Source organism: Chitinophaga niastensis, from assembly GCF_003014755.1.
Lineage (GTDB): Bacteria > Bacteroidota > Bacteroidia > Chitinophagales > Chitinophagaceae > Chitinophaga > Chitinophaga niastensis.
Window position 1 is genome coordinate 403,701 of the sequence record NZ_PYAW01000004.1, and the last position, 57,671, is coordinate 461,371.

General features: G+C 45.1%; 11 protein-coding genes and 1 pseudogene (2 of these 12 cut by a window edge). 6 read left to right on the forward strand and 6 right to left on the reverse strand.

Annotated features, from left to right (window positions below; translation table 11 throughout):
• The 6 genes and pseudogenes from CLV51_RS20410 to CLV51_RS20435 form a co-directional block, all read left to right on the forward strand.
• Positions 1-13,962: pseudogene (locus tag CLV51_RS20410) on the forward strand (non-ribosomal peptide synthase/polyketide synthase); its annotated part reaches 4,644 nt to the left of the window's first position; the annotation flags it as partial.
• Between the two features lie 47 nt (positions 13,963-14,009).
• A complete protein-coding gene (locus CLV51_RS20415) occupies positions 14,010-28,289 on the forward strand; it encodes a non-ribosomal peptide synthetase (RefSeq protein WP_106529930.1) in 14,280 nt (4,759 codons plus the stop codon).
• A gap of 36 nt (positions 28,290-28,325) precedes the next feature.
• Positions 28,326-49,781, forward strand: a complete 21,456-nt coding sequence (locus tag CLV51_RS20420; protein ID WP_106529931.1) for a non-ribosomal peptide synthetase — start codon at positions 28,326-28,328, stop codon at positions 49,779-49,781.
• Positions 49,782-49,934: 153 nt separating this feature from the next.
• Complete coding sequence (locus CLV51_RS20425) at positions 49,935-50,903, forward strand: pyridoxal-phosphate dependent enzyme (protein ID WP_106529932.1); 969 nt, start codon at positions 49,935-49,937, stop codon at positions 50,901-50,903.
• A gap of 24 nt (positions 50,904-50,927) precedes the next feature.
• Positions 50,928-51,896 carry a 2,3-diaminopropionate biosynthesis protein SbnB gene (locus CLV51_RS20430; protein ID WP_106529933.1) on the forward strand — a complete coding sequence of 323 codons (969 nt, stop codon included), beginning with the start codon at positions 50,928-50,930 and terminating at the stop codon, positions 51,894-51,896.
• A 128-nt stretch (positions 51,897-52,024) separates the two neighbouring features.
• On the forward strand, positions 52,025-53,581 hold the full coding sequence (locus CLV51_RS20435) for a S8/S53 family peptidase (protein ID WP_106529934.1): 1,557 nt from the start codon (positions 52,025-52,027) through the stop codon (positions 53,579-53,581).
• Positions 53,582-53,657: 76 nt separating this feature from the next.
• Here the strand turns inward: CLV51_RS20435 and CLV51_RS20440 are convergent, their stop codons facing one another.
• From CLV51_RS20440 to CLV51_RS29455, 6 genes are all read right to left on the reverse strand, one after another.
• Positions 53,658-54,413 (reverse strand): metallophosphoesterase family protein, encoded by a 756-nt coding sequence (locus tag CLV51_RS20440; protein ID WP_106529935.1) that lies wholly within the window; start codon positions 54,411-54,413, stop codon positions 53,658-53,660.
• Positions 54,414-54,584: 171 nt separating this feature from the next.
• Complete coding sequence (locus CLV51_RS20445; protein ID WP_211302066.1) at positions 54,585-55,154, reverse strand: DUF6620 family protein; 570 nt, start codon at positions 55,152-55,154, stop codon at positions 54,585-54,587.
• A 12-nt stretch (positions 55,155-55,166) separates the two neighbouring features.
• Positions 55,167-55,994, reverse strand: coding sequence for a hypothetical protein (locus CLV51_RS20450; RefSeq protein ID WP_106529937.1), 828 nt, complete (start codon positions 55,992-55,994; stop codon positions 55,167-55,169).
• Between the two features lie 3 nt (positions 55,995-55,997).
• Complete coding sequence (locus tag CLV51_RS20455) at positions 55,998-56,246, reverse strand: hypothetical protein (protein ID WP_106529938.1); 249 nt, start codon at positions 56,244-56,246, stop codon at positions 55,998-56,000.
• Positions 56,247-56,272: 26 nt separating this feature from the next.
• Positions 56,273-57,229: an SPFH domain-containing protein gene (locus CLV51_RS20460; RefSeq protein ID WP_106529939.1), complete on the reverse strand. Its 957-nt coding sequence runs from the start codon at positions 57,227-57,229 to the stop codon at positions 56,273-56,275.
• A gap of 264 nt (positions 57,230-57,493) precedes the next feature.
• Positions 57,494-57,671 carry the 3' portion of an eCIS core domain-containing protein gene (locus CLV51_RS29455; protein ID WP_106529940.1) on the reverse strand. It continues 2,216 nt past the right edge of the window, so only the last 178 of its 2,394 coding nucleotides appear in the window; its start codon lies beyond the right edge, outside the window; it ends in the stop codon at positions 57,494-57,496.

Consider the following 57,671-nt stretch of genomic DNA (forward strand, 5'->3'; position numbering starts at 1 on the left):
TCATCACAGCTGGCGCATTGCCTGATCAGCAAAGGTGTGGAGGCCGAAACATTTGTGCCCATCTGTATAGAACGATCTCTGGAGATGATCATTGGTATACTCGGCATATTAAAAGCAGGTGGCGTGTATGTGCCTATGGACCCGGATTATCCGGCGGAGCGCATTGAGTACATGCTGGAAGATACCAATGCTACTGTTATTGTAAGCAGCAACACCTGTGTAAACAGCTTCACCACCACCATTGATATTATTACCCTGGATGGTGACCTTACTATCATCAGCCGGTACCCAACAACTGCGCCCGATATTATCATCCGTCCCGAACACCTGGCATATGTAATCTATACTTCCGGGTCTACCGGTAAGCCCAAAGGCGTGATGATTGAACATAGAAATGTGGTGAGATTATTTGAAACAGATGTGCCATTATATGATTTCAATGCATCAGATGTGTGGACGATGTTTCACTCCTTCTGTTTTGACTTCTCTGTTTGGGAAATGTATGGCGCCTTGTTCTATGGTGGAAAGGTGATTGTGGTGCCTAAGCATATTGCGCAGGATGCCATGGCATTTGGAGAGCTCATTAAAGCCAAAGGCGTCACTATCTTAAATCAAACACCATCAGCATTTTATGTGTTGCAGGATTACCTCACTGCCAACACCGACACTGTACCCGTGCGCTACGTTATTTTTGGCGGTGAAGCATTGAACCCTGCAAAGGTAAAGCCATGGCTGCAACGGTACGCCGACAGCCGGCTTATTAATATGTACGGTATTACAGAAACTACTGTGCATGTTACTTACCAGGAACTGGATGTTACCCGTTTGAGCAGCAGTAGTGTAATTGGTAAAGCTATTCCTACTTTAAGTTTATATGTATTAGATGCTTATCAGCAGCTGGCGCCAATAGGGGTGGCCGGGGAAATGTATGTGGGCGGAGCTGGTCTGGCAAGAGGATATTTAAACCGTCCGGAATTAACGGCGGCAAAATTTATTCCTCATCCTTTCAGCAAAGAAAATGAAGACCGCCTTTACAGAACAGGTGATCTGGGCAGATGGTTGCCTGATGGCACAATAGAATATTTAGGCAGAATTGATGACCAGGTAAAGATCCGCGGCTTCAGAATTGAATTGGGTGAGATAGAAAGCGTATTACAGGCATGCGAACTGGTAAGCCAGGCGGTAGTGCTGGCAAAAGGCGATAGTGCCGATAAAAAACGCCTGGTAGGATACATCGTACCCCAGGGAAATTTTGATAAGGAAGGGATTACCACTTATCTGAAAGGAAAACTGCCGGATTACATGGTTCCTGCTTTGTTGGTGGAGCTGGAAAAATTACCACTTACTTCCAATGGTAAAGTTGATAAGAAATCGTTACCGGATCCGGATGCCGGTGCTTTGCTAACCAATACTTATATAGCACCGCGAAATGAGACAGAACAGATATTGGCAGATATCTGGAAAGATTTACTGGGCATAGAACGTGTAGGCGTGCACGATAGTTTCTTTGAACTGGGCGGCGATTCTATCATCACCATCCAGGTCGTAAGCCGGGCTAAACGTGCGGGTTACACCTTGCAGCCACGTGATTTGTTTATACACCAAACAATTGCTGAATTGTCTTTACTGTTATCTTCCGGAAAGAGCCAGGTTGCTGTTGGTGAACAAGGCATATTAACCGGCAATAGTGGTTTGTTGCCCATTCAGCAATGGTATTTTGAAACAGCAGGATCAACAACTGCACACTATAATCAGCATGCGTTATTAAATATTGATAAAAACGTAGCTGCTTCAACGTTAGCCTCCGCTATATCGCAGTTAACCGGATATCATGATGCACTGCGCTTTACCTATACCCGCGATGAGCAGGGCTGGAAGCAGAAGTACGGTGCTTACGAAAGCAAACTGGAAATAATAGACCTGCAATTGGTGGCAGCAGATCAGTTAGCTACCCAATTAGCAGCATATGCAGATCAGTATCATAAAAGCCTGGATATCACACAGGGCATACTATTCCGTCCGGTGTTATTTTTAATGCCAGGCGGGGAAGTGAATAACCGCTTATTACTGATTATTCATCACCTGGCTGTGGATGGCGTTTCATGGCGCTTCCTGCTGGAAGACCTTGAACACTTGCTGAAAAGCGGGGAAGGACTACCAGCCGGCAAAAGCAGCTCTTACCGGCAGTGGTATGAGGCATTGGTGAATTATAGTCAACGTCGTCGTTTACTGAGCCAGGAGCCATATTGGAACCGTATAGTGGAAAACAAGCTGCCACTGTACGTACCTGGTAATTATACCGGTGAGATAACTAGAGCGGATATACGTAATTACGAATCGCGTTTATCTGCGCAGCAAACACAACGTTTGTTGCAGGAGGTGCCGCGTACTTATCATACTGAAATCAATGATATCCTGTTAAGTGCACTCGCACTTACTTTATCTGCCTGGAATAATACTTCAAAAGTATTGATAGGGTTGGAAGGACATGGCCGTGAAGATATTGCACCTGGTATAGATACCAGTCATACAGTAGGCTGGTTTACCAACCTGTACCCGGTGCTGCTGGAAGTAAATGACAGCAGTCAGATAAGCAGCGTGTTGAAAAATGTGAAGGAACAATTGCGGCAGGTACCTGATAAAGGATTAGGCTATGGCGTATTGAAATACATCAGTCAATCCCCATCGCTGCAGGGCAATGATCCATGGGAGATCATATTTAATTATCTCGGACAGGCAGATAATGCTGTAAATACAGGTGGCTATTTAAGTATGGCCAAAGAGCCTTCCGGTGCAGATACAGGTGACGCATACCCGGTAAGAGAAAAGCTGGCGGTGAACAGTATCATTCAGGGTGGTGAACTGATTTTACAATGGGATTACAGCCATAAACATTTTGATGCTGCCGGTATAGAAAAGCTGGCTACTGCTTACCTGGCTAACCTGGAACTGCTGATCAATCATTGTGTACAGACCGCACCTGCTTATACGCCGTCTGATTACGGGCTGGGCGGAGTGATCACAAATGAAGCACTGGATGAATTTTTGGATGCACTTTACAATGGAGCACCCAGACGTAACCAGGTAGCCGGCATTTACAAATTGAGCGGACTGCAGGAGGGTATGTTGTTCCACGGCGTATATGATGAACAGGCAGGTACTTACGTAGAGCAGTTTACAGCTGAGTTGACTGACCTGCAGGAAGATATCTTCCGCGAAAGCTGGGCGCATTTGCTGAGATGTCATAGCATTTTACGAAGTGGTTTTTATACAGATGCTTTCAGTATTCCTGTACAATGTGTATACCATGAAGTGCAGTTGCCAATCGTAATACATGATTATCGCCATTATAATAAAGAAGAGCAGGAGCAGGCAATAAAAGAATGGGAAGCTGCTGATCGCCGCCAGGGATTTGATTTTGCGGCTGCACCACTGATGCGTATTTCATTAATACGTTTGGATGAAAATCATTACCACTTGTTATGGACTTTCCATCATATTTTAATAGACGGATGGTCACTTCCTTTGTTGATGGAATCTTTGCTGAATACCTATGAATTACTGATCAGCGGGAAATCATTGCCGGCGGTTAAAGAAGACCGCTTTGAAGATTATATATCATATCTCCGGAGTCGTGATAAAGAAGCGGAAGAGGCATATTGGCGTGGTTATATGAAACCCGTCAATGAGGCTACGCTGCTTCCTTTTATAAGCGCAGTGGCAGACCGGACCAAAGGATCAGGTGAATTTAAGCAGGAGAGATTACAGCTGGATGCTGCTACTACGGAAACGATCACGCATTTTGTACAACATGCCAGGATCACTATTAATACATTGATGCAGGGCGTGTGGGCGTACCTGTTATATCGTTATACCGGTCGTACGCAGGTAGTGTACGGGGCAACGGTGTCAGGCAGACCGGAAAATTTATCCGGTGTGGAAGAGCGGGTGGGCCTCTACATCAATACGATACCATTGCAGGCAACGGTAAATGAACAAACAGACATCATTACCTGGTTGCAGGCATTGCAGGTGGATCAGCTACAGAGCCGGGAATACCAGTACACTCCTTTGAATGAAATTCAACGCTGGACAGGTGTAAAGGGCGATCTGTTTGATAGTTTACTGGTATTTGAAAATTTCCCGGTAAGTAAAGTGCTGGCTGCCCAATCATGGCAGCTGCAGGTAGAAAATGCCGCAGTGCGGGAACAAACTAACTATCCTTTAGATGTGGTGATTGCAGCCGCAGAAGAAATAACCATCCAGTTCGATTATAACGCGCATCTGCTGGAACCGTTTTATGTGGAGTCAATAGCAGCGCATTTTAAGCAGGTATTGTTACAGGTGGTAGCCAAAGAGGCAGATAAACTGGGAGATATTGAACTGCTCACAGCCGGCGAATACCAACTACTGCTGGAAACATTCAATAATACAGCGGCTGAATATCCTCATGAAGCTACCATTACCGAGTTGTTTGAAGCACAGGCTGCACGTACACCGGATGCCACAGCACTGGTATTTGATGGCAGCATACTTACCTATAAAGAGCTGGATGAACGCGCCAATCAATTGGGGCATTATCTGCGTACGCAGGGTGTTGCAGCCAATAGCCTGGTACCTGTATGTATAGCGCGTTCCATGGAAATGATGGTGGCTATATTAGGTATCCTGAAAGCCGGAGGTGCCTACGTGCCTATCGATCCGGAGTATCCTGCTGAAAGGATAGCTTTTGTATTGAATGATTGTGGCGCCAGGGGCGTAGTGGTAACAACAGCAGCACATACAGCGATGTTAACTGCATTAAATAGCGGAAGACAGCTGATATACGCAAATGAATTAGACCAACAATATGCCGGCCAGCCTGTCACCCGTGTATACAACGGTGCAGCGGCGGAGAGCCTTGCCTATGTGATCTATACTTCGGGTTCTACAGGTAAACCTAAAGGAGTAATGATTACGCATAAATCTGTAGTGAACCTGATTACTTATCAGCAGGAACATTTTGGTGTTGACCAAAACGACCGGATATTGCAGTTCTCCAACTATTGTTTTGATGCCGCCGTAGAACAACAATACCTGGCGCTGTTTAGTGGTGCCACATTGGTATTAATACCTGAAAATGTGCGGCTGGATAAACAATTATTTGAACAATTACTCCATAGGGAAAGGATCACACACCTGCACACTACACCGGGCTTCCTGGTAACGATTACACCCGGTAGCTATGGTGGTTTGAAACGGGTAATATCCGGCGGTGAAGCCTGCAGCATACAACTGGCGAATGCCTGGTGTAAATATGCCGGCTTCTATAACGAGTACGGACCAACGGAAACTACTGTTACCGCTACAGAATTTTTATATACACCGGATAACGGAAGTAATAAGGATATTGTTCCGATTGGAAAACCATTGGGTAATACACGCGCTTATATTTTGGATACTAACAGGAAACCGGTTCCTGTAGGGGTTTCCGGTGAATTATATATTGGTGGTGTACAAGTAGCACATGGTTACCTCAATATGCCGGTACTCACCAATGAAAGATTTATAAAAGACCATTTTAGCGGCGCTCCGGATGCAACGCTGTATAAAACAGGAGACTTATGCCGTTGGCTGCCGGATGGCACTATCGCGTACCTGGGACGTATAGATGAACAGGTGAAGATCCGCGGTTACCGTATTGAATTAGGTGAAATAGAAACGGTGCTGGAAGAATGCGACCTGGTAGACCGCGCGGTAGTAACAGCGGTATCAGAAAAATATGGTCATCATCTTCATAAACGCCTGGTAGCATATGTAGTGCCGGCCGGTGACTTTGATAAGGAAGGTATCCTTGCTTATCTGCAACGGAAACTCCCTAATTACATGGTGCCTGCATTAGTGATCAGCATCGATAAATTGCCATTAACAACCAATGGCAAGATCGATAAAAAAGCCCTCCCTGATCCGGATATGGGTGTATTGATAACAAATGCGTATGTAGCGCCAGGCAGTGAAATAGAATATGCCCTGGTAGCTATCTGGCAGGAATTGCTGAATGTACCACGTATAGGGATACACGATAATTTCTTTGAGCTTGGTGGCGATTCTATTATAACGATCCAGGTAGTGAGCAGGGTAAGACGTGCAGGCTATGAGCTGCAACCCCGCGACATTTTTACGTATCAGACCATTGGCCGCTTGTCTGCACTGATCTCCGGTCAAAGCCACACAGTATCTACCGGCGAACAGGGCATACTTGCTGGTAGCAGCGGTTTATTACCTATTCAACAGCGATATTTTGAAACAACAGGTTTAACAGATGCTTATTTTAATCAGCGTATTTTATTATCTGTAGATAAAAACGTTGATCCATCTGCGTTATCAGCTGCTATCAGCACATTGCTTCAGTACCACGATGCCCTGCGATTTGTATATACTTATGGAGAACATGGCTGGCAGCAAACCTATGGCGCCTGGGAAGGAGAGCTGGAAGTGGCCGATCTGACAACCATAACATCAGGCAGCCTCGCAGATAAAATAGTAGAATATGGCAACAGTTATCATCGCAGCCTGGATGTGGAACAAGGAATATTACTGCGCACAGTACTGTTTCTGACACCGGAAGAAGAAGCTGATAACCGTTTGCTGATCATGATTCATCACCTCGCAATAGATGGTGTGTCATGGAGAATATTATTGGAAGATCTTGAGTTATTATTAAAAGAGGATACCAGTATAACAGCTGATGTATTAGGCCCCAAGAGCAGCTCTTACCGGCAGTGGTACACGGCACTGGCAGATTATGGACATCGTCGCCGTTTACTGAGCCAGGAAGCCTGGTGGAAAAAAGTAGTCGCCAATTATACACCTTTACCTACAGCAAATATATACGAGGGAAAAGTAACGGTAACGGATATAGGTCACCGGGAAGTAAGGCTCAGCGCATTACACACGCAACAGTTATTGCAGGAGGTACCCCGTGCTTACCATACAGAAGTTAATGATATATTATTAGCTGCGCTGGCACTTACTTTATCTGCCTGGAGCAATGCGGCCAAAATAGTTGTAGGACTGGAAGGGCATGGTCGTGAAGACATCGCCACCGGTATTGATACAAGTCATACGGTGGGCTGGTTTACCACCATGTATCCCGTATTGCTGGAAGTGCCCACAGGTACGGATATAGGGGATCTGCTGAAAGCGGTGAAAGAACAATTGCGCCAGGTGCCTGGTAAAGGAATAGGCTATGGCATATTGAAGTATATCAGCAAAGCAGATTATTTACAAGGCAAAGACCCCTGGGATATTGTGTTTAATTACCTGGGGCAAGCAGATAATGTGGTGAAGGAGCAGGGCTTGCTGAAGATGGCACCGGAACCTGCTGGTGATGGTATTGCAGCAGATTTTCCTTTCACTGATAAGTTAGCGGTAGACAGCATTATCCAGGGCGGTGAACTGATTGTCCAATGGCGGTACAGCAGCAAACATTTTGATGTGGAAAGCATTGAACAATTGGCTGCCACTTATTTATCGCACCTGCAATCATTTATAAAACACTGTACAACACTGACTGCACCTGTCTTTACATCATCAGATTACGGACTGGGAGCAGTAATCACCAATGAAGAGCTGGACAAATTTTTAGATGCACCTTATAACGGAGCTCCGAGACGTGGCCAGGTTGAAAGTATATACCGGTTAAGTGGTTTACAGGAAGGGATGTTGTTCCATAGTTTGTATAATGAGGAAGGAGGTGCTTACATTGAGCAATTCAGCTGTGAACTCACGGATGTGGATATATCAGTCTTCCGTCAGAGTTGGATGCATTTATTGCAACGGCATACTATTCTGCGCAGTGGCTTCTACTATGATGCGTTTGCGGTTCCGGTACAATGTGTTTACCGTGAAGTATCATTACCATTTACGATACATGATTATCGCCACCTGAATGAGGAAGAACAACAAAAGGCATTAAAAGAATTTGCGCAGGCAGATGATCTCAAAGCATTTGATTTCAGCGCTGCACCGTTGATGCGCTTTAACATGATCCGCATACGGGAAAATGTTTACAGGTCATTCTGGACATCTCATCACATATTATCAGATGGCTGGTCCATGTCGGTGTTGATGGAAGAACTACTAACCACTTATGAATTGTTGTCGAAAGGCGCACCTGTGCCGGTAGCTGCAACAGATCATTATGAAGCTTATATCCGTTACCTGGATCAGCGTGATAAAGAACAGGAGGAACAGTATTGGCGCAGTGCCATGGAAGGAAGAGGGGAAGGATGTTTGCTGCCATTTATTAACGCTACCACCGCACGTACAAAAGGTGAAGGTACCTACAAGGGAATGGAGCGTGGCCTGGATACCGCTACTACTGCCCGTTTGGCCAGTTATGCCCATCAGCATCGCATTACACCCAGTACTGTGATGGAAGGCGTATGGGCGTACCTGTTATATCGTTATACTGGTCAAAATGATATCGTATATGGTGTTACTGTATCCGGTCGTCCGGAAGATTTGCCGGGAGTAGAGTCAGGCGTGGGGCTGTATATCAACACCTTGCCATTGCATACCCGGTTGGAAGCTAATACAAGTATTGTGCACTGGCTGGAGGCATTACAAACCAGCCAGCTGCAAAGCAGGGAATATCAGTATACTGCACTCAGTGATATACAGCAATGGGCAAATGTAGCTGGCGATCTGTTTGACAGCTCCATCACTTTCCAGAATTTCCCGGCAAGTGCAGTGCTGGCATCTAAAACCTGGGAATTGAAGGTCAGTGATGTACAGGTGCATCCGCATACAAACTATCCTTTAACGATCATCATAGGTATTGCCGCGCAAACCAGCCTGTTATTTACCTATAACAGTGATCTGTTACCTACTTTTTATGTAGATAAAATCAGCCGGCATTTTGAGCAGGTGCTGCTGCAAATATTAGATAATGATAATGCTACTATCGGAGATCTTGATCTGCTGACATTACCTGAACGCCAGGAACTGCTGCTGGCAGCTAATAACAGCTTGTTTGAATATGCTAAGGATAATACATTTATTGAATTGTTCCAGGCACAGGTAGCTGCTACGCCGGATGCCACTGCACTGGTATTTGAAGGGAGTTCACTGACTTACAGTGAACTGGATATACGGGCTAATCAGCTGGCATATCACCTGCGCAGAAAGGGCGTGAAGGAAAATACACTGGTTCCCATCTGCATAGAACGCTCGCTGGATATGATAACAGGTATACTTGGTATCCTGAAGGCCGGTGGCGCTTATGTTCCGATAGAACCTGATTTTCCGGCAGAAAGAATAAAATATATGCTGGAAGACACCGGCGCTACTGTCATCGTAAGCAGTGCTGCAGCCAGTGCTGTATTGCCGGTCGATATCTCCACACATATTGTTATGCTGGATGACGACTGGGAAAAAATATGCACTTATCCAACAACGCCGCCGGAAATACTGCCACTGCCGGATCAGTTATTGTATGTGATCTATACTTCGGGTAGTACCGGTACACCTAAAGGGGTGCTGATTACGCACCGCAACCTGGCGGATTATGTGGGAGGTCTGCGTGCACATGTAAATATAGATAGTTGCCGTTCATTCGGCCTGCTGTCCAGTATCGCTACGGATTTGGGTAATACTGTTTTATACAGTGCTTTAGTTACTGGTAGCGCCCTGCATTTGTTTGCAAAAACAACCATCAATGATGCAGAAAGTATACAGACTTATTTTGCAACACATCCGGTTGATTGTATCAAAATTGTTCCATCACATTGGAAAGCATTGTGTGAGCCGGGTCGTTTATTATTGCCGCAACAGTTGCTCATCTTTGGTGGAGAGGCGCTGGAAGCAGCGGTGATAGCTGATATCCGCTCTTCCGGTACAGATTGCACAATAGTGAATCACTACGGACCAACGGAAACGACTATAGGAAAATTATTGCATGTGGTACAATCCGATGCTGTTTATGAACAGGTAGTACCTATTGGCAAGCCATTTTCAAGCACGCGTATTTATGTAGTTAGTCCAGACGGACAACTATGCCCGGCAGGTGTTCCCGGTGAACTGTATATTGGCGGCGATGGCGTAGCACAAGGTTATCTGAATAATGAAGCATTAACAGATGGCCGTTTTATAACAGATCCTTTTACACCTGAAAATCAACAAAAATTATATCGTACCGGTGATAGGGTAAAATATCTGCCCGACGGTAATATTGTTTTCCTCGGCCGTGTTGATGACCAGGTGAAGATCCGTGGTTATCGCGTAGAGCCGGGTGAGATCAGCCGCGTCTTAACTGGTTGCGTGCTGGTAAGTCAGGCAGTAGTGGTAGCGAAACAGGATCACAGCGGTAACAACCGCCTCATTGGTTATATAATACCACAGGGAGATTTCGATAGTATAGCTATCACAACTTATCTGAGGGAACAGCTACCGGAATATATGGTGCCTGCCGCCCTGATAGCCGTTGACCATTTTCCATTAATGGCAAATGGTAAGATAGATAAGAGAGCATTACCTGATCCGGATATCTCAGCAGGAGCCGAAAGTGTTATGCCGGAAACCGCTATGGAAAAGGCCCTGGCGAGTATCTGGTCTGTTTTACTGGAAGTAGAACGGATAGGCATACACGATGATTTCTTCGCGCTGGGAGGACATTCACTACTGGCTATCCGCGTAATATCTGCGGTAAGAAAACAGCTGGGCGTGGAAGTAGCTATTGGTGATATTTTCGACTATCCTACCATTGCTGCTTTATCTGCCGTGTTGCAGCAACAACAGGAAGTGAGTACGGTACCTGCATTAACCGCTGCCAGGAGGCCCGATTACATTCCGCTTTCGTATAGCCAGGAACGTTTGTGGTTCATTGACCAGCTGGAGGGTACAATACAGTATCATATTCCAACTGTACTGCGGTTAAAAGGAGCCCTTCATCAGGAAGCATTGCAGTATGCCCTGCAAACAATCGTGAACCGCCACGAGGCACTGCGTACGGTGATAAAAGAAACAGAGGGATTACCTTATCAGCTGGTGTTGGAAAAAGACCAATGGCAACTGGCGGTAGTTACAGATGCTGTCTGGAAAGAAAATGGTATCTCCTTACAAACCTATATACAACAGTTAATTACAACACCATATGATCTGGCAGCAGATCATATGCTGCGGGTACATTTAATTACACTGGATCATTCCGAACATATACTGGTGGTAACCCTGCATCATATTGCTTCTGATGGCTGGTCTTCAGGTATTATGGTGAAAGAATTAATTGCATTGTATGATGCTCATCTCGCAGGCCACACCGCACAGTTGCCGGTGTTGGATATACAGTATGCCGATTATGCTATCTGGCAACGTAATTATTTATCCGGTGCGGTATTGGAAGAAAAACTGGATTACTGGAAAAATAAATTGTCGGGGGTAACTACACTGGATCTGCCTACCGATTTTGTACGGCCGGCTGTTCAGTATATGCATGGTGCAACCGGAAAATTCAGACTGAATAAAGCACTGACAGAACAATTGCAGGCATTGTCAAAACAGCAGGGTACTACCTTATTTATGACGTTGCTGGCGGCTTATAAAGTATTGTTATACCGTTACAGCCATCAAACAGATGTTTGTGTAGGTACGCCAATCGCCGGCAGAACACAACAGGAAGTAGAAGGACTCATCGGATTTTTTGTAAATACACTGGCTTTACGCAGTGACCTGAGTAATAATCCTTCCTTCACTGCTTTACTGCAACAAATAAAACAAACTACGCTCGGTGCTTATGAACACCAGGATATGCCTTTTGAAAAAATAGTGGAGGCCGTGGTGAAAAGCCGGGATATGAGCCGCAGCCCTTTGTTCCAGGTGATGTTTGTAATGCAGAATACACCGGAAGCGCCTGATCTGCACTTAGGAGAAGTACAGTTGCTGCGTGAAACAACGGAGCATATGTCGGCTGCCTATGACCTCACATTTGTGATGGAAGAAGAAGGAGGTGGTATCAATGGCTACGTAGAATATTGCAGCGACTTGTTTAGTGCAGAAACAATAGACCGGATGATGCTGCATTTTGAGCAACTCATCAAATCTATAGTAAGTACGCCTGCGCAAAAAGCAGGCACGTTGCAAATGCTTCCTGCTGCTGAAGAACAGTTGTTGCTGACAGCGTTTAATGATACTGCCGTGGCTTATCCATCCGATAAAACAGTTGTTGATTTATTGACTGCACAGGCGCTGCAAACCCCTGATGCCACAGCACTGATATATGATGATGAAAAACTCACCTATAAAGAACTGGAGGAACGTGCTAACCAGGTGGCCCGCTACCTGCACAAACAGGGCGTTACAAAAGAGATGCTGGTACCTGTTTGTATGGAGCGGTCGTTTGATATGGTAGTGAGTATACTGGGTATCCTTAAAGCAGGAGGGGCGTATGTTCCGATTGATCCGGAGTACCCTGCGGCACGTATCAGCTATATGCTGACAGACACCAATGCCAGCATTGTTATTACCAGCAATAAATGCCTGGATAAATTACCGATAACACAAAATCTTCAGATCATTAGCATAGATGATGACTGGCGCAGTATCCGGAGATATGCTAAAACAGCTGTTGCCACTATACCTGCACCTGATCAGCTGGTCTATGTAATTTATACTTCAGGTTCTACAGGTAAACCCAAGGGGGTAATGATAGAACACAAAGGATTAGTGAATTTATCGTCGAGTCAGGCGACTGCATTTGGATTAAGTGCAGGCATGAAAACGCTGCAATTTGCCTCTTTTGGATTTGATGCCTCCTGTTCTGAAATATTTGTTACACTTCTCAGCGGTGGTGTGTTGGTATTACCACATAAAGAAGATCTTTTATCTGCAGATAGTTTTGCTGCGCTGCTTAACAAACATGAGATAGCAGTAGTGACACTTCCACCTTCTTATCAGCATATTATTAAAGAACATTTAGGCCCCTTAAAAACCATTGTATCGGCCGGAGAGCCTTTAAACAGGGAAGATGCGCGGTATATCCGTGAGCAGGGTATTCGTGTGATCAATGCCTATGGTCCTACTGAAAATACGGTTTGCGTGAGCTTAACAGATCATCCTATCCGTAAAAATAATGTGGTAGTGATAGGAGAGCCTATCGCCAATGTACAGGTATATATCCGCGGATCTGACGGTGCATTATGCCCGGTAGGTGTGATCGGAGAAATTTGTGTGGGAGGTGCGGGTCTTGCCCGTGGTTATTTAAACCGTCCTGATCTTACGGCAGAAAAATTTGTATCCAATCCTTTTAGCCAGCATTGGGGTGGCAGAATGTATTGCACAGGAGATGCAGGCAGGTGGCTGCCGGATGGCAGTATTGAATACCTGGGCCGGATAGATGACCAGGTGAAAATTCGTGGCTACCGTATAGAATTAGGTGAAATAGAAAGTGTACTGCAACAATGTGAACTGGTAAAACAGGCGGTGGTATTAGCCGGTACAGAGGGCGGAGCGCATGCGCCGAAGCGGTTAGTGGCATTCATCGTACCACAGGGCAATCTGGATATAACAGGTATTACTGCTTATCTCAAAGATTATTTGCCGGAGTATATGATACCATCAGTATTCCTTGAACTGGAGCAGTTGCCGGTAACGGCCAGCGGAAAAATAGATAAGAAAATGCTGGCAGATATGAACACTGCTGCAACGTTAACCAATGAATATGTAGCTCCCCGGAATGAAACAGAGCAGCTGTTGGTAAACATCTGGCAGGAATTGTTGGGCGTATCACGGATAGGCATATACGATAATTTCTTTGAGCTGGGCGGTCACTCGCTGATGGCCATCCGGCTGATGGCGGCGCTTCGTAGGCAACGCAGCATCAATATACCGGTGAGCAAGCTGTTTGAATGTAAAAACATAGCAGCGCTGAGTGAGTATATCGTCACGGTTAGCAGCAATACAGAGTACGAAGTTTTTGAATTATAGGATGTGACACCATTTCTTTTTTAACCTACACTTTTCAAGCAAGCATTATGATAGATACTAATTTTGAAAAAGCATTTGAAGTGGTTGAGAAAGCCCGTAAACAGGGCGTTGTATTCTTTCTGGAGAATGAAAAAGTTAAGTTTAAAGTGCCTAAAGATGAAATCATCAACCATGATTTACTCGCAGAGATAAAAGAATATAAAGAGCAGATAAAAATTATTTTAAATAACGGTGATCTTTTTAAAAATAACGAAGTTGATTTTGAGGAGAGAATAATTGCTGCTGACCGCGTCGGTATAGCTAAAATACCTTTGTCTTTCAGCCAGGAACGTTTATGGTTTATAGACCAGATAGAAGAAGATAGTATCAATTATCATATACCGGCAGTATTAAGATTGAAGGGGAATCTTCACCATGCTGCACTGGCCTATGCATTACGAATGATTGTAAACCGCCACGAAATATTGCGGACAGTAATTGCACAGGAAGATGGTAAGGCGCATCAGCAGGTAATGGAAAAAGATCAGTGGAAAATGGAGGTCATCAATCACCAGGAGCATGATGCAGCAGTATTGCAATCATTTGTAAAATCATTAATTGATATTCCCTTTGACCTGGGTAGTGATCATATGTTGCGTGCGCATTTGATTGTAAAGCACGAAGAAGAACATTTGCTGGTAGTGGTGATGCATCATATTGCATCAGACGGCTGGTCGGTAGGCATCATTGTGCGTGAACTGGTTGAATTGTATGAGTCTTATGCAGAAGGCCGCACCGCCGAATTAGCGGCTGTAGATATTCAGTACGCTGATTATGCTATCTGGCAGCGCAAATATTTATCCGGCAATATATTGGATAAACAACTCGACTACTGGAAGAATAAGTTGTCGGGTGTAGCCACCTTGCAGTTGCCGCTGGACTATATCCGGCCTGCTGTGCAAAGTACGCGTGGTGCCAGCATTTCATTTACCATTGATAAGGTACTGACGGCGCAGCTGCAGTTACTGTCCCGGCAACAGGACACTACGCTGTATATGACGTTGCTGGCTGCTTTTAATGTGTTATTATATCATTACAGTGGTCAGGAAGATATTTGTATTGGTAGCCCCATGGCCGGCAGAACCATGCAGGAAGTAGAGCACCTGATTGGGTTTTTTATCAATACCCTGGCCTTACGCAGTGATCTGAGCGATAATCCGTCGTTTACCACGCTGTTACAGCAGGTAAAACAAACGATGATGGGCGCCTATGATCACCAGGATCTCCCCTTTGAAAAAATTGTAGAAGCAGTGGTGAAGGAACGTGATCTGAGCCGTAGTCCATTGTTTCAGGTAGTATTTGCTTTGCAGAATATGCCCGACGCACCTGAGTTTCAGCTGGGCGGTATACAATTAATACAGGAAGATACCAGCCATACTACCGCAAAGTTTGACCTGACCTTTTTAATGTATGAAGCTGCGGATGGTTTATCCGGAAAGGTGGAATATTGTATTGATCTGTTTAATGCAGCCACCATCTCCCGTATGCTCGCTCATTTTGAGCAACTGCTTCGTGCAATTGTATCATCTCCGGCTACACAGGTAGGATCTTTATCTATGCTGAGTGCTGTCGAAGAAGAGCAGCTGCTTCTTGCTTTTAATGATACAACGATTGATTATCCGGAATATAAAACAATTATTGAGCAGATCAGTTTACAGGCAGCGCTTACGCCGGAAGCAACGGCATTGGTATTTGATGATCGTTTGCTCACCTATCGTGAACTGGAAGAACGTTCCGGCCAACTGGCGCATTACCTGATCAGTAGAGGGGTTACCACTGAAACAGTGGTACCGGTATGTATGGAAAGATCACCAGAGATAGTAGTGGGTATGTTGGGTATCATGAAGGCGGGAGGCGCCTATGTGCCTGTTGATCCGGAGTATCCTACAGATCGTATCCGTCATATTATTTCTGATACCCGTGCTGCTATCATTGTTGGTAGTAAGGCATGTGCCGGTAAACTGAAATTGGCCGGAGCTGCTGATATCATTACACTGGACGAAGATAGGGACATCATCGGTCAATATCCCTGCACGGCCCCGGATATCACTTACAACGGTGATCAACTCGCGTATGTAATTTACACTTCCGGTTCTACCGGGTTACCAAAGGGGGTAATGATTGAACATAATGGGGTAGCGAATCTTGTTAACTGGCACAATGCTACCTATGAGGTAACTGCTGCCAGTAGAGCTACAGCTGCTGCTGGTATGGGCTTTGATGCTTTCGGATGGGAAGTGTGGCCATATTTATGCAAAGGTGCTGCTGTAAATATCCTGAATGATGAAAAACGTTTTTCGCTAACGGCTATTGTAAATTTATTTATTGAAGAAGAGATCTCACACGGATTTTTGTCTACTGCTTTACTGCATGAATTTATCCGGGAAGCAGGAAGTAAATTAACGGCGCTGAAATATTTACTCACCGGTGGAGATAAATTAGCTGCTATTGATGTGAGCGGTCTTACTTATAAAGTTGTCAATAACTACGGTCCAACAGAAAACAGTGTAGTTACTACTTATTACCCGTTATCCGCCAGGGATAAGGATGTTGCGCCGGTGATAGGCAGGCCTGTGAGCAATACAAAAGTATACATTATCAATAGTCATGCGCAATTATCTCCGGTGGGTGTACCCGGAGAAATTTGTATTGCGGGCAAAGGGGTATCGCGCGGCTATTTGAATCGCCTGGAACTGACAGCAGAGAAATTTGTTATCAATCCTTTTGATGCACAGGGAGGTAACCTGTACAGAACCGGTGATCTGGGCAGATGGCAACCGGATGGCAACATCGAATACCTGGGAAGGATAGATGATCAGGTAAAAATTCGTGGCTACCGCATAGAGCTGGGTGAAATAGAAAATGTATTGCAGCAATGCAACCTGGTAAAACAGGCGGTGGTGCTGGCAAAAGAAGATCATAGTGGTCAGAGGAATAAACGGTTGGTAGGGTACATCGTGCCCGCCAACCTCTTTGACAGAGAAGGTATTATTGCTTTCCTGAAACAGCAGTTGCCGGATTATATGATACCTGCACTGTTGATCCCGCTGGAGAAACTGCCATTAACGGCAAATGGGAAAATTGATAAAAAAGCACTGCCGGATACTGACGCGGAAGCACTGCTCACCAATGAATATGTGGCGCCGCGAAATGCAACCGAACAGGTACTGGCCACCATCTGGCAGGAGTTGTTGGGCGTATCACGTGTAGGTATACACGACAATTTCTTTGAACTGGGCGGCGACTCTATCATCACTATCCAGGTAGTAAGTCATGCTAAACAAGCCGGTTATCCATTGCATCCACGTGACCTGTTCCTGCATCAAACCATCAGCGGATTATCTGCTTTATTATCATCTGATAAAAATATAGCAGTAACCGGTGAACAGGGCATGCTCACAGGCAGCAGCGACTTGTTACCCATACAGCAATGGTATTTTGAAACAGGCGGCTCCGGCACAGCACATTTCAATCAAAGTGTATTATTATCTCTTAATAAAAACGTATCACCGTTAACGTTAGGCACTGTTATTAAACAACTGGTTCAATATCATGATGCGCTCCGTTTTTCCTACACCGGCATTGCAAATGATATAGAACAGGTGTATAGTGCTCATGAAGGTGAACTGGAGGTAGTAGACCTGAAAGCGATACCAGTGACTGATGTAGCAGCACATCTTACAGCAAGTGCAGAAAATTATCATCAGCAGATGGATACCGGAAAGGGAATACTTGTCCGCCCGGTATTGTTTTTAACAAATGAGGAAGCAACACATAACCGTTTGTTGCTGGTGATCCATCACCTGGCGGTGGATGGCGTATCCTGGCGCGTTTTATTACAGGATATGGAACTCTTGCTGAAAAACAATGGGCAGAAAAAAGAGGAAACAGTGCTGGGGCTCAAGGGCAGCTCTTACCGGCAATGGTATGCTGCATTGGCGGACTATGGACAGCGTCGTCGTTTATTAAGCCAGCAGGATTATTGGGAAAAGGTGATGCAGCGTTACGTGCCGTTGAAAACAGATAAAACCTATGAAGGAGCGGTAACAGTGGCAGATACTGCCAGCCTGGTGGTAAAATTGAATGGGGTACAAACGCAGCGTTTATTGCAGGAGGTGCCAAGGGCTTATCATACAGACATCAATGATATTTTATTAGCTGCGCTGGCAATTACCTTATCTGCCTGGAGTAATAATTCACAGGTATTGATAGGCCTGGAAGGCCATGGCAGAGAGGATATTGCACCGGATGTGGATACCAGCCGTACCGTAGGTTGGTTTACCAATCTTTACCCAGTGTTGCTGCAAGTGGCCGCAGGAAAAGAAAAGAACGACCTGTTAAAAAGTATTAAAGAACAATTACGCAAAGTAAAGGATAAAGGATTGGGCTATGGTGTACTGAAGTACATTAACAAAGTGCCGTTGTTGCAGGGTAAAGACCCCTGGGATATTGTGTTTAATTACCTGGGGCAATCTGATAATGTGGTGAATGAAAGCGGCTTGCTATCGCCTGCGCCGGAATCTTCCGGATCAGGACTGGGCGCTGGTTTTCCGGTAAGAGAGAAGTTATCTGTCAACAGTATTGTGCAGCAGGGTGAGTTGGTATTACAATGGGGCTATAGCACCAAACATTATGAAGCTGCCGGCATCGCCGCACTGGCAGCTGATTTTTTAGTACAGTTGGAATCATTGATAGATCATTGCGTGGAACAGGCAGCAATAGCCGCTGTTTTCACACCTTCAGATTATGGTCTGGGTACCGCTGTCAGTAATGAAGAATTAGATGAATTTCTGGATGCAGATTTCAACGGATCGCCCAGAAGGAGCCAGATGACAGGGTTGTACGGTTTAAGCAGTTTGCAGGAAGGTATGCTGTTCCATAATTTATATGATGAGCAGGCAGCGGCATATGTAGAACAGTTTAGTTGCGTGTTGGGAAGTTTGGATGAAGATGTTTTCCGGCAAAGCTGGAATCATTTATTGAAACAGCATAGCATTTTGAGAAGCGGCTTTTACCACCAGGCATTCGCTATCCCGGTGCAATGTGTATATCGCGAAGTAACTATTCCTGTTACGGTACTGGACTATCGCCATATGAGTGAAAGCGATCAGGTACAGGCGGTAAAGGATTATGAGATCATTGATAGCCGCCAGGGTTTTGATTTAGCGGCGGCGCCGCTGATGCGTATTACTTTGCTGCGTTTGAAAGACGACGCTTACCAGTTGCTGTGGGCTTTTCACCATATTGTGTTCGACGGTTGGTCGTTGCAGGTAATGGTAAGTGAATTGCTGAACATCTATGAATCGCTGGTAACAGGTAAAACGCTGCCGGCTACAACAGAAGATCGTTACGAAGACTATATCCGTTACCTGGATCGCCGGGATAAGGAACAGGAAGAATACTACTGGCGCGGCTATATGAAAACGTTGCAGGAAGGAAGCCTGCTGCCATTTATTGCAGCTACTGCGCATCTTACCAAAGGAGTGGGTATTTATAAGGAGCGTATATTCCGCTTGGATGCCGCCACTACAGCGCGTTTGGTAGAATATGCACATCAGCACCATATTACGCTCAATACACTGATACAAGGCGTATGGTCGTACCTGTTATACCGCTATACAGGCCGCAAAGAAATTGTGTATGGTATAACGGTATCCGGCAGGCCGGATGATTTGCCGGAAATAGAACAACGGGTAGGATTGTATATAAATACAATGCCATTTCATACAGTAGTAGATCCCTTGCAGGAGATCACTACCTGGTTGCAGGCATTGCAGGCCAGTCAGCAGCAAAGCAGGGAGCACCAACACGTAGGCTTAAATGATATTCAGCGCTGGACGGGGTTACAAGGTGATCTGTTTGATACTTCCATCACTTTTCAGAATTATCCGGTGAGTGAAGTGGTAGCATCCAAACCGTGGAAACTGGAGATAAAAGAAGTGGAGGCACATCCGCATACCAATTATCCTTTAACAATTATCGTTGGTATTGCTACGGAAACCAATTTGTTGTTTACTTATAATAGTGATTTGCTGCCCACTTTTTACGTGGAAAAAATAGCCGGACATTTTGAACAGGCACTATTGCAGATCATAGCTACCGAAGCAGAAAAAATAAGCGATATAGATTTACTCACATCAGCCGAACATCAGGAGCTGAAGGTTACATTTAATAACAAAATGACTGCTCCTGCCAAAGAGCAGTCATTTGTTGACCTGTTCGGAATGCAGGCTGCCCGTACGCCACAGGCTATTGCGCTCGCCTTTGAAGAAGATATTTTAACATACCAGGAATTAGATGAACGTTCCGGTCAGCTGGCTAATTACCTGCGCAGCAAAGGTGTTACCGTCAATACATTGGTGCCGCTTTGCATAGAACGTTCTGCAGATATGATCGTGGGTATATTAGGTATCCTGAAGGCAGGTGGTGCTTATGTGCCCATTGAGCCTGATTTTCCGGCGGAGAGAATTAAATATATGCTGGAAGATACCCATGCTACTGTGATCGTGAGCAGCAACGCCTGCAGGCAACTGTTGCCGGTAACAGCAGCGATGCAGGTGGTAGCGATCGATGACGACAGCGATGCCATTAACAGGTGCTCCACTATTGCACCGGCAGCACATGCCGTACCGGATCAGCTGTTGTATGTGATTTATACTTCCGGTAGTACCGGTACACCCAAAGGAGTAATGGTTACACATAGCAACCTGGTGGATTATGTAGCCGGGCTGCAGGCAAAGCTGGATATCAGCAGTTGCCGTTCCTTTGGCCTGTTGTCCAGCATCGCTACGGATCTTGGTAATACTGTTTTGTATAGTGCATTAATATCCGGTGGTGCGTTACACCTGTTTTCCAAGGCCGCTATTAACGATGCAGAAGCACTGTATACTTATTTTGAAAGATACCCGGTTGATTGTATAAAAATAGTACCCTCTCACTGGAAAGCATTATCAGAGCCAGACAGATTGTTGCTGCCCCGTAAATTACTGATCTTTGGCGGGGAAGCGCTGGAAACTACTGTGGTGGATAGTATCCGGATGTCTGGCGCTGTTTGTACTATAGTAAATCACTACGGACCAACGGAAACGACTATAGGAAAATTACTTCATGTAGTAAACCCCGATGGCATATATGAACAGGTGGTCCCGATCGGAAAACCTTTTTCCAATACTCACATTTACGTGGTAAACCAGGACGAACAGTTATGTCCTGTAGGTGTGCCGGGAGAGTTGTATATCGGTGGAGATGGGGTCGCATCAGGCTATTTAAACAATCAGGAACTAACGGCCAGTAAGTTTATTAAAGATATTTTTTCAACGGAAGCCTCCACAAAATTGTATCGTACCGGCGACCTGGTGAAATATCTGCCGGATGGCAATATTGTGTTTCTGGGTCGTGTAGATGACCAGGTAAAGATCCGTGGTTACCGCGTAGAACCCGGAGAGATCAGCCGCGTATTAAGCGGCTGTGAGCTGGTAAGTCAGGGAGTTGTAATAGCACGGGAAGACAACAGCGGTAATAAAAGATTATTAGGGTATGTAATAGCAGCGGAAGATGTTGACAGGGAAGAGATCCTGAATTATTTACGCAGCCGCTTACCGGAATATATGGTGCCATCGGCGCTGATAATCCTGGACCAGTTTCCACTGATGGCAAATGGAAAAATAGACAGGAAAGCTTTACCGGATCCCGAAGTAGTATTTACAACTACAGCAGACGCATTGCCAGAAACAGCACTGGAAAAAACATTGGCTGCTATCTGGTCATCGTTGCTGGAAGTAGAAGGGATAGGACTGCACGACGATTTCTTTGCATTGGGTGGGCACTCGCTGCTGGCCATACGGGTAATATCTGCTATAAGAAAACAATTGAACATAGTCGTTTCTATAGGAGATATATTTGATTATCCTACCATTGCTGCTTTATCTCAGCAATTATTACAACAAACGGCACCCGCACCGGCCTTCCACCTGGAAAAACAGGAAAGACCGGCACGCATTCCACTTTCGTATAGCCAGGAACGTTTGTGGTTCATTGATCAGCTGGAAGGCAGTCTGCCGTATCATATTCCTACTATATTAAGATTGAAAGGAACGCTGAACCTGCAGGCATTGTCAAACGCATTTCAAACCATTGTGAATCGCCACGAAGTGCTGCGCACCGTGATTGTACAGGAAGATGATCAGGCGTATCAGCGTATACTGGATAAAGATCTGTGGCAGTTAACGGTGATTGAGGAAGCTTATAAGCATGATGCGGTTGCATTACAGGAATATATACAGCAACTCATCACAGCGCCTTTTGATTTGTGCCGCTCACATATGCTGCGCGCACATTTGATGGTGTTAGGTGCAACAGAACATGTGCTGGTGATAACACTGCATCATATTGCTTCAGATGGCTGGTCAACGGGTATCATTGTGCGTGAACTGGTGGAATTATATAGTGCCTTTACAGCAAACCGCGCTGCTCAGTTGCCTGCATTGGATTTACAATATGCTGATTATGCCATCTGGCAGCGCAACTATTTATCCGGTGAAATATTGGAAGGAAAAATAGCTTACTGGAAAGATAAGCTGAGAGATACCACTGTGCTGAACCTGCCAACAGATTATGCAAGGCCGGTAGCACAAAGTACGCGGGGGGCTATTAGTGCCTTTCATATAGACAAAACATTGTCGGACCAGCTACTGGCATTATCCCGTGAAGAAGGCGTTACACTTTTTATGACACTCCTGGCGGCTTACAAGGTGCTCTTGTATCGTTACAGCGGACAGGCGGATATTTGTGTGGGTACTTCTATTGCCGGCAGAACAAGACAGGAAGTAGAGGGACTGATCGGCTTTTTTATCAATACGCTGGCTTTACGCAGCGACCTGGATAATAACCCATCCTTTTCAACTTTATTGCAACAGGTAAAACAAATTACGCTGGGCGCCTTTGAACACCAGGAAGTACCTTTTGAAAAAGTAGTGGAAGCCGTGGTGAAAACCAGGGACGTGAGCAGAACTCCGCTGTTCCAGGTAGCGTTTGCATTGCAAAGCACCCCTGATATACCTGATCTCACACTGGGAGAGATAGTATTGGAAAAAGATACTGTTGATTATACGACGGCTAAATTTGATCTGACCTTTACGCTCCAGGAAACAGCAGAAGGACTGCACGGCATTATAGAGTATGGTGTGGAACTGTTTAGCGAGGAAACCATTCACCGGATGGCTGGCCATTATGAGCAGCTGCTGCGATCCATCGTGCGCAAACGCCGTCAGTCTATAGGCGCTCTGCCAATGCTAACCCCCGCGGAAGAAGAACAGTTGCTGCGGACGTTTAACAATACCGCTACTGCTTATCCGCAACACAAATCTATCATAGATCTGTTTGCATCACAGGTATACCACATACCGGATGCAACGGCCCTGCTATTTGGAGAAGCCGCCATGACCTATAAAGAACTGGATGAACGGGCCAATCAGTTGGCGCATTTCCTGCGCAGACAGGGCGTTACAAAAGAAACTTTGGTGCCTGTTTGTATAGAGCGGTCGTTTGATATGATCATAGCGGTATTAGGGATACTAAAAGCGGGTGGTGCATATGTACCTGTTGATCCCGAATATCCTGAACAGCGCATCAGCTTTATGCTGGCCGATACCGGTGCTACGCTGCTGTTGAGCAGTAGTAATTGCGTGAACAGGTTACCGGTGTTAACAGATGTGCAAATTATTTTACTCGATGAAGTTGCCACTAACGTCAACGGATATGCGAAAACTGCCCTGGCAATAACACCTGCGCCGGAACAGCTGGCCTACGTAATTTATACCTCCGGTTCTACCGGCAAACCTAAAGGTGTGCTGATTGAACATAGAGGGGTGGTAAACCTGGCATTAAGCCAGGCGGCTGCGCTGCATTTAACGCAGGGTACAAGGTCCCTTCAATTCGCCTCCTTTGGTTTCGATGCATCCTGCTATGAGATATTTAATACACTTTTGAGCGGAGGTGTGCTGGTATTGCCGCAGCAATCAGACCTGCTATCAGCAGAAAACTTTGCTGCCCTGCTGACTAAGCATGATATTTCATTGGTTACATTACCGCCTTCCTATCAGCATATTATTAAAGAATTATTAGGTCCTGTAAAAACAATTGTATCAGCAGGGGAGCCGCTGAACCGCGAAGACGGCAGCTATATTCAATCGCAGGGAGTGCGGCTCATTAACGCATACGGACCTACGGAAAACACAGTATGTACTACGCTCACAGATAGCCCGATCAGGGAAAACAATGTAGTGGTCATAGGCGCACCTATTGCCAACGTACAGGTATACATACTGGCAGCAGATAAAGGGTTATGTCCTGTTGGCGTAGGCGGGGAAATCTGTATTGGTGGCGCTAACCTGGCGCGTGGTTATTTAAACCGCCCGGATCTGACAGCAGAAAAATTCATACCTAATCCTTACAGTACCGCATGGGGCGGGCGTCTTTACTGCACCGGTGATATAGGACGATGGTTGCCGGATGGCAGCATTGAATACCTGGGCCGCATAGATGACCAGGTAAAGATCCGTGGATACAGGATAGAGTTAGGAGAAATAGAACGCGTGCTGTTGGATTGTTCATTGGTAAATCAGGCAATCGTGCTGGCAAAAGCAGGTAGCGACGCGGTGAGTAAACAACTGGTGGCATACATCGTTCCCAACGGCAATTTTGACCGGGAAGAGATAGTTGCCTGGCTGCAACAGCGGCTGCCCGAGTACATGATACCTGCGGTATTCATCTCCATGGAAAAATTCCCGTTGACACCCAGTGGAAAATTCGACAGAAAAGCATTGCCGGAACCTGGTATAGCTATTCAACATACATACGTGGCTCCCCGTAGCGGAACAGAGCAAACATTGACAGCAATCTGGCAGGAGTTATTGGGTGTACCACGGATAGGGATATACGATAATTTCTTTGAGCTGGGAGGGCATTCGCTTATGGCCATGCGACTGATGTCGGCATTAAGAAAAAAACTGGGCATAGAAGTTTCCGTTAAAGCATTGTTTCTGCATCCAACTATTGCAGGCTTTGCAGCGCAGGTGCAAACAGCTTTCAAAACTGTTTCCTTACCTGCTGTGGTGGCAGATGTCCGCCCTGCAAACATTCCGCTTTCGTATAGCCAGGAACGTTTATGGTTTATTGATCAGCTGGAAGGCAGCATCCATTATCATATACCCACTGTATTAAGATTAAAAGGGCACCTCAACAAGGTTGCATTAACAGCGGCATTAAATGCGATTGTAAACCGGCATGAAGTATTACGCACTGTATTTGAAGAGATAGATGGCGTAGTACATCAACGGGTACAGGATAAAGATACCTGGCAATTAGCCGTACAATACATGCCGGATACTATGGGCCTGCAGGAGGAAGTGCAGGCATTGATCAGTAAACCGTTTGATCTGTCGCAGGATCATATGCTGCGTGCGCATTTAATTGTACTGGCGGAAGAAGCACACGTGCTGGTAGTAACACTGCATCATATTGCTGCTGATGGCTGGTCTGCGGGTATCATCGTTCGTGAACTGATGGTGTTGTATAATGCAGTATTGGATAACATCAACCCACCGTTACCCGCACTGGATATACAATACGCAGATTACGCCATATGGGAGCGTAAATATCTGGCAGGTGAAATGTTGGATCAGAAATTAGATTACTGGAAAAATAAATTATCCGGCACAACGGTATTAAACCTACCAACGGACCATCTCCGGCCGGCAGTGCAAAGCACGCGGGGCGCCATTCGTTTATTTAAGTTTGATCAGGAATTGCTGGCAAAACTGCAAACACTTTCCCGCCAAGAAGGCGCCACCTTGTTTATGACATTACTGGCGGCATTCAAAGTATTGTTATACCGTTACAGTGGTCAGGAAGATATCTGTGTAGGTACTTCCATTGCCGGCAGAACCAGGCAGGAAACAGAAGGGCTGATCGGCTTCTTTATTAATACCCTGGCCTTGCGCAGCGATTTAAGTAATAACCCGTCTTTCACTGCCTTACTGCAACAGGTGAAAGAAACTACACTCAGCGCATACGACCATCAGGATGTGCCATTTGAAAAAGTAGTAGAGGAGGTAGTAAAAGAAAGAGATGTAAGCAGAACCCCACTCTTCCAGGTATTGTTTGAATTACAGAACACGCCTGATACACCTGAGTTCCGTCTGGGAGATGTAGAACTGTTCCAGGAAGAACTGGACGGTAATGCCGCAAAATTTGACCTCAATTTATCACTGCAGGAAACTACAAACGGCCTGAATATAACAGCTGTGTATTGTGTTGATTTGTTCCGGGAAGCCACTATTAACAGGCTGATAGGACACTTTGAGCAATTGTTGAGAGCAATAGTAAATAAGCCTGCACAAGCGGTGCGTACCTTAACGATGCTCACAGATGCAGAAGAACAGCAGCTCCTGAATACGTTTAACAATAAGGTGGTAGCTTATCCGCAAACGGAAACACTCACCACATTATTTACATCACAGGTAATAGCTACACCACAGGCTACTGCACTGGTGCTGGAAGAAAAATCCTTAACCTACCAGGAACTGGATCATCGTTCCAATCAGCTGGCGCATTGGCTGCGCAGTAAAGGCGTTACTACAGATACGCTGGTACCGGTTTGTATAGAACGTTCGCTGGAAATGGTGATAGCCATACTGGGTATTATGAAGGCAGGAGGCGCCTATGTGCCTGTTGATCCGGAATATCCGGCAGACAGAATACAGTATATGCTGGAAGATTGCGCTGCAAAAGTAGTAGTGAGCAGCAGTTACGGCCAACAAAAACTAACGGACCTGAAAGGTATCAGCATTATAGCGTTGGATGTCTGGGAGGAGACTCTCAGCAAACAATCAGCAGATGCACTGACCACACATCCTGCACCACATGATCTCGCATATGTGATCTATACTTCCGGCTCTACCGGTTTGCCTAAAGGTGTGATGGTGGAGCATGGCGGCATGCTGAATCACCTGTTTGCCAAAATAAATGATCTGCAGCTGAACAACAATAGCATAGTGGCATTTACAGCGGCTTATACTTTTGATATTTCTGTATGGCAGTTATTTGCTGCACTGCTTTGTGGTGGTACTACTGTTATTTATCCCGAAGAAATAATACTGCATCCGGCTGCTTTAATAACAGCTGTGGAGCAACAACAGATTACTATTCTGGAGTTGGTGCCTTCTTACCTGTCTGCCGTGCTGCAGGAGGCTTTGCCGTTAGCTTTAAAACAACTGCAGTTTTTATTGGTAACAGGAGAGGCGGTGAGTCAGCATTTACTGATACAATGGTTTGAAAGATATAGCAACATTCCTGTAGTAAATGCCTATGGTCCTACGGAAGCATCGGATGACATCTGTCATTATTTTATGTATAACGCACCCGACTATACGAATATCCCCTTGGGAGCACCTGTACAAAATTTATACATCTATGTGCTGGATAAAGAAAAACAGTTATGTCCTGTAGGTGTACCCGGTGAGATCTGTGTGTCCGGCGTAGGTGTAGCCCGCGGATATCTCAACCGTCCTGATTTAACGGCCACACAATTCATCGCAGATCCTTTCCTGGCGACGCGGGGCAGGATGTATAAAACCGGTGACCTGGGCAGATGGTTGCCGGATGGCAACATAGAGTACCTCGGCCGCATAGATGAGCAGGTGAAAATTCGCGGCTACCGCATAGAACTGGGTGAAATAGAAAGTGTGTTGCAGCAAAGTGAAGCAATAGCAGGAGCCGTAGTCATTGCACATGAAGATGTACATCATAACAAACGACTGGTAGGTTACATTGTACCACAGGGAACGTTCGACAAAACATCCATCCTTACCTGGCTGAAAGGCAAGCTGCCGGAATATATGGTGCCGTCATTGCTGATAGCGTTGGAGAAAATACCCCTGACGCCCAATGGTAAAATTGACAGAAAAGCTTTACCGGACCCCGGAGCAGCATCCTTGCTGATAAATGAATATGTAGCACCACGCAACGAAACAGAACAGGCGTTGGCCGATCTGTGGCAGGAATTGCTGGGAATACAACGGATAGGCATATACGATAATTTCTTTGAGCTGGGCGGTCATTCATTGCAGGTGATGCGCTTAATTGCCATGATCCGTAAAACATTACAGGCAAAAGTAACCGTCAGGGATTTCTTTATGTTGGCCACTATAGAATCATTGGCAAAATATATAAAAGTAAACCAGGTCAATGTAGCCATTGCAGCAGCTGATCTTCAAACAATAAAACTCTAATTACCCCTCTGAATTCTCATATTTAAATCAGTAAACATGACCGGCTTTAATTTAATTGATATTGTAGATTTATTGGAGAAAGCAAATGATATTGGCATTCAAATTTCATTTGATGATAACGAGCTGATTGTACAAACACACAAGGAAAATATCATTGACGCCTCCTTCCTGAATGAGCTGAAAAGCAATAAGGAATATTTAATAGAATATTTTAAAAAGCACCACCAGAGCGGATCAGATATCATGCTCACGGAAGAAATAAATACTGCCGGCAGAAATGGATCAACACGTATCCCGCTTTCGTTTAGCCAGGAACGTTTGTGGTTTATAGATCAGCTGGAAGGCAGTGTGCAATATCATTTACCGGTTGTGTTGAGAGTAAAGGGAGCCCTCAACAAAAAGGCATTGGTTTACGCATTACAACATATTATCAACAGGCATGAGGTATTGCGTACCGTAATAGCAGCAGAAGGAGGGAAAGCCTGGCAGCAGATACAAGAGAAAGATCAGTGGCAACTGGAATTGATAGATGAACCAATCTATAAAGAAGTCCCCACTGCTTTGCAGTCTTGTGTAAAAGCCCTGATCGCTGCACCATTCGACCTGTCAAAGGATCATATGTTGCGGGCCCATTTAATTGTGCAGCATGCCGACGAGCATGTGTTGGTGGTCATCGTGCACCATATTGCATCAGATGGCTGGTCTACAGGTATCATCATCAGAGAGCTGGTAGAGCTGTATGGTGCATATGCAGAAGATCGTACTGCGCAACTGCCTGTACTGGATCTGCAATATGCGGATTATGCAATCTGGCAGCGGGAATACTTGTCCGGTGAAGTGTTAACCCAACAACTGGATTACTGGAAAAACAAATTATCTGGTGTAGATGCACTGAGCCTGGTAACAGATCATCCGCGTCCTGCTATTCAAAGCACCCGTGGTGCTACCCGTTCGTTCAGGCTTCCCCGTGAGTTAACGGCGCAGCTGCATGCATTGTCGCGTCAGGAGGATACTACCTTGTTCATGACACTGCTGGCCGCTTTCAACGTATTATTATATCGCTACAGCGCGCAGGATGATATTTGTGTAGGCAGCCCTATCGCCGGCAGAACAAGACAGGAACTGGAAGGACTGATCGGCTTTTTCATTAATACATTGGTATTACGCAATGATCTGAGCAACAATCCTTCTTTTACAAACCTGATGCAACAGGTAAAAGAAACTACTTTAAGTGCATATGATCACCAGGAGATACCGTTTGAGAAGATAGTAGAAGCGGTGGTGAAACAGCGTGATCTGAGCAGGAACCCTCTATTCCAGGTAGTGTTTATGTTGCAGAATACACCGGAAGAACCAGACCTCAGTCTGGATGCGGTGTCCTTTTCCCATGAGCAGGTAGTCAGCACTACCACTATGTTTGATCTCATTTTTTCAGTGGAAGACAGGGGCGGTGAACTAACAGGATCGGTATCATACTGCATCGATTTATTTGACGCAGCAACAATAGACCGGATGATTACACACTTTGAACAGTTGCTGTTATCCATTGTGGCATCCCCGGCTTCACCAATAGCTTCCTTTACAATGCTGGCGGCCAGGGAAGAAGAGCAGTTGATCCTTTCTTTTAATGATACAACAATTGATTATCCGCAGCATAAAACAATTATTGAGCAGATCAGTTTGCAGGCAGCGCTTACACCAGCAGCAACGGCATTGGTATTTGATGATCGTTTACTCACCTATCGTGAACTGGAAGAACGTTCCGGCCAATTGGCGCATTACCTGATCAGTAAAGGCATTACCACAGAAACAGTGGTGCCGGTATGCATGGAAAGATCACCTGAAATTGTAGTGAGTATGTTGGGTATCATGAAGGCGGGAGGCGCCTATGTGCCTGTTGATCCGGAGTATCCCACAGACCGTATCCGTCATATTATTGCAGATACCCGTGCTGCTATCATTGTAGGCAGTAAGGCATGTGTTGATAAGCTGAAACTGGCCGGAGCAGCTGATATTATTACATTGGATGGAGATAAGGACATCATCAGCCAATATCCGGCCACTGTACCAAATCTCACTTACACTGGTCATCAACTCGCGTATGTAATTTATACTTCCGGTTCTACCGGCCTCCCCAAAGGGGTAATGATTGAACACAATGGGGTGGCAAACCTTGTTAACTGGCACAATGCTACTTACGGGGTAACTGCTGCCAGTAAAGCTACAGCTGCCGCCGGTATGGGCTTTGACGCTTTCGGATGGGAAGTGTGGCCATATTTATGCAAAGGCGCTGCTGTAAATATCCTGAATGATGAAAAACGTTTTTCGCTAACAGCTATTGTAAATTTATTTAGGGAAGAAGAGATCTCACACGGATTTTTATCTACTGCTTTATTGCATGAATTTATCCGGGAAGCAGGAAATAAATTAACGGCACTGAAATATTTACTCACCGGTGGAGATAAATTAACTGCCATTGATGTGAGTGGTCTTACGTATAAAGTTGTCAATAACTACGGCCCAACAGAAAATAGTGTAGTTACTACTTATTACCCGTTATCAGCCAGGGATAAGGATGTTACGCCGGTGATAGGCAGGCCGGTGAGCAATACTAAAATATACATTATCAATAGTCATACACAATTATCTCCAGTAGGTGTACCCGGAGAAATTTGTATTGCGGGTAAAGGAGTATCGCGCGGTTATTTGAATCGCCCGGAACTGACAGCAGAAAAATTTATTGCCAATCCTTTTGATGTGCAGGGAGGTAACCTGTACAGAACCGGTGATCTGGGCAGATGGCAGCCGGATGGCAACATCGAATACCTGGGAAGGATAGACGACCAGGTAAAAATCCGTGGCTACCGCATAGAGCTGGGTGAAATAGAAAATGTATTGCAGCAATGCAACCTGGTAAAACAGGCGGTGGTGCTGGCAAAAGAAGATCATAGTGGTCACAGGAATAAACGGTTGGTAGGGTACATCGTGCCCGCCAACCTCTTTGACAAGGAAGGTATTATTGCTTTCCTGAAACAGCAGCTGCCGGATTATATGATACCTGCACTGTTGATCCCATTGGAGAAACTGCCATTAACGGCAAATGGAAAAATTGATAAAAAAGCACTGCCGGATACTGACGCAGAGGCACTGCTCACCAATGCATATGTAGCACCGAGAAATGCCACCGAACAAGGACTGGCAACCATCTGGCAGGAGTTGTTAGGTGTATCACGTGTAGGCATACACGACAATTTCTTTGAACTGGGCGGCGACTCTATCATCACGATACAGGTAGTCAGCCGCGCTAAACGTGCCGGCTATGAATTGCAGCCCAGAGATTTGTTTTTACACCAAACCATTGCAGCACTGGCTGTTTTACTATCGTCCCGTAAAAGCACTGCTACGGCAGGTGAACAAGGTTTATTAACGGGTCATAGCGGGTTATTGCCAATCCAGCAATGGTATTTTAATACAGGTGCTGCGGTAACGGTACCTTTTAATCAGAGTGTTTTATTATCGATAGATAAAAGCGTAGATACGTCTGCGTTAGATGCAGCCATCAGCGGGTTAGTAGATTACCATGATGCGCTGCGATTTGTTTATACGCCCTCAAATAACGGCTGGCAGCAGCTGTACGGATCTGCCGAAGGCAGGTTGGAAATAGCAGATCTGCAGGCGGTATCTCCGGATAACCTGGCCAACGGGGTGGCAGAGCAGGCCAATCATTACCAGCAAAGCCTGCAAATAGAGAAAGGTATCCTGATCCGTGCTGTATTGCTGTTAACACCTGCCAGCGAATCGCGTAACCGTTTATTGATAGTAGTGCATCACCTGGCGGTAGACGGCGTATCCTGGCGTATCCTGCTGGAAGACCTGGAGCTGTTGCTGAAAAATGATCCGCATAAAAATGCAGTAGATATTTTGGGTCGTAAGAGTAGTTCTTACCGGCAGTGGTTTACTGCGCTGGCAAATTATGGGCAGCGTCATCGTGTATTAACCCAGGAAGATTACTGGAAGCGGGTGGTAGCAGGTTATGTTCCGCTGCAAACAGATAAAATATATAAAGGGCAATTAACGGTATCGGATACCGGCTCGCATACACTTCGTTTGGGAACGCTGCAAACACAACGATTGTTACAGGAAGTACCACGTGCTTATCATACCGCTATCAACGATGTTTTGTTATGTGCACTGGCATTGACCGTCTCAGCATGGAATAAATCGTCTAAGGTGGTGATAGGCATGGAAGGGCACGGACGGGAGGATATTGCAAAGGATATAGATACCAGCCGCACTATTGGCTGGTTTACAAATATGTATCCTGTATTGCTGGAAGTAGCCGCCGGTAGTGGGCCGCAGGCCTCACTGAAAGCGGTGAAGGAACAGCTGCGGCAGGTACCGGATAAAGGGCTGGGATATGGCATACTGAAATACATTCAGCAGGCACCCGATTTACAGGGTAAAGATCCCTGGGATATTGTATTTAATTATCTGGGACAGTCAGATAATACAGTGAAACAGGATGGTTATCTGGGAATGGCACCGGAATCTTCCGGAACAGATACCGGCACAGATTTTCCTATGCAGCATAAATTAGCTGTTACCGGTATGGTACAGGGAGCTGAACTCATTTTGCAATGGGAATACAGCAACAAACATTATGCAGCTGCGGGCATAGAAAAACTGGCCACTGCTTATTTATCAAATCTTACATTACTAATAGACCACTGCGTTGAACAGGCAACACAGGCTACCATATATACACCTTCCGATTATGGGCTGGGTACAGAAGTGAGTAACGAAGAGCTGGATGAGTTCCTGGATGCGGACTACAAGGGCGCTCCACGCCGTAGCCAGGTAACAGGATTGTACCGGTTAAGCGGTTTGCAGGAAGGTATGCTGTTTCATAGTTTATACGATGCAGCCGGAAGTACCTATGTAGAGCAGTTTAGTTGTGATTTATCTGGTTTGCAGGAAGATTTTTTCCGTCAGAGCTGGGATCATTTATTGCAGCAACACAGCATTCTGAGAAGTGGTTTTTATCATGATGTATTTCCTGTTCCGGTGCAATGTGTGTACCGCGAAGTGAATATGCCGGTGCATGTGCTGGACTATCGTCATATGGCGGAAGGTGAACAGGCACAAGCGGTGAAGGACTATGAAGCCGCAGACAGCCAGAAAGGATTTGATTTAAAGGAAGCGCCATTAATGCGTATTAGTTTGCTGCGCCTGAAAGACGACACTTACCGGATGTTATGGACTTCTCATCATATTTTGTATGACGGATGGTCATTGCCCGTGATGATAGAGGAATTGCTGAACACTTACGAATCACTGGCAACAGGAAAGCCCGTTGTTGCAAGCGCGGAAGATCGTTTTGAAGATTATATCCGTTACCAGGAGCGACTGGATAAAGAGCAGGAAGAACAGTACTGGCGTGGTTATCTGAAAGGATTAGAAAAAGGCAGCCTGTTACCATTTATTGGAGCTACTGCTAAACTGACAAAAGGTGGCGGCAACTTTAAAGAGAGGATATTCAAATTAGATACCGCTACAACTGCCCACCTGACTCATTTTGCACAGCAACACCACATTACACAGAATACGCTGATGCAAGGCGTGTGGGCGTACCTGTTATACCGTTATTCGGGTCATAAAGATGTAGCTTATGGTATTACCGTATCCGGTCGCCCGGAAGATTTGCCTGGCGTGGAACAACGGGTAGGCTTGTACATTAATACGTTGCCATTATATACCGTAGTAGATCCATCACTGGAAATAGTATCCTGGTTACAGGCATTACAAACGAGTCAGCTGATGAGCCGCGAATACCAATATACCGGTCTGAATGAAATTCAGCGCTGGACAAATATTCCGGGTGAACTGTTTGATAGCACTATTACTTTCCAGAATTATCCGATAAATGAAGTAGTAGATGCAAAAACATGGCAGTTGCAGGTAAGTGATGTAGAAACACATCCGCATACCAACTATCCGTTAACCATTATCATGGGTATTACGGCAGAAACTACTTTAATATTTACCTACAATAATGATTTGCTGTCTGATTATTTTATTGAAAAAATAGCCGGGCATTTTGAGCAGGTAATAGGGCAAATCATCAACAGGCAGGCAGAAAAAATAGGGGAGATAGCTCTGCTCACATCAGCGGAACGGCAGGAACTGAAAGTGGCATTTAATAACAACATAACTGCTCCTTCTAAAGAACAGTCTTTTGTTGACCTGTTTGAAACGCAGGCTGCCCTTACACCACAGGCTACTGCACTCGTCTTTGAAGAAGAGCTGTTGACTTACCAGGAACTGGATGAACGTTCCGGCCGGTTGGCTAATTACCTGCGCAGTAAAGGCGTTATCGCCAATACACTGGTACCGCTTTGCATAGAACGCTCCACAGATATGATCGTGGGTATATTAGGTATCCTGAAGGCAGGAGGTGCTTATGTGCCCATAGAACCGGATTTCCCGGCAGAGAGAATAAAATACATGCTGGAAGATACCCATGCAACGGTAATTGTGAGCAGCAGCGCCTGCAGGGAACTGCTACCAGTAACAGCAGCGATGCAGGTAGTGGCGCTCGATGACGACAGCCACGCTATTAACAAGTGTTCCCCTATTGCGCCGGCAATACATCCTGTGCCGGATCAGTTGTTGTATGTAATTTATACTTCCGGTAGTACAGGTACACCCAAAGGGGTAATGGTGACACATGGCAACCTGGCGGATTATGTAGCCGGGTTACAGGTGAAGCTGGATATCAACAGTTGCCGTTCCTTTGGTTTGCTGTCCAGTATTGCGACGGATCTTGGGAACACTGTTTTATACAGTTCGTTAGTAGCAGGTGCTGCGTTGCACCTGTTCTCCAAAGCTGCTATCAACGACGCGGAGGCACTGTATACTTATTTTGAAAGGTACCCGATCGATTGTATAAAAATAGTACCCTCTCACTGGAAAGCATTATCAGCACCAGGGAGGTTATTGTTGCCCCAAAAATTACTCGTCTTTGGTGGGGAAGCGCTGGGAGTTGCTGTGGTGGATAGTATACGGGATTCAAATGCTGCTTGCACCGTTGTGAATCACTACGGCCCAACGGAAACGACTATAGGGAAATTACTCCATGTAGTAGATCCGGCCGGCATATATGAACAGGTGATCCCGATCGGGAAACCATTTTCCAATACCCGTATTTATGTGTTAAATCAGGAAGGGCAGCCATGTCCTGTAGGCGTACCCGGTGAATTGTATATCGGTGGAGATGGAGTTGCGTTGGGCTATTTAAACAATCCGGAACTGACTGCCAGCCGGTTTATCACAGATCCATTTTCCACTGCTGATCAAACAAAATTATATCGTACCGGTGACCTGGTGAAATGCCGGCCGGATGGCAATATTGTTTTCCTGGGCCGTGTAGATGACCAGGTAAAGATCCGTGGCTACCGCGTAGAACCGGGAGAAATCAGTCGCGTATTAAGTGGTTGTGAGCAGGTGAGCCAGGCGGTGGTAATTGCGCGGGAAGACAGTAGCGGTAATAAGCGGTTGATCGGTTACATTATACCGGCAGCAAATTTCGATAAAGAGGCTGTGATCACTTATCTGCGGGAGCAATTACCGGAACACATGATCCCGGCAGTACTCGTAGTAATAGATTATTTCCCGCTGCTGCCCAATGGTAAAATTGATAGAAAATCATTACCTGATCCGGAAGTAAATACTACCGCTGTATCGGATTACACTGCACCGGAAACGGATATAGAAAAAAAGCTGGCTGCTATCTGGTCGTTGTTACTGGAAGTAGATGAAATAAGCGTACACGATGATTTCTTTGCATTAGGAGGGCATTCTTTGCTGGCTATCCGGGTGATATCTGCTATCAGAAAACAGCTGGGCGTGGAAGTAGCTATAGGAGATGTTTTTGACTATCCTACTATCTTCTCCTTATCTCAACAATTATCACAGCGGTCGGCGCCAACTACCGTACCGGCACTGGTGAGGGGAGAAAGACCTGCACGCATCCCGCTTTCGTATAGCCAGGAACGTTTGTGGTTTATCGATCAGCTGGAAGGTAGTTTGCATTATCATATTCCAACAGTGTTGCAGTTGAAAGGGCGTCTCAACCAGGCTGCTTTATCGCATGCCCTGCAAACCATCGTGAATCGACATGAGTCGTTGCGCACAGTGATTGCACAGCAGGAGGGAATAGCTTACCAGCGTATACTGAACAAAGACCAATGGAAGTTAGGTGTAACACATCATCCGGAGTTCAGGGAAAACAAAACTGCCTTGCAGCATTATATACAGCAGCTGGTAGAAACGCCATTTGATCTTACAAATGATCATATGTTGCGGGTAGATGTCATCGTACTGGAAGAAGAGGTGTCTGTATTGGTAGCTACCGTGCATCATATCGCCTCCGATGGCTGGTCCACCGGCATTTTAGTACGTGAGCTGGTGGCTTTGTATAACGCATTTGAATCCGGCAGTCATGCGGATTTACCCGCGCTGGATATACAGTATGCAGATTATGCCATCTGGCAACGGAACTATTTATCCGGAAAAGTACTGGAAGAAAAGATTGCTTACTGGAAAGATAAACTCACGGGTGTACCTGCCCTGAATTTACCTGCGGATTATCCGCGTCCGGCGGTGCAAAGCACACGTGGTGCTATCAGTTTGTTTCAGCTGGACCCTGCCTTGTCTGCCTCCTTACAAGCTTTGTCGCAGCAACAAGGCAGCACTTTGTTCATGACATTACTGGCGGCATTTAAAGTATTATTATATCGCTACAGCGGGCAGGAAGACATCTGTGTAGGCAGCTCCATAGCGGGCAGAACACAACAGGAAACAGAGGGGCTGATCGGCTTCTTCATTAATACACTCGCATTACGCAGCGATTTAAGTAATGCTCCTTCGTTCATACAACTATTACAGCAGGTAAGAGAAACCACTTTAAAAGCATATGGACACCAGGACGTGCCTTTTGAAAAAGTAGTGGAAGCAGTAGTGAAAGAGCGTGATATCAGCAGAACACCACTGTTCCAGGTGATGTTTGAATTACAGAACGTACCGGATGCGCCTGAGTTCCGCCTGGGAGAGGTGTTGTTTGAAGCAGCAGGTACCAATCATGTAGCCGCCAAGTTTGATATGAATATCTCCTTGCAGGAAAGTGCTGCGGGATTGTCGGGATACGTAGAATATTGTGTTGATTTATTTAATGAAGAAACGATTGCGCGGTTGCTGGAAAACTACGAACAGTTATTATGGTCTGTGGTAAAAGATCCTGCGGCATCTATCGCAACATTACCTATGCTGACAGCTGCTGCACAGCAGCAACTGTTGGTGGCATTTAATGATACAGAGGTGCCTTATCCGGCGGATAAAACACTCGTGGAGCTGTTTACCTTACAGGCGGCACGTACACCTGCAGCGGTGGCATTAAAATTTGGAAACCAGGAATTGGCTTATCATGAGCTGGAAGCAAAGGCCAATACATTGGCTGGTTTCCTCAGAAGCAAAGGTGTGAAGGAAGATACGCTGGTTCCCATTTGTATAGAGCGGTCGCTGGAAATGGTTGTCGGGATATTGGGTATCCTGAAGGCTGGCGGCGCCTATGTGCCCATTGATCCGGAATATCCTGCGGAAAGGATACAGTATATGCTGGAGGATTGTAACGCAACAGTGGTGGTGAGCAGTAGTTATGCGAAACAAAAAATAACAGCAACGATTCCTGTTATTGCATTGGATACGGAATGGGACAGTATGCGGGTAGCAGCGTCTTCACCGCAACCGGCGCCGCATCACCTGGCATATGTTATCTATACTTCGGGTTCTACCGGTAAGCCCAAAGGTGTGATGGTAGAACATCGTGGCATGTTAAATCATTTATATGCCAAGATCAGTGATCTGAAAATGGATGATAAAACCATCCTGGCCTACACCGCTGCTTACACCTTTGATATTTCGGTATGGCAGATGTTTTCGGCATTGCTGTGCGGAGGTACTACCATCATCTATCCGGATGAACTGATATTACAACCCGGTGCATTCATCAGCCAGGTAGAGCAGGATCAGGTAACTATCTTAGAGCTGGTGCCTTCCTATCTGTCTGCTTTGTTGCAGGAAAATACAAACGTCACATTAAAAGCATTGCAATTTTTGCTGGTAACAGGCGAAGTGGTGAGTCAGTATGTGTTGAAGCAATGGTTTGAACACGCTTATTTTGGTGCTGTTCCGGTGGTAAATGCATATGGTCCTACAGAAGCATCAGATGATATTTGTCATTACTTCATGTATAACGTTCCCGCCAGTACGAATATACCTTTGGGTACGCCTATACAAAATTTACATATTCACATACTGGATGGCGCGCAACAGCTTTGCCCCATAGGCGTTCCGGGAGAGATCTGTGTTTCCGGCATAGGAGTAGCCCGTGGTTATCTGAACCGGCCCGACCTCACCGCTGCTAAATTTATTAAAGATCCTTTTAGTGCGGAAGAGGAAAGAATGTATAAAACCGGGGATCTGGGCAGATGGCTACAGGATGGAAATATAGAATATTTAGGCAGAATAGATGAGCAGGTAAAGATCCATGGCTACCGCATAGAACTGGGAGAAATAGAAAGTGTTTTACAACAGTGTGAAGGCGTAAGCCAGGCGGTGGTATTGGCTAAATCAGAAAATAAGGAACCTCATAGTAATAAGCGGCTGATAGGATACATTGTACCGGAAGGAGATTTTGATAAAGGCGCAGTGCTTTCCTGGCTGAAAGGCAAGCTGCCGGAGTATATGGTGCCATCGTTGCTTATAGAACTGGAACAATTACCATTAACCGCCAATGGAAAAATTGATAAGAAGGCGTTGCCGGATCTCGATGCAGCGTTGTTAGTAAATGAATATACAGCGCCGCGGAATGAAATGGAACAGGCACTGGCATGCATCTGGCAGGAATTGCTGGGGGTACAACGGGTAGGCATATACGATAATTTCTTTGAGCTGGGCGGCCACTCTTTAATGGTAATGCGCCTGGTAGCAGCAGTAGGCAAACGATTGAGCGTTGCGTTGCCGGTGAAGGCCATCTTTACACATCCTGTTATCGCTACTTTAGCAACATACCTGGAAGCGGAAAAAAATAATGGTGTGTTGTTGCCGGTGATCGAAAAACAAACAAGACCCGTACATATTCCGCTGTCATTTAATCAGGAACGTTTATGGTTTGTGGATCAGCTGGAAGGAAGTATACATTATCATATTCCTATTGTACTAAGACTGAAAGGTTTGCTGGATAAGGAAGCGCTGGCAACAGCACTCAACAATATAGTGAGCCGGCATGAAGTGCTCAGAACTGTAATAGAACAGGAAGATGGAAAACCTTATCAGCGCATCCGCAGCGCAGCTGATTTTGAGCTATCTGTCACTGATAACCCGGTTTATAAAGATGACCAGCACGCTTTACATCAACAAATAGCTGCTTTGGTGAGTGCGCCTTTTGATTTGTCTGCGGACTATATGTTGCGGGCCCATCTGATAAAGCTGGCAACTGATGAACATGTACTTGTGATCATTACGCATCATGTTGCCTCTGATGGATTGTCAACCGGTATTATGGCGCGCGAATTCATAGAAGGTTACAATGCTTGTCTGGCAGGAACACTGCACCAACAGGAACCACTGAAACTGCAATACGCTGACTATGCTATCTGGCAGCGGTCTTACCTCGCGGGAGAAACGCTGGATAAGAAACTGGCCTACTGGAAAGACAAGCTGACGGATGTACCGCCATTAAATCTGCCAACAGACTTTAAACAGCCTGCCATACAAAGTATGCGCGGTGGCCGTGTAAGCACTGTGGCCAATGAAGGCGTATTGGTACAGTTACAACAACTGAGTCAGCAACAGGGAACCACCTTGTACATGACATTATTAGCGGCCTTTAAGGTATTGTTATACCGCTACAGCGGGCAAACAGATATTGTAGTGGGCTCTTCTTCGGCAGGACGCCAGCAACAGGACATAGAAGCGCTGATAGGCTTTTTTATCAATATGCTCACCCTGCGCAGTGATATAAGTGATAACCCGTCTTTTATTGCTTTGCTGCAACAGGTAAAACAAACTACACTGGATGCTTTTGAACACCAGGATGTGCCTTTTGAAAAAATAGTAGAAGCAGTGGTGAAAGACAGGGAACACGGCAGACGGCCACTCTTCCAGGTAATGTTTGTAATGCCCGATAAAGCTGGTAGCAATAATGCGCCCGGGCTAAAGGGAATAACATTATCCCCGGAAATAATATCGCATAGTACCGCGAGATATAACCTGCTCTTTTCTGTACAGGAAACTTCCGTAGGCTTAAATATAGATGTAGAGTACAGCAAAGACCTCTTCAGAGAAGATACGGTAGTGCGCATGATGGAACATTTTAAACAGTTGTTGGCTGCCATCGCTGCATCACCGGCTACTCCGGTAGACCTGCTGCCTTTACAAAGTGAAAATGAATACAAGGCATTGTTGCAGGCATTCGGGAAAGTGGAAGTGCCTTATTCCCGCAACCAGACTTTTGTTGATTGGTTTGCCATACAGGCAGCACGCACGCCTGCTGCTACTGCACTCGTTTTTGAAGACAAACAGCTAACTTATAAAGAACTGGATGAACGGAGCAATCAGCTTGCGCATTATCTGCACCGCAAAGGAGTGCAGGCTAATTCACTGGTGCCGCTTTGTATTGCCCGTTCGCTGGATATGATGGTGGGTATCCTGGGCATATTAAAAGCGGGCGCCGCTTATGTACCCATTGAACCGGATTTCCCGGCAGAGCGGATACAATACATGCTCTCAGATACCCACGCTACTATCATTGTAAGCAATGATAACAGCAGAGAGGTATTACCTGAAGGTGACGCCATACAAATTATATCACTGGATGAAGAAGCTATCGTTGCCTGCGATAGAGCTGCACCCGGTACGATCCCTGCTGCAGAACAACTGGCCTATGTTATCTATACTTCCGGCAGTACCGGTACGCCTAAAGGCGTGATGATAACACATCATAACCTGGCAGACTATTTAGCCGGATTGCAGGCACATATACCGGTAGCCGGTTGCCGCTCTTTCGGGTTGCTTTCCAGCATTGCTACGGACCTGGGTAATACGGTGTTATTTACTGCATTGATGACGGGCGGTGCATTACACTTGTTCTCCAAAGCAGCTATCAACGATGCTGCTGCAATGCTTACTTATTTTGAGCAGCATATCATTGATTGTATTAAGATCGTACCATCGCACTGGAAGGCACTTTCAGACCAGGATCGTTTATTACTCCCTGAAAAATTACTGGTATTTGGCGGAGAGGCATTGGAAGCAGCGGTGATTGAAAATATCCGTGCGGCAGGTACTCACTGCACAGTTGTTAATCACTATGGTCCAACGGAAACGACTATAGGAAAATTACTGCACGTGGTAGATCCCCAACGTATTTATCCGGATGTGGTACCCATAGGGAAAGCATTTTCGAATACAAATATTTATGTGGTGAGTCCTGCCGGACAACCATGCCCGGTAGGTGTTCCCGGAGAATTATATATCGGGGGAGAAGGGGTTGCTTTAGGCTATCTCAATAATCCGGAACTAACAGACAGTAAGTTTATTAAAAATATTTTCTCACCGGAAGCAGCAACAAAATTATATCGCACAGGCGATCTCGTAAAGTATCTGCCTGATGGAAATATCATATTCCTTGGACGTGTGGATGACCAGGTAAAAATTCGTGGTTATCGCATAGAACCGGGCGAAATCAGCCGGGTGCTTGAACAATGTGAAGAAGTAAGCCAGGGCGTAGTGATAGCACGGGAAGACAACAGCGGCAATAAACGATTGATCGGTTATGTGATACCGCAGGGTACATTTGATAAAACTGCCATTCTTTCTTATCTGAAAGCGCAGTTGCCGGAATACATGATACCGGCAACATTGGTGGAAATGGAGCAGTTCCCGCTGTTGCCCAATGGAAAAATTAATAAGAAAGCATTACCGGATCCCGATGCTGCTGATGCTGGCGGTGAAGGTTATGTAGCACCTTCCAACCCAACAGAGGAGCGGTTGGCCGCTATCTGGTCAGCATTGCTGGAAATAGAACAGGTAGGTATACACGATGATTTCTTCGCCCTGGGAGGCCATTCCCTGCTGGCTATACGGGTAATATCTGCTATCCGTAAGCAATTGGGTGCAGAAGTATCTATCGGAGATATATTTGATTATCCAACGATCTCGTCTTTATCTCAACAGCTGGCGGGTCGCATGGCGCCATCCGCAGTACCTGCACTGGTAAAACAGGAAAGACCGGCGCATATTCCGCTTTCGTATAGCCAGGAACGTTTGTGGTTTATTGATCAGCTGGAAGGTAGTATTCATTATCATGTTCCCAATGTGTTGCACCTGAAAGGTTCGCTTAATAAGGCGGCACTATCTCATGCGCTGCAGGCAACTGTCAACCGCCATGAAGTATTGCGTACTGTAATAGAGCAGGAAGAAGGTACACCATATCAGCGTATCCTGAACAAGGGTCAATGGCAGTTAACCATTACAGATGAGCAGGTATATAAAGAAAACAAAGCGGCATTGCAGCAATACGTACGTCAGCTGGTGGACGCACCATTTGATCTGTCGGCCGATCATAAGTTACGCGCACATTTAATTATACTGGAGGAAGATGAATATTTACTGGTGGCCACCCTGCATCATATTGCATCAGATGGTTGGTCTACCGGAATTATTATAAGAGAACTGGTAGCGTTATACAATGCTTACGTTGCTAACCGCGAAGTGCAGTTGCCGGTATTGGAAGTGCAATACGCTGATTATGCTATCTGGCAGCGAAACTATTTGTCGGGTAAGGTATTGGAAGAAAAGATTGCTTACTGGAAAGATAAATTATCAGGTACTACCGTATTAAATTTGCCGCTTGATTACCCACGTCCGGCGGTACAAAGTTTACAGGGAGGCAGCGTTACGTTTAGCCTTGACCGTGATCTCTGTGAGCAGTTGCAGCAATTGTCGCGGCAACAGGGAACTACCTTCTTTATGACTTTGCTGGCAGCCTTCAAAACGTTACTGTATCGCTACACTGGTCAGGAAGATATTTGTATCGGTATACCTATCGCTGGCAGAACAAGACAGGAGATAGAAGGGCTCCTCGGGTTCTTTATTAATACACTGGCGCTGCGCAGTGACCTGAGTAATAATCCGTCCTTTACAGCACTATTGCAACAGGTAAAACAAACTACATTGGGTGCCTACGAACACCAGGATGTTCCTTTTGAAAAAGTGGTGGAAGCAGTAGTAACAGAAAGAAGCCTGGAAAGAAGCCCGCTGTTCCAGGTGTTATTCTCCCTGGAAAATACACCGGATGCACCGGATATGGTATTGGATGGATTGGAATTGTTGCCGGCAGGTGTAGACAATATCACCGCACCTTTTGATCTGACAGTATCTTTACAGGAAGGCGCCACCGGACTTCGCGGGTCTATCGCCTATTGTGTGGACCTGTTTAAGGAAGCTACTATCATCCGGCTGATCAGTCATTTTGAAATGCTGTTGCGTGCCATCGTAAATGATCCGGCACAGCAGATAGCTACATTGCCCATGCTGCCGGTGGCTGAAGAACAGCAGTTACTGCATGCATTTAACAACACGGCAACTGACTATCCGCAACAAACATTTGTAACACTCTTTGATGCGCAGGCCACGGCTACGCCGGATGCCATCGCCATTGAATTTGAAGGAACCACATTAACATATGCTGCGCTGAATAAAAAAGCGAATCAGCTGGCGCACTATTTAAGAAGCCACGGTGTAAGAGAAGATGTGTTGGTGCCGGTTTGCCTGGAAAGATCGTTAAATATGGTAGTCGCCATATTGGGTGTATTAAAAGCTGGGGGTGCTTATGTACCAATAGATCCCGCCTATCCTGCAGACAGGGTCAATTATATGCTCCGGGATACCGGTGGTTTATTGCTGCTAACAGATGATAGCTGTAAAAATGCATTACCCGCTTATACAGCAGCACACATGATCATATTGGATCAGGAGCATGCTGTCATCAGTGGGTATCCGGAAACAGCATTACCTGATGCGCCGTTAATGCATCACCTGGCCTATGTTATTTATACTTCCGGTTCTACCGGCATGCCAAAAGGAGTGATGATAGCACATCAATCGCTGTCTAATTTCCTCTGCTCCATGAAGCAAACACTTCATCTCAACGCTTCCTGCAGCTTACTGGCGGTCACTACTTTTTGTTTTGATATTGCTTACCTGGAACTTTTCCTGCCATTACTGGCAGGAGGTAAAGTAATAGTAGCCACCAGGGAAACTGCTGCGGATGCTTTTCTGCTGATGAAACAATTAGCATTACAACAGCCGTCTTATATGCAGGCTACGCCTGCTACCTGGCAGATGCTGACAGATGCGGGATGGGAGAACAAAGAGCAGATCACCATTTTAGCAGGTGGGGAAGCTATTAAACCGGAACTGAAAAATAAACTCGTACAATTAAGTGAGCAGTCTGTATGGAACCTGTATGGACCTACAGAGGCTACCATTTGGGCTACCATAAAGGAATTGAAGCTGGAAGCACCTGTTACTATCGGACAGCCATTAGGCAATACGGAAATCTATATTTTGGATAAGGCAAGGCAGCTGGCACCAATAGGAGTAGTAGGGGAGTTATGTATCGGTGGTGTACAACTGGCACGGGGTTATCTGAACAGACATGAACTGACAGCAGAAAAATTTATTGATCATCCGTTTAAGAAAGGGGAACGGTTATACTTTACCGGTGATTTGGGCAGATGGCTGCCGGATGGTAACGTGGAATGCCTTGGCCGTATAGATGACCAGGTAAAGATCCGCGGCTACCGGATAGAGTTGGGTGAGATAGAAAGTGTACTGCAACAATGTGAACTGGTAAAACAGGCCGTTGTAGCAGGAAAGGCCGACAGCGCCGGTAACAAACGGTTGATCGGGTACATTGTACCAGCAGGAGAATTTGATCGCGAAGGAACGATTGCTTTTCTGCAAAGCCGGTTACCGGAATATATGGTACCTGCTATGTGGGTGACAATGGAAAATCTGCCGCTCACTGCTAACGGAAAAATTAATAAAAAAGCATTGCCCGAACCGGAAGCAGATGTATTGTTAAAAACAGTATACGTGGCGCCTCGCAATGCCACAGAACAAACACTGGTAAATATCTTTTTAATATTACTGAAAGTAGAACGGGTAGGGATATACGATGATTTCTTTGCGTTGGGCGGACATTCATTGCTGGCCATTCGGGTAGTATCCGCCATCCGGAAACAACTGGGTGTGGAAATATCTATACGTACAGTATTTAATCATCCTACCGTTGCTGCCTTATCAGCACAACTATCAACACAAACGGCATTTGCTGTGGCGCCTGCCCTCACACAACAGGAAAGGCCGGCACGCATTCCGCTGTCGTATAGCCAGGAACGTCTGTGGTTTATAGATCAGCTGGAAGGCAGCGTGCATTATCATTTGCCAACGGTATTAAGATTAAAAGGAGCGTTAAACCAGGATGCGTTGTTGCATGCTTTGCAGACCATTGTAAACAGGCATGAAATATTGCGTACCGGCATCGCACAGGAGGAAGGGCAGGCCTATCAGCAGGTAAGAGCGAAGGATCAATGGCAACTACAGGTGATAACAGCTGCTTCGTTGCAGCAAAATGAAGCCGGTCTGCAGGATTATATACAACAGCTGGTGCAGGCACCATTTGATTTGCTGAAAGATGATATGCTGCGTGTGCACCTGATTACACTGGGAGCCGCAGATCACATGCTGGTGGTAACCTTGCATCATATCGCTTCTGATGGCTGGTCTACAGGTATTATTGTGCACGAACTGGCAGAGCTGTACAGTGCTTATTTGGAAAGCCGTCCTGCACAATTACCAGCATTAGATATACAATATGCAGATTACGCTATCTGGCAGCGCAATTATTTATCAGGCGCTGTGCTGGAACAAAAATTAGCTTACTGGAAAAATAAATTATCCGGTGTAGCCACACTGGATCTGCCAACGGATTATATCAGACCCGCTGTACAAAGTACCCGCGGTGCCGTGAGCAAATTCCGGCTGGATCAGCAGTTGTCTGATGATATACAGACATTATGCAGGCAGGAAGGGACTACTTTATTTATGACATTGCTGACTGCTTTCAATATATTGTTGCACCGGTACAGTAGTCAGGATGATATTTGCGTAGGTACTCCTATTGCAGGCAGAACGCAGCAGGAGATGGAAAATCTCATTGGCTTCTTTATTAATACACTCGCGCTGCGCAGTGATCTGAGTAACAACCCATCTTTCCTTTCATTATTACAGCAGGTAAAACAAACCACCCTGGAAGCATATGAACACCAGGATATACCATTTGAGAAGATAGTAGAGGCAGTGGTGAAGAACCGTGATATGAGCCGTAGTCCGCTGTTCCAGGCGTTGTTTGTATTACAGAATACACCTGGCGTACCTGATCTTGGTTTGGGTGAGCTGGAATTATCGGCAGAAAGTACAACGCATACCACTGCAAAATGGGACCTTACTTTTACAGTGGGAGAAACACCAGCCGGGCTGATAGGTAGTGTAGAATATGGGGTTGATTTATTTAGTGAAACAACGATCAACCGGATGATCAGCCATTTCCAACAGCTGTTACAGGCCATTGTTAAAAATCCGGCTACACCAATTGGCTACCTGTCTATGCTCAGTGATGGGGAAGCACAACAATTACTTTCGGCTTTCAACGATAACGCAACTGCTTATCCGGCAAATAAAACAATTGCAGATTTATTTGAATTACAGGTGGCTGCTACACCAGGTGCTATTGCATTGGTGTACGGTAATAAATCCTATACCTATAAAACACTGAATGAACGTGCAGACAAACTGGCGTATTACCTGCGCAGCAAAGGCGTACGTAGCGGTACACTGGTGCCTTTATGCATAGAACGTTCACTGGAAATGATGGTGGGTATACTGGGTATATTAAAGGCTGGTGGCGCTTATGTTCCGGTTGATGCCACTTATCCGGCAGAAAGGATTAATTATATGCTGGCAGATATTAATGCTACGTTGTTGGTAACAACCACTACTACTATGGAACTGTTACCGGCAGAATGGTATGATAAAGAATTGCTGCTGCTGGATGCGATGGGTGAGTGGTTTGCAACACCATATGCAGGCCCTGTCAGTCGGACTATCTCCGCTAAGGACCCGGCTTATGTGATGTATACTTCCGGATCTACCGGCAAGCCAAAAGGAGTGGTGGTAACACATCAAAATGTGGTGAGCCTGGTAAAAGAAGTTACTTACGTTACCTTAAATGAGTCGGATGTATTATTATCTACCGGGTCGCCTTCCTTTGATGCCACTACCTTTGAGTATTGGGGCATGTTACTGAACGGCGGACAACTGGTGTTGTGCGCAGAGGATACCTTGTTAAACAGCGCTTTGCTGAAACAGGAATTGCGCGCACGGAAAGCAACTAAAATGTGGTTTACTTCGGGTTGGTTTAATCAGCTGGTAGATACAGATGTTAGTGTGTTTGAAGATTTGTCAGCCATTTTAACAGGAGGAGAGAAATTATCAGAAGAACATGTCAGGAAAATTAAACAGGCTTACCCGAAACTTGATGTTATTCACGTATACGGGCCTACGGAAAATACTACCTTTTCACTGGCCTACCTTATTTCGGAAGTGCCCATTAAAAATGCTACCCCGATTGGTGCCCCGCTCAATAACAGGACAGCATATGTATTAGATCATCTGCAGCAGCTGGTACCGGTAGGTATAAGAGGAGAGCTGTATGTAGGAGGTAGTGGTTTGGCCGCGGGGTATCTTAATCAGCCTGCATTAACAGCAACAAGATTTATTCCCGATCCGTTTGCTGCATCACCAGGTGAATTACTTTATAAAACCGGTGATCTGGGTAAATGGTTGCCGGACGGCAACATTGAATTCCTGGGGCGTATAGATGACCAGGTAAAGATTCGTGGCTTCCGTATAGAGCTGGGAGAAATAGAACATGTATTGCGGCAGTGTGAAGGGGTAGCACAGGCAGTGGTATTAGCTAAAACAGTACATAGCGGTAAACAGTTGATTGCCTATATCGTGCCTGCCGGAAATTTCGACCGGGAAGGAATCCTGACTTACCTGAAGAATAAGTTGCCGGATTATATGGTACCTGCATGGCTGTTGGAAATGGATAAGCTGCCGGTAACCGCTAATGGAAAAGTTGATAAAAAGGCATTGCTGCAACTGGAGGCAGGCGCCTTGTCAGTAAATGAATATGTAGCCCCCCGCAGTAAGATAGAACACGCATTGGTGGCTATCTGGCAGGAGTTGTTGCAGGTGCCGCAGATTGGTATTAACGATAACTTTTTTGAGCTGGGTGGACATTCATTACTAACCATCCGCTTAATCGCTGCTATCAAAAAAGAATCAGGACTGGAAGTACTGATAAGAGAATTATATACCTGGCCAACCATTGCTGCTTTGTCTGTTATGCTGGAGCAACAACAGGACAAGGAAGGATTAGGCAGGTATGGAGAAGGACGATTATTACTGCAGGAATCACTACCGGGTAACGGGCACATTGTTTTATTAAATAAAGCAACGCAGGCGCCACCGCTGTTTTTCTTGCCGGGTGCCGGTGGTCTTTGTGACGCCTACACTGAACTGGGCCGTGCTTTTAATGATACGATGGCTTTTTATAGTTTCCAGATGCTGGGTGCATTTGAAGACGAGCAACCGGCGGATACGATGGAAGCTATTGCCGCACAGCATATCTCCTGGATAAAGGAAATCCAGCCGCAGGGGCCTTATCGTTTAGCAGGACATTCTTTTGGTGCGCATGTGGCCTACGAAATCACGAAGCAGCTGGAAGCTGCCGGGGAAGAAGTGGCCATTGTTTACCTGCTGGATATGCAGGCGGCTGCTGATCCTGACCCAATAGACATAGATAGCCTGTATGATAGTATGCTGGCATTTTTTGAGCAGTATCGTCTTATTACAGCACCATATCCGGATTGGACCATTCAGCTGAAATCAGCTATTGCTCATCTGCCATATAATGAACTGATGCCCTTTATCACCCGCTTTGTACAGGAACAGATAGGCCGTGAGAATAAACAAACTGCATTTGTACTAAGGATGCTTGCCTTATCATGGAATAATACATGGGTGCATAATAATTATGCAGTTACCGGTAGCGTGAAAGCCCCTGCTGTAGTACTGAAAGCAGTAGATAATCCAACCAGGAAAACAGACCCGTATATGGGCTGGCTCAATCATAGTGCAGTTGTCCGTACGCTGATTGTACCGGGAGATCACCTGAACATGGTGGACGGCAATAACGCTGTAATACTGGCCGGACATATGATTAACCAGCTTAACGAAAAATAATAATCTTCATTTTCCTTTTTGGTGTTTTTATTTTTCAGATAGTAATAATGCGCATTACTATCTGAAAAATAAGGGCAAATGTTACCCTGTTTGCACCATCATCTAAACCATATACAAATCACACTACAATCTTCACTCTTAAAACACGCACTTATGTTGAAACAGCTTGAAAAGTTAGCCGCTTTTATTGGGAATACCCCCCTGATGGAATTAAAAAATAAAGACACCCGTTTGTTCGCAAAACTGGAATACAATAATTTTTCCGGTAGCTCTAAAGATCGTGCAGGATTCAGTATTATATATAACGGTATCAAATCCGGTCGCATTAATGAACAAACGACCATCATTGCCTCCAGCTCCGGAAACCTTGCGATAGCAGTGGCTTCTATTAGTAAAATGCTTGGCCTTAAATTTATTCCTGTTATTGATCCAAATATTAACAGCGCATATGAATCATTACTCAATTTGTTGTCTTATAGAGTAGTGAAAGTAACCGACCGCGATAAAACCGGTGGCTACCTGCTCACCCGTATTGAAACGGTGAATAATTTACACAAGACGATAGAAAATTCTTTTATAGCGGATCAGTATGGCGATCCAAATAACTATAAAGGGTACTACGGATTGACGGAAGAAATCATCAAATCATTTGATCACCTGGACTATATTTTTGTTGCCGTGAGCTCCAGTGGCGCTATTACAGGCATCTCCAAAAGTATTAAAAAGAAAAGACCCGACATTAAAATAATAGGAGTAGATGTAGAAGGATCTGTAATTTTTAATGCTCCTCCTGTTAAAAGATATATTTCCGGAATAGGCGCCAGCCAGGTACCGCCAATTATAGAAAACGCACTGATTGATGATGTAGTGATTGTGTCACAGACAGACATCATAAAAGGCTGTTTTGAATTGCTGAATGAGCAGGTGATTTTTGCCGGCGCATCTTCAGGCGCGGTGTATTTAGCTGCCAAAAATTATTTTAAAGATACCCAGCACATAACAGTACCAACCTCCCTGCTTATATTCCCGGATAAAGGCCATACTTACCTGGATACCATCTACAACCAGGAGTGGGGCGAACAACTTGCCGCTAAATTAACATCATCAACAATAGCTCAATAATATAAACCAGCAAATAAATAACGTATGTTATATCTGAATGCGAATAATATCAACGACATCGGAATTAATTGGAGCGACTTAACAGCGGTCATAAAAAACGCGACCGGCGCGCTTCATAAAAACGATTATTCTCAACCCATTAAACCCTATCTGAGATATGGCGATCCTAAAAACAGGATCATTGCTATGCCTGCTTATGTGGGCGGTGGCGCACCGCTGGCAGGTATTAAATGGATCGCCAGTTTCCCTGATAATATTTATCAACAAAAATTAAGAGCTCATTCGGTAACTATCCTGAATGAGCATGACTCAGGCATTCCCTTGTGCGTGATCAATACCGCTATGATCAGTGCATTACGTACTGCTGCTGTATCCGGAACAATAGTAGAACAATACCTGGCTCTTAAAAAAGCGGATAAACAATTTACTGTAGGCATTATTGGATTTGGACCTATCGGTAAAACGCATTTAAAAATGATCACGGCCATTTTGGGTAACCGCATCGATAAGATCCTGCTCTATGATATTAATGGCGTAGATCTTAGCAGTGTTGATGCAGCATGGCAGGATAAAATACAGGTTTGCGATTCCTGGCAGGCCTGCTATACCACAGCAGATATTTTTATTACCTGTACCGTTTCTTCCAGTCCATATGTAGATCTGCCACCAGTGAAAGGCTCTTTGCAGTTAAATGTTTCGCTGAGAGATTATAAAGCGGAAATGGTAGCGCACATGGATGTTATCGTAGTAGATGATTGGGAGGAAGTATGCCGTCAAAATACAGACATCGAAAATATGCATAAAGTAATGGGCCTTGAAAAAAAGGACACTTTATCTATCTCAGATATCTTATGCACAGATGCTTTACAGGGAAAGGAAGACGCTGTTATTATGTTCAACCCGATGGGCATGGCTATTTTTGATATTGCCCTGGGTGGTTATTATTACCAGGAAGCGGTCAGGAAAAACATCGGCTCCGTTATGCCGGATTAAATATGCCAGTTTTACCCGGCTAAAAAGTATTGGCCTGTAATTCCTTTTATATCTTATTGATATAATCCTGCCCTCAAATTTTGTTAACCTTATTCATTTCAATTATCAATAACCTCTAAATTTTACACATGAAAAATTTGAATCTGCTTATTGCTTTTGCCTTGGTCATCACGATCGTATCCTGTCAAAAGAGAGAATCCACGTTGAATGCAACATTTCCTGGTAATGAAAACCCTACAAGTGTTGTTCCTAAAGAAAAGATCAATGCTTTTATCAGAGCGCAATGGGAAAAGAATCATCAGTTTGACTGGAAAACAGCCAGCGACAGCCTGTTATGGAGCGCGCTTGTACAAAGCGACAGCGTCCTGTCTGTTGGTTACCAACCAGCTGGTTTTTCAGATCTTGCTAATAAAATTCATGCCATTGATGTTACAGATGCCAACTGGAAATCAACAAGGGCACAGGTCCTGGACCTCATTTTGAAATTTGAGAGAAAGACCAGTACAGCACTTTCCGAAAAAGATGTACTTGTATTTAAAGAAAATAAGCTGCCTGTTTTTGATATCAAGGTGAGCCAGTTCGCTACTATCAAAGCGTTAAGAGCTTCTAACCTGGTACGCTACGCAGAACCTATCGGATACGGCAAATATATGGATGACGGATCATCCACCAAATACACCGCAAGGGCTGGAGCCTCAGCATCAAGCGTACTTAGTTTCGGATGTGGTACCAATGTGGCCACACCCGGACTGGTAGCTGGTGTTGATTATACTAATATCACACCTGGTGCAAAACAATCCTGGAATTACACTTACCATAATATTCCCCAGGCATGGGCAAGATCTACCGGTCAGAACGTAAAAGTGATGATCATTGATACAGGTGTAAGTCCGGATCAGGACAACCTGGGTGCATCATTCAACCAGGGATCTTCTACCGGCAGAACCATAGAAAAACTGGTTACTTTCCCGGGTGCTACACCAGATGATCTGTGCGGACACGGAACTGCTATGTCTGGCGCATTGGCTGGCCCAAGAGGCACAAATGGCGCCTCTACCGGCATTGCTTACAACTGCAACCTGGTAGTGGTACATGCTGCTGAAAATGTGGTGATCTTATCCTCTGAATCTGTGCAGGGCGTATCTGCTGCTTATATATTAGGAGGAGACCGTACAGATGTGAAGATTATCAGCATGAGTATGGGTACCATTATCGCTTTTAATCAGATCACCGATGCTATTCAATATGCTTACAACAAAGGTAAACTGATGTTTTGCGCTGCCGGTACTACTAACAGCAGTATTCCTAATATCATTGGTGTTATATTCCCTGCTTATCTGCCAACGGTGGTAGCAGTAACCGGTATGAAAGATAATCTTACAGATCGTTGCGTAGACTGTCACGTAGGACCTGAAGTAGCGTTCACTATTGTAATGGAAAAAACAAGCAATGGTACTACGGCACTTTCACTGGCAATGAGCGGCGCGGCGCCTTCTACTGTAGGTGGCTCTTCTGTAGCTACTTCCAGTTGTTCTGCTATCGCTGCTTTGGTGTGGAGTAAATATCCAACTTATCCTAAAGATAGTATCATAGCAAGAATGAAAAGGGCGTCCAGTTTTGCTTCCAACAGAAACCACGACTTTGGCTGGGGTATCCCAAATGCTGATGTAGCGGTAGGACAATAGTTAATACTTAGATATGTTGAAATGAATAAAAGAGGTTGTATCAATTGTTTTGGTACAGCCTCTTTTTTAAAATAGCTTACACAGCGAGGCTATTATCAGATAGCAATGCTGCATAAAAATCAGGGATCTGACTTTCTTTTATCCCTTCAATGGTTTCCTTAACAGGATAATTTATTTTTTTAATGGCAACATTGAAATAATCTTTCGCCAGGGATGCGTTATTATCTTTAATAGTCAATTGCAAATAGGTGGCAAGTCCGTCCTTTTCTTTTGTTCGTCCAACAGACCCCGCATTCACCACCATCTTTTCCCCATTCTCTAAAAATCTGATATAAGATAGATGCGTATGACCTGTTACGAGCAAATTTATCTGCTGATCATTCATTAACCCGATCAGCTCTTCTTCGTTATGGTGCTGATAAATGTATTCGTCGACGCTGCGTGTACTGCCATGCGCCAGCAATAACTTCAGGTGACCAAAATCTAATTGTATATACCGCGGTAAATGAGCAAGGAAAAGCTTGTTTTCTCTGGTGATGGTATCTTTTGTATAATTGATGGCCTTTTCTCTGGCTACCTGTTCTTCAGGACTATGTTTACTGAGGGGCAGAATGGGATGATCAAACGCAATACGTTCATCATGGTTACCCATAATAGTAGGGATGCGCATACGTCTTATCAGTTCAATCACTTCATTGTGCCATGGAGCTGCATCGGTAAGATCACCCAAACAATATATCTGGTCAGCATTAAAACTACGAATATCGTCAAGGACTGCTTTCATTGCCGGCAGATTGCCGTGTATATCACTAATTATCGCTATTCTCAACATCTTTGCATCTCTTTTTTACTAGGGCAATTATACCCTTAATTTCCAATGAATAAAAGACACCCTTTCAGAAAAGATGAAAAGGACAACTAATGAAGGAAAAAATACCAGGGAGCGATATAATAGAAAAGCCCCGCACCGGATGGTGCAGGGCTTTTTTTGCTTATAATCATTTTAAAATTCAATATCATCAGCTACATTACCGCCCTGCGCTTCAGCAAACAAATGCTTATACTTGGCCCTGTAAGTATCCTGGTTTTCATTGTATTTTGCATAATCTGTTTGCAGGTCTTTTTGGATCTGCTCATTCCATATAGAGGCAGCTACCTGGAAATCACCTAAATTAATACCGTATTTATCAGCAATCCACTGAGCCCCATCTATGCCATACTCATAGGCTACTTGTCTTGCTACTTCTAATTCCTGGTAAAAATCTATATCCGTCTTAATCTTCTCTGTGTTGTTAGCTCCCTCTGCTGAAACAACTGGTTTTAAGTTACCGAACTTTGGATGTTGATCAGCCTGACCGAAATACTGACCAAAAAGGGTTACAATATGAAAGGTGCCATCCTGTTTCATACGTTCAGGCCAAAGCAGGTTTGCCTCCTGCCATACAGGCAATTCCACCCCTAAAGCTTTTGCTACATCATTTTCGCTTAAACCACTCCCTAATTTTGCGCAGGCTGCGCTGTAATCTTCTAAAGTAATACCATGAATGGGTGCTAATAATGGATTCTCAGACATTTTAATTGTTATTTAATGATGATCAATGGAATTATCTTTCAGCAGGCGCTGGTAAAATTTTTCGTTTTCTTCTGCCATATCGGGCACTATTTTATTCCACTCATCAAACATGGAACGTAAATATTGTTGATATAAACCAGGCGCCTTTGTTTCACTTTCTTCGTAAGCTTTCAATAAATGAGCCGTTCTTTGCTCTGCCAGGCTACGCGCATTATGGAATACCAACTGTGTTGCAGTAGAAGGGAGGAAGGTGTTTTGTGTATGGCAAAACGGGCAGGTAACATAGGTAGCAATAAAAAACAATTTTGGAATCGTAATATTGCCTCCGCATTGTTTACACCCAAACTTATCCTTTATACTTTCAAAAGCTGTCAGCTGTTCCTGGTAATCAGCTTCCAGATCCTGTTGGCCGGTTGTACCTTTCAGCAGTGAAAAATAATAGTGTATTTTCTCCTCAAAAATACGGTGTCTGTCCAAACATACCTGTCTGAAGGCATAGAGCATGTCATCATACTTACGGCCTGCTTTGGTAGTGATGGGGGGAATGGTAGCGGAGGCATGATGCACAAAGTTGAAAACCTTTTCTTCCTTTACTTCATTTGCTTTTTCGCGCATCTGCCCCAGTTGCCCCTGCAACGCAGACACCATGCGGCCATGTGCCCGTTTATATGGATCATTATCCTGTTCAAAAACTTCTTTCAATTCCGGCAGGGCACCCATACACATTTCTTTCATGCGGGCTTCCAGTTTCTCTAAAAAAGAAATCCACTTGTTTTGTGTTTGCTTTATTTTTTCGATGAGCGCGGGGTTATCATATTCTTTCTCAAAAAAATTAAACATAGATTACGAATTGTTTTCTTTTTTTATGTGGACACCATCTGTGAGCTTTATGTCCATGAATGTGAAACCACAATAGGCACAGGCGGTAAGTCCGTGCCGGTAAGCCCTGCCAGCACCGCAATTAGGGCAGTCGCGGGCTTCCACCCTGGCTTCCTCCATATTTACTTCCCCGCCATAATTTTTTTGATTGAGAGCGCTCTGCCTCAGCTTTTCAAGATAGGTTAACGGCTTTTTCTTTTCTTCATCACTCATGACTATAGATTGAATATCAAAATATGCTACAGTAGTTTTAACAGTTCTTCTTTTTTAGCAGTGTATTCTGCTTCATTAATCAGTTCCGCTTCAAAAAGTGTTTTTAGTTTCTTGAGCCTGGCAGCAACATCTTCCTGCGGTGCAGGTTCATTTGGCGTACTGTTGCTGGGTTTCAGCTGATTCATGATCATACCCATGGCAATAGCTTGCTGGGCGGCATCTGCTATCCTTGAGTTATCCTTGCCCATCGCATTGGCCTGACTGAATTGTGAAAACTTATTCATATCAGTAACCATATTCATACCAGTAACATTATCATAATGTTTGGTTACTTCTTCAGGTAAGGTAACGCTGCTGATCGCAAATTGGGTTACTTCTACACCGAGATCTGTAAAATATGGCTGGATCAATGGCTGCACCTTTTCATTCAACATAGAAAGACTGCCTGCAGCATCCACTACTGATATATTTGCCTGTGCCAGCACTTCACCAAATTTGGGTGCAATAAAATCACGTAGCTGATATTCCAGCTCTATAACACTCAGCCGCGGGTAAGTACCGGCATATTGTTTAAAGAACTTTCCAACATCGGTGATACGGATGTTGAACGATCCGAAGGCCCGGATACGCACCTGGCCAAACATATTGTCTCTCATCAGTACAGGTGCCGGTGTGCCCCATTTGAGATTAATAAACTGGTGGGTATTAAAAAAGTAAACATCAGCCTTGAAAGGGCTTTTAAAGCCGTATTTCCATCCTTTAAGACGGGTCAGGAAAGGAATGTTTTCTGTATCAAGGATATATTTCCCGGCAGTGAATACATCTGCCAGTTGGCCTTCATTCAGGAAAAGCGCGGACTGGCTTTCTCTTACGGTTAACACAGCACCATTTTTTATTTCTTTGTCCTCATCTTCAAACTTCCACATCAGCATGTTGGGGTCAGGTGTTACTGACTCAATTATTTCAATAAAGGGTAACGTCATATTTTGGGTATAAACTTTCGTGAGAAAGTAAAAGTACTATTTTTTAAGATTAAACAAAGATAGATGAGGGCAGTATATGGATGTTTTTTATATTTTATAATTCTTTCAGTTAACTGGTGCTAAAGCAATCGGGTCGAAGCGTACCGCTGTAAATGCTATCATGTCAGATAACGCCCTTGTTGCCCGGAAATTTGTTTTCAGGTAGTCGACTACTTCAGTCAGTATATATTGCTGGATTTATTATATAGAAGGGTATTGCAGTATTTACCTTTGCCATGTTGATAACAACGTAGTCAGTTGTGCTGCATTCCGGGCGTCCGGTCCATTGAGAAATGTCCTCAACCGGGTCAGCTGTGTAATACGAGTCCAGAAGTTTTGATGAAATGCAACACGCAAAGCTTCGCGGGCGCTAGCTGGCCCTGGTGTACCGGCACGCTCTGTG

Coding starts and splice junctions, on each gene's coding strand:
- CLV51_RS20460 (WP_106529939.1), bottom strand. CDS start 57,229: ATGACGTTACCCTTTATTGAAATAATTGAGTCAGTAACACCTGACCCC.
- CLV51_RS20415 (WP_106529930.1), top strand. CDS start 14,010: ATGATAGATACTAATTTTGAAAAAGCATTTGAAGTGGTTGAGAAAGCC.
- CLV51_RS20430 (WP_106529933.1), top strand. CDS start 50,928: ATGTTATATCTGAATGCGAATAATATCAACGACATCGGAATTAATTGG.
- CLV51_RS20445 (WP_211302066.1), bottom strand. CDS start 55,154: ATGTCTGAGAATCCATTATTAGCACCCATTCATGGTATTACTTTAGAA.
- CLV51_RS20450 (WP_106529937.1), bottom strand. CDS start 55,994: ATGTTTAATTTTTTTGAGAAAGAATATGATAACCCCGCGCTCATCGAA.
- CLV51_RS20435 (WP_106529934.1), top strand. CDS start 52,025: ATGAAAAATTTGAATCTGCTTATTGCTTTTGCCTTGGTCATCACGATC.
- CLV51_RS20455 (WP_106529938.1), bottom strand. CDS start 56,246: ATGAGTGATGAAGAAAAGAAAAAGCCGTTAACCTATCTTGAAAAGCTG.
- CLV51_RS20440 (WP_106529935.1), bottom strand. CDS start 54,413: ATGTTGAGAATAGCGATAATTAGTGATATACACGGCAATCTGCCGGCA.
- CLV51_RS20420 (WP_106529931.1), top strand. CDS start 28,326: ATGACCGGCTTTAATTTAATTGATATTGTAGATTTATTGGAGAAAGCA.
- CLV51_RS20425 (WP_106529932.1), top strand. CDS start 49,935: ATGTTGAAACAGCTTGAAAAGTTAGCCGCTTTTATTGGGAATACCCCC.